60 protein-coding genes (2 of these 60 running past the window's edge) are annotated in these 53,916 nt (G+C 67.0%); 26 read left to right on the top strand and 34 right to left on the bottom strand.

Going from position 1 to position 53,916, the window contains the following annotated elements:
* Positions 1-478, top strand: partial view of a pyridoxamine 5'-phosphate oxidase gene (gene pdxH, locus T31B1_RS03135; RefSeq protein WP_353248001.1) — the 3' portion only. It extends 170 nt beyond the left edge of the window; only the last 478 of its 648 coding nucleotides appear in the window; the start codon falls outside the window, past its left edge; the stop codon is at positions 476-478.
* Between the two features lie 70 nt (positions 479-548).
* Positions 549-1,496, top strand: coding sequence for a L,D-transpeptidase family protein (locus T31B1_RS03130; RefSeq protein ID WP_353248000.1), 948 nt, complete (start codon positions 549-551; stop codon positions 1,494-1,496).
* Between the two features lie 123 nt (positions 1,497-1,619).
* On the opposite strand, the gene T31B1_RS03125 is transcribed toward T31B1_RS03130, so the two are convergent.
* Positions 1,620-3,011, bottom strand: a complete 1,392-nt coding sequence (locus T31B1_RS03125) for an amidase (RefSeq protein WP_353247999.1) — start codon at positions 3,009-3,011, stop codon at positions 1,620-1,622.
* A 139-nt stretch (positions 3,012-3,150) separates the two neighbouring features.
* Positions 3,151-3,405, bottom strand: a complete 255-nt coding sequence (locus T31B1_RS03120) for an Lpp/OprI family alanine-zipper lipoprotein (RefSeq protein WP_353247998.1) — start codon at positions 3,403-3,405, stop codon at positions 3,151-3,153.
* Positions 3,406-3,587: 182 nt separating this feature from the next.
* On the opposite strand from T31B1_RS03120, the gene T31B1_RS03115 reads away from it, so the two are divergent.
* Positions 3,588-4,709, top strand: a complete 1,122-nt coding sequence (locus T31B1_RS03115) for an enoyl-CoA hydratase/isomerase family protein (protein ID WP_353247997.1) — start codon at positions 3,588-3,590, stop codon at positions 4,707-4,709.
* Positions 4,710-4,942: 233 nt separating this feature from the next.
* On the opposite strand, the gene T31B1_RS03110 is transcribed toward T31B1_RS03115, so the two are convergent.
* Positions 4,943-6,463, bottom strand: coding sequence for a protein adenylyltransferase SelO (locus tag T31B1_RS03110; protein ID WP_353247996.1), 1,521 nt, complete (start codon positions 6,461-6,463; stop codon positions 4,943-4,945).
* A 51-nt stretch (positions 6,464-6,514) separates the two neighbouring features.
* Positions 6,515-6,892 (bottom strand): hypothetical protein, encoded by a 378-nt coding sequence (locus tag T31B1_RS03105; protein WP_353247995.1) that lies wholly within the window; start codon positions 6,890-6,892, stop codon positions 6,515-6,517.
* A gap of 250 nt (positions 6,893-7,142) precedes the next feature.
* Between T31B1_RS03105 and T31B1_RS03100 the strand changes: the two genes are divergently transcribed.
* Positions 7,143-7,619 (top strand): SRPBCC family protein, encoded by a 477-nt coding sequence (locus T31B1_RS03100; RefSeq protein WP_353247994.1) that lies wholly within the window; start codon positions 7,143-7,145, stop codon positions 7,617-7,619.
* A gap of 19 nt (positions 7,620-7,638) precedes the next feature.
* On the opposite strand, the gene mscL is transcribed toward T31B1_RS03100, so the two are convergent.
* From mscL to T31B1_RS03085, 3 genes are all read right to left on the bottom strand, one after another.
* Complete coding sequence (gene mscL / locus T31B1_RS03095) at positions 7,639-8,067, bottom strand: large-conductance mechanosensitive channel protein MscL (RefSeq protein ID WP_353247993.1); 429 nt, start codon at positions 8,065-8,067, stop codon at positions 7,639-7,641.
* Between the two features lie 99 nt (positions 8,068-8,166).
* Positions 8,167-8,583, bottom strand: a complete 417-nt coding sequence (locus T31B1_RS03090) for a glycine zipper family protein (protein ID WP_353247992.1) — start codon at positions 8,581-8,583, stop codon at positions 8,167-8,169.
* A 13-nt stretch (positions 8,584-8,596) separates the two neighbouring features.
* Positions 8,597-9,238: a glutathione S-transferase N-terminal domain-containing protein gene (locus tag T31B1_RS03085; protein ID WP_353247991.1), complete on the bottom strand. Its 642-nt coding sequence runs from the start codon at positions 9,236-9,238 to the stop codon at positions 8,597-8,599.
* Positions 9,239-9,467: 229 nt separating this feature from the next.
* Here T31B1_RS03085 and queA point away from each other — a divergent pair, with 229 nt between their 5' ends.
* Complete coding sequence (gene queA, locus T31B1_RS03080) at positions 9,468-10,496, top strand: tRNA preQ1(34) S-adenosylmethionine ribosyltransferase-isomerase QueA (protein WP_353247990.1); 1,029 nt, start codon at positions 9,468-9,470, stop codon at positions 10,494-10,496.
* Between the two features lie 9 nt (positions 10,497-10,505).
* On the opposite strand, the gene T31B1_RS03075 is transcribed toward queA, so the two are convergent.
* Positions 10,506-11,297: a DUF1206 domain-containing protein gene (locus T31B1_RS03075; RefSeq protein ID WP_353247989.1), complete on the bottom strand. Its 792-nt coding sequence runs from the start codon at positions 11,295-11,297 to the stop codon at positions 10,506-10,508.
* A gap of 60 nt (positions 11,298-11,357) precedes the next feature.
* On the opposite strand from T31B1_RS03075, the gene T31B1_RS03070 reads away from it, so the two are divergent.
* On the top strand, positions 11,358-12,236 hold the full coding sequence (locus tag T31B1_RS03070; RefSeq protein WP_353247988.1) for a phosphatase PAP2 family protein: 879 nt from the start codon (positions 11,358-11,360) through the stop codon (positions 12,234-12,236).
* A gap of 267 nt (positions 12,237-12,503) precedes the next feature.
* On the opposite strand, the gene T31B1_RS03065 is transcribed toward T31B1_RS03070, so the two are convergent.
* The gene (locus T31B1_RS03065) at positions 12,504-14,312 is read right to left on the bottom strand and encodes a monovalent cation:proton antiporter-2 (CPA2) family protein (protein ID WP_353247987.1); all 1,809 of its coding nucleotides are present in this window, start codon (positions 14,310-14,312) and stop codon (positions 12,504-12,506) included.
* 78 nt (positions 14,313-14,390) lie between these two features.
* Here T31B1_RS03065 and T31B1_RS03060 point away from each other — a divergent pair, with 78 nt between their 5' ends.
* The 4 genes from T31B1_RS03060 (at position 14,391) to T31B1_RS03045 (ending at position 17,426) form a co-directional block, all read left to right on the top strand.
* Complete coding sequence (locus T31B1_RS03060; protein ID WP_353247986.1) at positions 14,391-15,248, top strand: MBL fold metallo-hydrolase; 858 nt, start codon at positions 14,391-14,393, stop codon at positions 15,246-15,248.
* Positions 15,249-15,342: 94 nt separating this feature from the next.
* The gene (locus tag T31B1_RS03055) at positions 15,343-16,647 is read left to right on the top strand and encodes a lactate 2-monooxygenase (RefSeq protein WP_353248732.1); all 1,305 of its coding nucleotides are present in this window, start codon (positions 15,343-15,345) and stop codon (positions 16,645-16,647) included.
* A gap of 17 nt (positions 16,648-16,664) precedes the next feature.
* Positions 16,665-16,970, top strand: coding sequence for a DUF3301 domain-containing protein (locus tag T31B1_RS03050; protein WP_353247985.1), 306 nt, complete (start codon positions 16,665-16,667; stop codon positions 16,968-16,970).
* A gap of 72 nt (positions 16,971-17,042) precedes the next feature.
* A complete protein-coding gene (locus tag T31B1_RS03045) occupies positions 17,043-17,426 on the top strand; it encodes a hypothetical protein (protein ID WP_353247984.1) in 384 nt (127 codons plus the stop codon).
* 38 nt (positions 17,427-17,464) lie between these two features.
* On the opposite strand, the gene T31B1_RS03040 is transcribed toward T31B1_RS03045, so the two are convergent.
* Both T31B1_RS03040 and T31B1_RS03035 read right to left on the bottom strand, forming a co-directional pair.
* Positions 17,465-18,124 carry a pyridoxamine 5'-phosphate oxidase family protein gene (locus tag T31B1_RS03040; protein WP_353247983.1) on the bottom strand — a complete coding sequence of 220 codons (660 nt, stop codon included), beginning with the start codon at positions 18,122-18,124 and terminating at the stop codon, positions 17,465-17,467.
* Between the two features lie 40 nt (positions 18,125-18,164).
* A complete protein-coding gene (locus T31B1_RS03035; protein ID WP_353247982.1) occupies positions 18,165-18,740 on the bottom strand; it encodes a glutathione S-transferase family protein in 576 nt (191 codons plus the stop codon).
* A gap of 96 nt (positions 18,741-18,836) precedes the next feature.
* Between T31B1_RS03035 and T31B1_RS03030 the strand changes: the two genes are divergently transcribed.
* The 6 genes from T31B1_RS03030 (at position 18,837) to T31B1_RS03005 (ending at position 24,493) form a co-directional block, all read left to right on the top strand.
* Positions 18,837-19,328 (top strand): acyl-CoA thioesterase, encoded by a 492-nt coding sequence (locus T31B1_RS03030; RefSeq protein WP_353247981.1) that lies wholly within the window; start codon positions 18,837-18,839, stop codon positions 19,326-19,328.
* 211 nt (positions 19,329-19,539) lie between these two features.
* The gene (locus T31B1_RS03025) at positions 19,540-20,355 is read left to right on the top strand and encodes a formate/nitrite transporter family protein (RefSeq protein WP_353247980.1); all 816 of its coding nucleotides are present in this window, start codon (positions 19,540-19,542) and stop codon (positions 20,353-20,355) included.
* A 201-nt stretch (positions 20,356-20,556) separates the two neighbouring features.
* Positions 20,557-22,185: an OpgD/OpgG family glucan biosynthesis protein gene (locus T31B1_RS03020; RefSeq protein ID WP_353247979.1), complete on the top strand. Its 1,629-nt coding sequence runs from the start codon at positions 20,557-20,559 to the stop codon at positions 22,183-22,185.
* A 94-nt stretch (positions 22,186-22,279) separates the two neighbouring features.
* On the top strand, positions 22,280-23,368 hold the full coding sequence (locus T31B1_RS03015; RefSeq protein WP_353247978.1) for an Lnb N-terminal periplasmic domain-containing protein: 1,089 nt from the start codon (positions 22,280-22,282) through the stop codon (positions 23,366-23,368).
* A 66-nt stretch (positions 23,369-23,434) separates the two neighbouring features.
* Positions 23,435-23,914, top strand: a complete 480-nt coding sequence (locus tag T31B1_RS03010) for a DUF4864 domain-containing protein (RefSeq protein ID WP_353247977.1) — start codon at positions 23,435-23,437, stop codon at positions 23,912-23,914.
* A 15-nt stretch (positions 23,915-23,929) separates the two neighbouring features.
* Positions 23,930-24,493 carry a cupin gene (locus T31B1_RS03005; protein WP_353247976.1) on the top strand — a complete coding sequence of 188 codons (564 nt, stop codon included), beginning with the start codon at positions 23,930-23,932 and terminating at the stop codon, positions 24,491-24,493.
* Positions 24,494-24,505: 12 nt separating this feature from the next.
* Here T31B1_RS03005 and T31B1_RS03000 read toward each other — a convergent pair whose 3' ends face one another.
* From T31B1_RS03000 to T31B1_RS02990, 3 genes are all read right to left on the bottom strand, one after another.
* Complete coding sequence (locus T31B1_RS03000) at positions 24,506-24,775, bottom strand: DksA/TraR family C4-type zinc finger protein (RefSeq protein ID WP_353247975.1); 270 nt, start codon at positions 24,773-24,775, stop codon at positions 24,506-24,508.
* A gap of 135 nt (positions 24,776-24,910) precedes the next feature.
* The gene (locus tag T31B1_RS02995) at positions 24,911-25,354 is read right to left on the bottom strand and encodes an acyl-CoA thioesterase (protein ID WP_353247974.1); all 444 of its coding nucleotides are present in this window, start codon (positions 25,352-25,354) and stop codon (positions 24,911-24,913) included.
* An 88-nt stretch (positions 25,355-25,442) separates the two neighbouring features.
* Positions 25,443-26,672, bottom strand: coding sequence for a patatin-like phospholipase family protein (locus T31B1_RS02990; RefSeq protein ID WP_353247973.1), 1,230 nt, complete (start codon positions 26,670-26,672; stop codon positions 25,443-25,445).
* Positions 26,673-26,842: 170 nt separating this feature from the next.
* Between T31B1_RS02990 and T31B1_RS02985 the strand changes: the two genes are divergently transcribed.
* A complete protein-coding gene (locus tag T31B1_RS02985; protein WP_353247972.1) occupies positions 26,843-27,322 on the top strand; it encodes a nucleoside deaminase in 480 nt (159 codons plus the stop codon).
* Positions 27,323-27,512: 190 nt separating this feature from the next.
* Here the strand turns inward: T31B1_RS02985 and T31B1_RS02980 are convergent, their stop codons facing one another.
* The 3 genes from T31B1_RS02980 to T31B1_RS02970 form a co-directional block, all read right to left on the bottom strand.
* Positions 27,513-28,646: a TAXI family TRAP transporter solute-binding subunit gene (locus tag T31B1_RS02980; RefSeq protein WP_502950907.1), complete on the bottom strand. Its 1,134-nt coding sequence runs from the start codon at positions 28,644-28,646 to the stop codon at positions 27,513-27,515.
* 149 nt (positions 28,647-28,795) lie between these two features.
* Positions 28,796-29,461 (bottom strand): class I SAM-dependent methyltransferase, encoded by a 666-nt coding sequence (locus tag T31B1_RS02975; protein WP_353247971.1) that lies wholly within the window; start codon positions 29,459-29,461, stop codon positions 28,796-28,798.
* Positions 29,462-29,749: 288 nt separating this feature from the next.
* Positions 29,750-30,550 (bottom strand): SDR family NAD(P)-dependent oxidoreductase, encoded by an 801-nt coding sequence (locus T31B1_RS02970; protein ID WP_353247970.1) that lies wholly within the window; start codon positions 30,548-30,550, stop codon positions 29,750-29,752.
* 143 nt (positions 30,551-30,693) lie between these two features.
* Here T31B1_RS02970 and T31B1_RS02965 point away from each other — a divergent pair, with 143 nt between their 5' ends.
* The 7 genes from T31B1_RS02965 (at position 30,694) to T31B1_RS02935 (ending at position 37,637) form a co-directional block, all read left to right on the top strand.
* Positions 30,694-31,917 (top strand): Nramp family divalent metal transporter, encoded by a 1,224-nt coding sequence (locus T31B1_RS02965; protein ID WP_353247969.1) that lies wholly within the window; start codon positions 30,694-30,696, stop codon positions 31,915-31,917.
* A gap of 143 nt (positions 31,918-32,060) precedes the next feature.
* Positions 32,061-32,687, top strand: coding sequence for a LysE family translocator (locus T31B1_RS02960; protein WP_353247968.1), 627 nt, complete (start codon positions 32,061-32,063; stop codon positions 32,685-32,687).
* 372 nt (positions 32,688-33,059) lie between these two features.
* Positions 33,060-34,289 (top strand): MFS transporter, encoded by a 1,230-nt coding sequence (locus T31B1_RS02955; protein WP_353247967.1) that lies wholly within the window; start codon positions 33,060-33,062, stop codon positions 34,287-34,289.
* A gap of 9 nt (positions 34,290-34,298) precedes the next feature.
* Complete coding sequence (locus tag T31B1_RS02950) at positions 34,299-34,703, top strand: tautomerase (protein WP_353247966.1); 405 nt, start codon at positions 34,299-34,301, stop codon at positions 34,701-34,703.
* 143 nt (positions 34,704-34,846) lie between these two features.
* Entirely contained in the window at positions 34,847-36,226 is a 1,380-nt protein-coding gene (locus T31B1_RS02945; RefSeq protein ID WP_353247965.1) for a GntP family permease, read from the top strand.
* 15 nt (positions 36,227-36,241) lie between these two features.
* Entirely contained in the window at positions 36,242-37,012 is a 771-nt protein-coding gene (locus T31B1_RS02940) for an SDR family oxidoreductase (RefSeq protein ID WP_353247964.1), read from the top strand.
* A gap of 52 nt (positions 37,013-37,064) precedes the next feature.
* On the top strand, positions 37,065-37,637 hold the full coding sequence (locus T31B1_RS02935) for a gluconokinase (protein WP_353247963.1): 573 nt from the start codon (positions 37,065-37,067) through the stop codon (positions 37,635-37,637).
* Here T31B1_RS02935 and T31B1_RS02930 read toward each other — a convergent pair.
* Both T31B1_RS02930 and T31B1_RS02925 read right to left on the bottom strand, forming a co-directional pair.
* Complete coding sequence (locus T31B1_RS02930) at positions 37,634-38,812, bottom strand: serine hydrolase domain-containing protein (RefSeq protein ID WP_353247962.1); 1,179 nt, start codon at positions 38,810-38,812, stop codon at positions 37,634-37,636. The genes T31B1_RS02935 and T31B1_RS02930 overlap by 4 nt on opposite strands.
* A 92-nt stretch (positions 38,813-38,904) precedes the next feature.
* Positions 38,905-39,396 carry a GNAT family N-acetyltransferase gene (locus tag T31B1_RS02925; RefSeq protein ID WP_353247961.1) on the bottom strand — a complete coding sequence of 164 codons (492 nt, stop codon included), beginning with the start codon at positions 39,394-39,396 and terminating at the stop codon, positions 38,905-38,907.
* A gap of 115 nt (positions 39,397-39,511) precedes the next feature.
* Between T31B1_RS02925 and T31B1_RS02920 the strand changes: the two genes are divergently transcribed.
* Complete coding sequence (locus T31B1_RS02920; protein WP_353247960.1) at positions 39,512-39,988, top strand: YbhB/YbcL family Raf kinase inhibitor-like protein; 477 nt, start codon at positions 39,512-39,514, stop codon at positions 39,986-39,988.
* A 100-nt stretch (positions 39,989-40,088) separates the two neighbouring features.
* Here T31B1_RS02920 and T31B1_RS02915 read toward each other — a convergent pair whose 3' ends face one another.
* Positions 40,089-40,721: a hypothetical protein gene (locus T31B1_RS02915; RefSeq protein WP_353247959.1), complete on the bottom strand. Its 633-nt coding sequence runs from the start codon at positions 40,719-40,721 to the stop codon at positions 40,089-40,091.
* A 144-nt stretch (positions 40,722-40,865) separates the two neighbouring features.
* On the opposite strand from T31B1_RS02915, the gene T31B1_RS02910 reads away from it, so the two are divergent.
* Positions 40,866-41,291 carry a VOC family protein gene (locus T31B1_RS02910; RefSeq protein ID WP_353247958.1) on the top strand — a complete coding sequence of 142 codons (426 nt, stop codon included), beginning with the start codon at positions 40,866-40,868 and terminating at the stop codon, positions 41,289-41,291.
* Here T31B1_RS02910 and T31B1_RS02905 read toward each other — a convergent pair.
* The 14 genes from T31B1_RS02905 to btuB form a co-directional block, all read right to left on the bottom strand.
* Entirely contained in the window at positions 41,288-42,265 is a 978-nt protein-coding gene (locus T31B1_RS02905; protein WP_502950925.1) for a serine hydrolase domain-containing protein, read from the bottom strand. The two genes, T31B1_RS02910 and T31B1_RS02905, sit on opposite strands and share 4 nt — an antisense overlap.
* An 88-nt stretch (positions 42,266-42,353) precedes the next feature.
* Complete coding sequence (locus T31B1_RS02900) at positions 42,354-43,235, bottom strand: cobalamin-binding protein (protein WP_353247956.1); 882 nt, start codon at positions 43,233-43,235, stop codon at positions 42,354-42,356.
* A complete protein-coding gene (cobD, locus tag T31B1_RS02895) occupies positions 43,232-44,224 on the bottom strand; it encodes a threonine-phosphate decarboxylase CobD (protein WP_353247955.1) in 993 nt (330 codons plus the stop codon). The genes T31B1_RS02900 and cobD overlap by 4 nt, the downstream gene beginning before the upstream one ends.
* Positions 44,215-45,147: an adenosylcobinamide-phosphate synthase CbiB gene (cbiB, locus tag T31B1_RS02890; RefSeq protein ID WP_353247954.1), complete on the bottom strand. Its 933-nt coding sequence runs from the start codon at positions 45,145-45,147 to the stop codon at positions 44,215-44,217. Before cbiB ends, cobD begins: the two co-directional genes overlap by 10 nt.
* The gene (cobS, locus tag T31B1_RS02885; RefSeq protein WP_353247953.1) at positions 45,144-45,914 is read right to left on the bottom strand and encodes an adenosylcobinamide-GDP ribazoletransferase; all 771 of its coding nucleotides are present in this window, start codon (positions 45,912-45,914) and stop codon (positions 45,144-45,146) included. The genes cbiB and cobS overlap by 4 nt, the downstream gene beginning before the upstream one ends.
* Positions 45,911-46,534, bottom strand: a complete 624-nt coding sequence (locus T31B1_RS02880; RefSeq protein WP_353247952.1) for a histidine phosphatase family protein — start codon at positions 46,532-46,534, stop codon at positions 45,911-45,913. Before T31B1_RS02880 ends, cobS begins: the two co-directional genes overlap by 4 nt.
* Complete coding sequence (gene cobT, locus T31B1_RS02875) at positions 46,524-47,582, bottom strand: nicotinate-nucleotide--dimethylbenzimidazole phosphoribosyltransferase (protein WP_502950924.1); 1,059 nt, start codon at positions 47,580-47,582, stop codon at positions 46,524-46,526. Before cobT ends, T31B1_RS02880 begins: the two co-directional genes overlap by 11 nt.
* Entirely contained in the window at positions 47,582-48,118 is a 537-nt protein-coding gene (gene cobU, locus T31B1_RS02870) for a bifunctional adenosylcobinamide kinase/adenosylcobinamide-phosphate guanylyltransferase (RefSeq protein WP_353247950.1), read from the bottom strand. The genes cobT and cobU overlap by 1 nt, the downstream gene beginning before the upstream one ends.
* Positions 48,111-48,887: a heme ABC transporter ATP-binding protein gene (locus tag T31B1_RS02865; protein WP_353247949.1), complete on the bottom strand. Its 777-nt coding sequence runs from the start codon at positions 48,885-48,887 to the stop codon at positions 48,111-48,113. Before T31B1_RS02865 ends, cobU begins: the two co-directional genes overlap by 8 nt.
* A gap of 7 nt (positions 48,888-48,894) precedes the next feature.
* Positions 48,895-49,899 carry a FecCD family ABC transporter permease gene (locus T31B1_RS02860; RefSeq protein ID WP_353247948.1) on the bottom strand — a complete coding sequence of 335 codons (1,005 nt, stop codon included), beginning with the start codon at positions 49,897-49,899 and terminating at the stop codon, positions 48,895-48,897.
* Positions 49,896-51,332, bottom strand: a complete 1,437-nt coding sequence (locus T31B1_RS02855) for a cobyric acid synthase (protein WP_353247947.1) — start codon at positions 51,330-51,332, stop codon at positions 49,896-49,898. Before T31B1_RS02855 ends, T31B1_RS02860 begins: the two co-directional genes overlap by 4 nt.
* Positions 51,322-52,086: an adenosylcobinamide amidohydrolase gene (locus T31B1_RS02850; protein ID WP_353247946.1), complete on the bottom strand. Its 765-nt coding sequence runs from the start codon at positions 52,084-52,086 to the stop codon at positions 51,322-51,324. The genes T31B1_RS02855 and T31B1_RS02850 overlap by 11 nt, the downstream gene beginning before the upstream one ends.
* 11 nt (positions 52,087-52,097) lie before the next feature.
* Positions 52,098-52,706 carry a cob(I)yrinic acid a,c-diamide adenosyltransferase gene (cobO, locus tag T31B1_RS02845; protein ID WP_353247945.1) on the bottom strand — a complete coding sequence of 203 codons (609 nt, stop codon included), beginning with the start codon at positions 52,704-52,706 and terminating at the stop codon, positions 52,098-52,100.
* Between the two features lie 63 nt (positions 52,707-52,769).
* Positions 52,770-53,916, bottom strand: the 3' portion of a protein-coding gene (gene btuB, locus T31B1_RS02840) for a TonB-dependent vitamin B12 receptor (RefSeq protein WP_353247944.1). Its footprint extends 707 nt past the window's final position; only the last 1,147 of its 1,854 coding nucleotides appear in the window; its start codon lies off the right edge, out of view; it ends in the stop codon at positions 52,770-52,772.

The following is a 53,916-nucleotide window of genomic DNA, read 5'->3' as shown; positions in this document are numbered from 1 at the left end:
CAATCCGTCGGCGCGCATCGTGTTGCTCAAGGGCTTCGATATCGACGGCTTCAGGTTCTATACCAATTACGACAGCCGCAAGGGGCGGGCCCTGGCCGCACACCCGCGCGCAGCCCTGGTGTTCTGGTGGGAACGCTGCGAACGTCAGGTACGCGTTACCGGCCGGGTTCGCAAGCTCGACGCCGATACCTCGAACGCCTATTTCGAGAACCGTTCGCGCGGCAGCCGTCTCGGTGCCCATGCCTCGCCGCAGAGCCGCGTGCTGGCAGGCCGCGACGAACTCGAACAGCGGCTGGCCGAAACCGAGGCACGTTTCGCCGGTCGCGCGGTCGAACGCCCCGAACACTGGGGTGGCTACGCGCTCGTACCCGATGCGATCGAATTCTGGCAGGCCCGACGCAGCCGGCTTCACGATCGCCTGCAGTACGTGCGCGATGCGCACGACGACCACTGGCAAATCGAGCGCCTGGCCCCTTGATCGCCGCCACGTCGGACGGCAGGCTTGATATCGATTACGCGCGTCCGCGCCTACCGGATAACTTAACGCCATGAAGATGTGTCGATCGTTCGCGCTGGGCCTTATCGCCGCGCTACTCACGAGCCTGAGCGTTGTAGCGCCCTCGATCGCGGCGGTCTACGACATGCCACCGGACAACTCCGATCTGGTCGGCGAACTGCAGCACATCAAGACCAAGGAGTCCGACACCTTCGTCAAGCTGGCACGTCAGTACAACGTGGGCTATCGCGAGCTGCGCCTGGCCAACCCCGATGTCGACCCGTGGCTGCCCGGCGAGGGCACGCCCATGGTCATCCCCACGCGCTATGTGCTGCCGGATGCACCGCGTCGCGGGCTGGTCATCAATATTCCCGAAATGCGGGTGTACTACTTCCCGCCCAAGGGGCACAAGTACGCCGGCAAGGTCGTCACCTACCCGCTGGGCATCGGCCGCGAGGGCTGGTCGACCCCGCTGGGCAAGACCACCGTAGTGCGCAAGAAAGCCGACCCCACCTGGACACCGCCGAGTTCCATCCGCGCCGAGCACGCCAAGGCCGGCGATCCGCTGCCCGCGGTGGTGCCTGCCAGCCCGGACAACCCCCTGGGTCAGCACGCGCTGTATCTCGGCATGCCCTCCTACCTGCTGCATGGCACCAACAAGCCGGCCGGTATCGGGCTCAAGGTCTCGCACGGCTGTATTCGTCTCTACCCGGAGGACATCGCGGCGCTGTTCTCGATGGTCGATCCCGGTACGCCGGTGAATATCATCAGTCAGCCGTACAAGATCGGCTGGGAAGGCAGCACGCTGTATATCGAATCGCATCCGCCGGATGCCAACGGCGATGCGCCCGTGCGTTCGTACACGCCCTGGGTCGAGGAACTGATTGCCGCGACCAAGAGCCACGGCAACGCCCCGGTGGACTGGGACCGTGCCCAGAAGGTCGTCGAGACCGCCGACGGCATACCCGAACCGATCGGCGTGCGCGTCGGCGCGAACTAGGGCCGGCCGAGGCTTTTTCTCAGACCGTGTTCCGTCCGAGTCCGTGATCCGAGTGCGCCCCCGGCGTCGGCGCGGGCCGAGGCCGGTGTATTCGCACGATGGCCGGGCGTGTTCCGGCTCGCCTCAGCCCGCTGCGCCAACCAGGCGCGGCGGCGTGCCCAGACGCTCGCGGCAGCTGCCCAGACAGCGCTCGATCGCGCCGGCGGCAGCCAGCAACGCCGGCTCCTGCCAGGGCCGCGCCATCAGCATCAGCCCCACGGGCAGGCCGGCACGATCCCGGCCAACCGGCAGGGTGAGCGCACACAGGCCGAACAGGTTGGCGATACAGGTATTGCGCAACGCGCGCACGTTGCAGCGCGCATAGTCGTCGCCCGCGACCACGTCAGCCCGGCGTGGCGGCGTCACGGCCACGGTGGGCACGGCGAGCATATCGACCGAGGCCAGCCGGTCGGCGGCCTCGGCGCCCAGGCGGCCGAATCGCTGTTTGCGCGCGAGATATTCGGTGGCCGACAGGTCTGCGCCGGCATCCAGCCGCCGCCGGACGATCGGATCGAGGGTATCGATCCATTCCGGCAGTTCGCGCGACAGGAACGTGTGGAGTTCCGGCGGCACCAGTCCGCCTTCGCAAAAGCAGGCGAATGCCGCCTCGACGCCGCCGAGTTCGAGCGTCTGTCGACGGGCGCCGGCTTGCTCGAGTTCTTCGAGCGCGCAGGTGACGGTTTCGGCTACGCCGGCATCGCAGTCGTCCCAGAAGAAGCCGTCGGGCACGCCGATGCGTAGACCGGCGACCTCGGCGCGTTCCGGCACGGGCGTACCATCGAACGCGCCGAAGGCATAGGTCATGTCTGCCACCGTGCGCGTAAGCAGCCCCGCGGTATCCAGCGAAGGGCTCAGCGGCACGATGCCTTCCAGCGACCAGCGCCCGTGCGTGGTCTTGAGCCCGACCTGGCCGGTCATGCTCGCCGGTACGCGCACCGAGCCGGCGGTATCGGTGCCCAGTGCGACCAGCGCCGAGCCGGTGGCGAGGCTGACACCCGCACCGGCGCTGGAGCCGCCGGGTACGCGTTCGGCAGCGACATCCCAGGGGTTGATGGGCACCGGCCAGTGTGGGTTGGTGCCGAGCCCGCCATAGGCGAACTCCACCGTATGGGTCTTGCCGGTGACGATCGCCAGCTCGCGCGACAAGCGCCGGACCATCGGTCCCGGCCGCTGCCAGGGATCGGGCAACGCGCGCGGCGAGCCGGCAAAGATATCCATACCGGCGACGCCGTAGATATCCTTCACCGAGCAGGGCATGCCCTGCAATGGCCCGGTATCGTGTCCGCACTCGAACGCACGCGCAGCCAGATCCGCCTGAGCGGCCAGCCCCGGCCCGGCCCAGTAGCGATAGGCATCCAGCGAACGTGCATGCCGGGCGTAATTGGCCTGACACTGCTCGATCACCTGACGCGGGCTCAGCGCGCCGTTTCGATAATCGGCCGCAATACCGGCCAGGGTGAAGTCATCGAGATTCATGCCGCTATCCTGACGGGATCGACCCCGCATCGCCAGCCGGGCGTGCGAGCCGCCGCCAGGACGGCGGCCCAAAAAAAACCCCGCACCAGGCGGGGTTTTTTCGCTGACCCTAGCCGGGCCATGCAGGACTCGCGTGCGCTTACTTGCGCTGCGAGGACTCGAACATGCGCTCGATGCGCTGCGAGTTCGCCTGCGACATGGACTTGGCTTCCTGAGCGGTCTGCATGGCACGGTTGGCCGTACGCTGCGCTTCGTTGGCCGTCGTCTGGGCCGACTCCGCCTTGCGCATGGCCTGGTCGATCTGGGACTGGGTCGCGTCCCCATTGCTCGCGCAGCCAGCCGCCGCAGCGACAACGCCAATCACGAACGCGGATTTCAGCAGCGTTTTGGTCATAATCAAAACTCCTGTTTCTTTTCGAAGAATCGCCGGAAAACGCCCGGCAGCGTCAGATAAATTATCACAGCCGCATCAGTTTGTAGATTACGTGCAAAACACAGACTTGCCCGGCGGCGCACAATCAGGCGAGCATTCGCAGCCCACGACGCCGATCGACCATTCTGGCGAGCACGAGACCGATGAGCGACGACCTGATCCTGTTCGAAGAACGCGAAGCCGCCACCGGCAAGCGCCTGGCGCTGGTGACCCTCAACAATCCGGCGGCGTTGAACGCCTTGACGCTCGACATGCTCGAGCCGCTCTACCGCCAGCTGCTGGCCTGGGATGCCGATACCGATATCGCCTGTATCGTGATCCGCTCGGCCGATACTCGCGCCTTCTGTGCCGGCGGCCATATCGTGGCGCTCTATAAAAGCATGACCGGCCAGGGCGATCCGGATTATCCGAGCCGGTTTCTCACGCTGGAGTACCGCCTCTGTCATGCCATTCACATGCTTTCCACGCCCTGTCTGGCCTGGGGACACGGGCTGGTCATGGGCGGTGGCATGGGCGTGTTCTCGGGCGCATCACACCGCGTGGTGACCGAAACCTCGGCGCTGGCCATGCCCGAAATCAGGATCGGGCTGTTCCCCGACTGTGGCGCGACCTGGTTTTTCAATCGCATGCCACCGCGTCTCGGCCTGTTTGTGGCGCTGACCGGCGCAACCCTGGCCGGCGAAGATGCGCTGGTCGCCGGCCTGGCCGACCGTGCCATCGAACACGCCGCCCATGACGAAGTGCTGGCCGCCCTGGCACGAATCGACGACTGGAGCGCGCCGCATAGCGCTGTGTCGCGTGTGCTACGGCGCTTCTCCCAGGAACGCCCGCCGACACTGGCCGAGTCGCGGCTCCTGGCCCATGCCGCGACCATCCGCGAGGCCACCGATGCCGCCACGCTCGCGGGCATCGTAAGCAGCATCCGCAAGCTGGTGGCCAGCGACGACCCCTGGCTGGCTGAATCCGCGGCCAACCTTGACGGTGGCTGTCCGGTCAGTGCGCATCTCATCGCTCGCCAGCTGCGCGACGGACGCTATCTGTCGCTCAAGCAGGCCGTCATGCGCGAATTGCGGATGGCGCTGCAGTGCTGTCGCCATCCCGATTTCGCCGAGGGCGTACGCGCCCTGCTCGTGGACAAGGATCGCCAACCTCATTGGCATTTCGAATCGGTCTCCGAAGTCCCGGCCGACTATGTCGACGCCCATTTTCGAGCCCCCTGGGACGGCGATCATCCGCTCAAGGACTTACCGGACGTCAAACCCTGAGCGGCCGGGCCCGTCTTTGCCGGCGCACAACGCGCACCGGGCGACGTCAGCGGCCGTGACCCAGGCCGGCTCGACGGCTTGTGACGACAGCCGGCCGCAGGGCGGTCCACGGGTGCTCGCGGCAGGCTGAACGGCCGCCGGTGATCCATCGGCTACGGCGGCCGGAATGCGCAGCCACCGGCAGCGCCCGTCGATCCACGGGGTGAATGCCCGTAGCCGGCCAACGCCGGAGCCTATGACGAACAGCTGAGCACCAGTCCGCGTGCCCAGTCGGGCGGTAGTCTGGCGTAGGCCTCGTATTCGGGCTGTTCGTCGAACGGGTGGCGCAGCACCGCGTGCAATCGCTCGATCTCCGCGGTATCGCCCTCGGCGGCGCGATCGATCGCGTTCTGGGCCAGATAATTGCGCAGGATGAACTTGGGGTTGGTCAGCGCCATGCGCTCGGCCCGCGGCGCGTCGTCGGCGTCGGTCTGGCCAAGCCGTGCCCGCCAGTCGGCCAGCCATGCCGAGGCGGCCGCGCGATCGGCAAATTCATCCACGAACGGCGCATCGACGGCCTGCGGGGCGGCCGAGACATGACCGAGCGCCCGGAATGTACGGGTGAAATCGGCGCCGTCACGCGCCATCGTCCTGAGCAGCGATTCGATAAGCGCACGGTCGGCATCGCGTTCATCGAGCAGGCCGAGCTTGGCACGCATACGTGCCATGTAGGCACGGTCGTAGTGCTGGCGATAACGCGTTAGCAACTGTTGCCCCATGGCCACCGCGTCGTCGGGCACGCCCGACAGCAAGGGCAGCACCGACTGCACGAACCGGCCCAGATTCCAAAGCCCGACATGGGGCTGCTGATCATAGGCATAGCGGCCGGCCTGATCGGTGTGATTGCAGATCCAGCCCGGATCGAAGCTGTCCATGAAGCCGTACGGGCCATAGTCGAGCGTCAGCCCCAATACCGACATGTTGTCGGTATTGAGCACGCCGTGACAGAAACCCACCGCCTGCCAGTCGGCGATAAGCTCGGCGGTGAGTTCGATGACCCGCTCGATCCAGGCCTTGTGCCGGTCTCGCTCGTCGTCGATATCGGCCAGCTGCGGGAAATGGCCTTCGATGACGTGGTCGGCCAGGGGCGCTAGATCGTCGAAGCGACGGCCTTCGAACAGCAGCTCGAAGCTGCCGAAGCGCACGAGACTCGGTGCGACCCGGGTCATGACCGCGGCGGTCTCCACGGTTTCCCGATACACCGGATCGTCGCTGCCGACGATGGCCAGCGCACGCGTGGTGGGAATGTTCAGCGCAGCCAGCGCCTCGCTGGCCAGATACTCCCGCACCGCCGAGCGCAGCACCGCACGCCCGTCGGCAAAGCGGGAAAACGGCGTCTTACCGGCCCCCTTGAGCTGAATCTCGTATCGCTCGCCACGGCTGTTGCGAATGTCGCCGAGCGTAATCGCACGGCCATCGCCGAGCTGGCCTGCCCATACGCCGAACTGATGGCCGCCGTAGCGATGCGAGACCGGCGCCGCGCCTGGCGGCACCTGATTGCCCGACAGCACCTGGGCATAACCACTGGCGCGCGCGGCGTCGCCATCGATATCCAGCAGCGCGGCGACATCGTCGTTGAACACGATCGGATACGGCGAACCCAGCGGACTGGGCTGCTGGGCGAAAAACCACGGCTCGCCCAGCGCGGCCTGTCGATTGACCCATGCCAGGTCGAACACATCGGTCTTGGAACAGGAATCGGCAGTATCGCTCATGTCTTCAACATGGCGACGATCAGCCGCGGGTGCAAGCGTTCGGCCGCCAGGCTAACGATCCTCGTCGGCCGGCTGGCAATAGGTGGCGGCCGGATCGCCGGTGCCGTCCTGGATCTGTACCTGGCGCGAGTCCGGTCGCTGCCGGCATTCGGCCTGCTCGCGCTGTCGCTCGGCGCTCAGCCGACGCTGCTCGTTTTCATAGGTCTCGCGGGCATTCTGCAGGCGCTGGATATCGGTGGACAGCAGATCACGGTCGCTCTGCGGGGCGCCGCCGCTACGATCGGGCGCGCCGACGGCTTCGAATGCGTCAATCGGCTCGTCGAGCGGGCCGACGCTGCGCGGCTCCGGCTGGCTGATGACACAGCCGCCGGCCAGGAAACTCAGACACAGCGCGGCAGCCTGCGCGCCTCGGGTGCATCGACCCTTCATGGCATTTCCCCCAAGTTGTAGACCGCTTCAGTCTAGAACAAAACCCGCGTGGCGGCATGCTGTTGCACCGTCGCGAAACCTCTCCAGCAGGGTGCAACGAGCGCAGGCCGCACAGGCAAACCACCCGGGTGAAAACCGTCCTTCGACCGAAACAGAATACCGGCGCCTGTATTGCTCCGCGTCGGGGTCATCCACCGAGCCCGTACGGTGTAACCGCTGGCTCTGCGCAAGCGCGGCCAAACGCGATAGCATGCGCGCAAAATCGCACCTGCCCTGTCTCATGCAGAGTCTTCACGTCGACCGGATCTTCGAAACCGACGCCGCCACCGCCTTCGATGTGATTGCCGATCACGCCGGCTACGCCAGGCTGCCCGGCATACGTTCGGCAGAGCTGCGCGTCGAAGGCCACCCGGAGCGCAACGGCGTCGGCGCCGAACGCGTGCTGCGCCTGCCCGGTGCGACGTTCGTCGAGCGAATCACCGAATATCGTCCCGGCGTATCGATGGCCTATCGCATCATCGAATCGCCGCTGCCGATCGAGCATATCGGTGCGCGTCTGCTCATCGAGCCGCTCGGCCAACAGGGCGCACGCTGTCGGGTGCACTGGACATCGCGTCTGCGGGCCACCACCCGAGTTGCGACAACCCCGGTGGAGATCGCCATTGCTCGTCAGATGGCAATCGGCTATGCCCTCGCGCTGCGCGTATGGGCCCGGCGGTTGCGCTAGCGCCCGCCGTACGTACCGATCACGGCTGATCTGTCCGGCCCGCCGCATTCTGCTGGCGCAGCGCGTCGCGTATTTCGGTCAGCAGCAGTTCTTCCTTGGAGGGCGCCGGCGGCGCGCTCGGTGCTTCGGCTTCCTTGCGCTTGAGCGAATTGATGGCGCGTACCACCACGAAGATCGCGAAAGCGACGATGATGAAGCTGATGATCGTCTGAATGAACAGGCCGTAATTCAACGTCACCGCAGGCGTATCGCCGGCCGCCTGGCGCAACGTCAGGCTCAGGTTGGAGAAATCGACCCCGCCGATCAGGATGCCCAGCGGCGGCGAAATGATATCGGCGACCAGCGACGATACGATCTTGCCGAACGCCGAGCCGATGACCAGACCCACGGCCAGATCGATGACATTGCCGCGCACGGCAAATGCCTTGAATTCGCCTAGAAAGCTCATGACAAACCCCTGTTGCGGTCCACGCGACCACGCTCAAGATAGCGCTAGTCACCGACCGGCGCTATCTCGATCATCCGAGCGCGGATGCCGCCGGCGCTTTCAGTTCCAGCCGATCGGCTCGTAACCCTGCTCGGCCAAACAGCGATTGACATACGACCGGTAGACCGGCGCAGGATCGTTGCGCGCGAACAGGCTGCGGATCAGCCCTGCAGTCGCCCCGCCGGCTGCGCCTGCGGCCGCTCCGCGGCCAACGCTGCCGTAGATCGCCCCGGCCACGGCGCCACCGGCACCGCCGACCGCGCCGCTTTCGGCCGTGCGCCGCACGGTACCGCCCTTGGAATAATCCAGACCTGCCGCCTGGGCGCGATGCATGCAGCCCTGGATGGCCTGATCACCGGCCGCCTGGCCCCGCTGGTTGAGGGTGGCGTTGGGATAGAGCACCGGCTTCTGGCTGGCACAGCCCGCCAGGACCAGCACCAGCGCGCAGCCCATCACCCATTGAAAACGCTTGTCCATGAAAACTCCTGTGTCAGGGCCCGTAGGTGCGATGCAGATAACCGTCGATATCCGCTGATTCGTACAGGCATATGCCCGTGTTGGGGTCGATCAGACAGGCCCGCTGCTCAGCCCCGGTCTGTGCGACCGTGGCCGTACAATTGCGCTGCTCGGCCGGCGCATGCGCACACCTGCGTTGTCGCATTCCCGACGGCTTTTCGTCGGCATGGCGTGCCTCGCCCGCGTTGTGCCTTACATAGGCCAGCTCCAGCGTGCACAAGGTCTCGCGCACGCCGCGCGAACCCGGGCTCGTGTCGACGCCGTAAAGCTCCAGCGGCTGCGCTGGCATGGCCCGCCGCGGAGTCTCGGCGTGGCATAACGCCGTTGAGGCCAGCCGCGGCGGCCACCCCGGCGAGACAACGCCTTGCGGCCGACGCTGGCCATACCGCGAACGCAGATAAGCGATGATCTCGCCGGATTCGTAGAGCACGGTATCGGTATCGTCGTCGACCAGCAGCGGAAACTGCTCGCGGCCGCCGACCGCTCTGGCCAGCGGTCGGAATCGTGAGCCACCGCGCGGGCACGGAAGGATCAGCACGGCGATATCTAGCTCGGTGAGTGTCTCACGCACCAAGCGGCAGAACGGGCAGCCTTCGTATTCGTAGAGTTGCAGCATCGCCTCGGCATGGGTGGACGCCCGGGCGTCGCGTGCGGCGCGCCCGCCCCGGGCGGGGTGGCAAGCGTGGAACGGAGCACGTCGACAGCCGACAGGAGCCATTCCCGCTCACCCGTATTCATTCTACGGCTTTTGACGAACGGTACCTGAATGCCGCAGCGACTTGCCGCCATCGCCGCGACTGGCCAGAATCCGCGCCCTGATCCGATCTTTCGGCGAATGGCCGCCCATGGACAAGCGCGACTTCGACTACGATCTGCCCGAGGCTCGTATCGCCCAGCAGCCGCTGGCCCGTCGGAGCGATTCGCGTCTGCTGCACGTCGCACGCGACGGCTCCGCGCGAGCCGATCGGCAGATCGTCGATCTGCCGGCGCTGCTGGCCCCGGGCGATCTGCTGGTCTTCAACGACACGCGTGTACTGGCCGCCCGTCTGTTCGGATATAAGGACAGTGGCGGGCGCGTTGAGGTGATGCTCGAACGGGTGCTCGACAGCGGCCGTATTTCAGCCAAGATTCGCGCCAACAAGCCACCACGGGCCGGTGTGACGATCACCATCGGCGGTCACAGGCTGGGCGTCGATGCGCGCGAAGGCGAGCTCTATACGCTCAGCCTGATCGACGGCGACAGCATCGCCGGGCTGCTCGACGCCGAAGGTCATATCCCGCTGCCGCCTTATATTCGCCGCGCCGATACGACGGGCGACCGCAGCCGCTACCAGACCGTCTGGGCCCGCCATGACGGTGCCGTGGCCGCACCCACGGCCGGACTGCATTTCGACCGTGCCCTGCTCGACGCGCTCGACGAACGCGGCGTGGGCACGGATTACGTGACGCTGCATGTCGGCTCGGGCACTTATCAGCGCCTGCGCGAAGGCGACGTGCGCGACCAGCGCCTGCACGCCGAACGGATCCGGGTCACCGAATCGCTGTGCAAACGCATCGCGACCACGCGGGCCGCCGGCGGCCGGATCGTAGCCGTCGGCACGACCGTGGTACGCACGCTCGAAAGTGCGGCTCGGCAACCGGGCGCAGAGGGCGAACTCCGGCCGTACGAGGGCGAAACCGCGCTGTTTCTCACCCCAGGCGATCGTTTTCACGTGGTCAATGCGATGCTGACCAACTTCCACGAGCCGCAGTCGAGTCTGTTGATGCTGGTCAGCGCGTTTGCCGGCCGGGACACGATTCTGGCTGCCTACGAACACGCCAAACGCGCCGAATATCGATTTCTGAGCTATGGCGATGCAATGCTCATCGCCTGAGCGGCCGGTTCAATAGCCGCCCAGGCCCACACGGCGCACGAACGCTTCGATGATGCTGTAGGCGCCAAAGGCAATCACCCCGAGCGAAAGCACGCCCAGCAGGACACGCCCGTAGACCCGCTCCTGGATCCAGAGCATCACGCCTTCGATACCGCGCGCGTCGGAGGCATCGAGCGTGATCGCCGAATACACGACAAAGGCGCCCATGCCCAGAAACAGCAGGCCGCGGGCGCTCAACCCGAAGCGGCTGACCGGATCGATCCAGCGCATGGCCGTGGGCGACGCATCGAACCATTTCCGGAACCCGCCTCGGGCGGCCTTGCTCAGATGCGCGATACCCGCGCCGACCACGACCACACCGCCGACCACGACCAGCGGACGACCGTAGGGCCACTCCAGCGTGCGTGCGACCGCGTGCTGGACCGGCTTGCTGCCGCTGGTCGACCACTGCAGCGCAATCTGCAGACACCCCCAGGCCAGCGAGGCATGCAGCACGGCGCTGACCAGCAGCCCCCCGCGCACCGCCAGCGCCCGCGGGTTCCAGCCATGATCGTCGACATCGAGCAGCGTCTGCACCAGGCGCCAGATGCCGTAGGCCGCCAGGCCGACTGCCAGCCCCACAAGCACCATCGTGCCACCGGCGTGCTGATTGATCTCGCGCATGGCGCCGCGCACATCGCGCGCCTCCTCGAATTCCAGCGCGGCATGCAGCGCCAGCACACCCACGGCGAGATACACCAGGCCGCGCGCGCCGTAGCCCGCCCGCGCGATCCAGCGCACGGCCATTCGTGTGGCATCCATTCTAAAAACCCGGGTTAACGAGGCTATACTGAGTACAGCGTATCCTTTTTCGTGTATTACATGACGCCATTGCCGTTCTGGCAGTTGCTGGCCGGCCTGATCGGGCTGCTCGTGGCCGGCCATATCTTGGCCTGGTGGCTGTGGCGGGCAATCGCCTTCTCCGGGCCGCGGCTGGGCCGCGGCATCACCGGCCTGGCCCGCCGGCGCCGGTTGCTCCACGCCATTCAGCAACGTCTGCCCCGTACGAGCGCATTCGTCGCGCGACGCCTGGCCGTGGACCGGTTTTCCGGCCTGCCGCTCACGTTGATGACCGCGCTGGCGGTCTATCTCGTGTTTCTCGGCGGCGGCCTGCTGGAGGATCTGTTCGAAGGCGAGGAACTCACCCAGTTCGATCAGCAGGTCAATGTGGCGCTCAACGTACTGCGTGATCCGACGTTCCTGCATCTGGTCGGTGCGATTACCGCGCTGGCCAATCTGGAGACGCTGATCGCCATCACCATCGTGGCCACCGGTTTTCTCTGGGCCGACCGCCGCAGCCAGTATATTCCCGGCCTGCTGCTGACCGTCATCGGCTCGCAGACGCTCACTTATATCGGCAAGTACGCGATCGACCGCGACCGGCCGGATTTTCTGACCTTTGCCAGTGCGTCGACGCCGTCGTTCCCCAGCGGCCATGCCACTGGCGCGATCGCGGTCTACGGTTTCATCATCTATGCCATAGCCCGCGATCTGCCCGGGGTATGGCGACGCTTCGAGGTAGGTTACTGGGGCTGCGCACTGATCGCGCTGATCGCGGCCAGCCGGGCGATCCTGTCGGTGCATTTCGCCAGCGATATCGCTGCCGGGTTGCTGGTCGGCGGCTTCTGGCTGCTGTCGGGCTTTGCACTGACCGAGTATCTTAACGAGCGGCGACGCGAACGCGGTCTGCTGGCCGGCTAGCGTGTGATCGCAGGCAGGCCACGGCGGTGCTTGCCGAGCTGCATCGCGACTTGGCCCATGAGCCGGCCCGATCCGATTACCTCAGGACCGCTCCGTACCGTGCCGCCGGGGCAGAGCACACGGCCCAGGCCGTATCTCGATCGTCGATCGACCGCGCTCCGGCGGTAACTTATGGGCACCCGGCGATGGCCCGATACGCCTGCCTGGTAAAACAGGCCCCGACGCCCGCGCCCCGCGCCGGACGACGTGGCCGGGCCAGACCACCCGTCAGGCCCGCCTGGCCTGCGGCTCGTCTTCACCGGCATGTTCGCGCGCATCGCGTTCGAACTGTTCCTCCAGCTCGGCGGCGGCCTGCATCACCAGTTTGGCATAGCGCGTTTCGTCATCGGCGGCGTCGTGATGCTCGAACAGGCGCTTTTCGTCATGGCTGCGAAACAGGCGCTTGGCTCGGTCGATCTCGTCGGACTTGAGCCCCAGCGCCTTCATTGCATCGCCGGCCAGCTCCAGGCTGGACAGAAACGTCTCGCGCTGTAGCACGGTGATACCCAGATCCATCAGCTCGTAGGCATGATGCCGGTTGCGCGCCCGGGCCACGATCTTGAGCTCTGGGAAATGCGAACGCACGGTCTGCGCGGTTCGAATGGATGCTGCCTCGTCGTCGATGGCGAGCACGAACAGCTGGGCCTCCTCGGCCCGTGCTGCACGCAGCAGGTCCAGCCGCGAGGCGTCACCGTAGTAGACCTTATTGCCGTACTTGCGCACGAAATCGACCTGGTCGGGATTGATCTCCAGCGCAGTGAAACCGATATGCTTGGCCCTCAGCACGCGGGCCACAATCTGGCCGACGCGGCCGAAGCCGGCAATGATCACCGGGTGTTCGGAGGTCTCGATACGATCGAAGGCGGGCTCGGTCTTTTTCGTACGCAGCCGGTTGTAGAGCGAGACCAGCCCCACCAAAAGCGGCGTGCCGACCATCGACAACGTGACCGTTGCGACCAGCAGATCGGCTTCGGGCTGGACGAACAGGCCGCCCGCGACCGCCGTGGACAGAATCACGAACGCGAATTCGCCGCCCTGCGGCAGATAGGCCGCCAAGCTGCGCGACGCGGCCCAGCTCAGACCGTTGCGCCGCGCGAGCACGAACAGGATCGCTGCCTTGAGCCCGATCAGACCGAGCGTGAGCGCAAGCAGGTAGAGCGGCTGGGCAATGATCAGCCCGAGGTTGATCGACATGCCCACCGAGATGAAGAACAGACCGATGAGCAGATCCTTGAACGGTTCGACGTTGGCTTCCAGTTCGTGCCGGTATTCCGAGTCGGCCAGCAGCACACCGGCCACGAACGCACCAAGCGCGACCGATACACCGGTGGCTTCCATCACCACCGCGGTGCCGACCACGATCAGCAGGGTCATCGCCGTGAAAATCTCGGGCATGCGGGTGGCCGCGACCAAACGGAAGATCGGGCGCAGCAGATAATGACCGCCCACCACCATGGCACCGAGCACGGCCGCGATCTTGGCGGTCTCGAGCACCGCGCCGATGAAGCTGACCGATTCGCTGCCATAAGTCAGCAGCGGCAGCAGTGCGAGAATGGGGATCACGGCCAGATCCTGGAACAGCAGGATCGCGAACGCTGCGCGCCCGTGCTTGGCGGTCAACTCACCGCGCTCGGACAGCAGTTGCAGCGCGAAGGCCGTCGACGACAGCGCCAGGGCCAGCCCTGCGACCAGCGCCGGGGCGAAGGGCAACTGCATGACGCTGGCCGCGGCGAGCGCCAGCGCGGCGGCGGTGGCCGCGACCTGCAGCCCGCCCAGACCGATGATGGTCTTGCGCAGCGCCCACAGCCGTCGCGGCTGCATCTCCAGGCCAATGATGAACAGCAACAGCACCACGCCGAACTCGGCGATATGCATGACCTGCTCGACTTCGGCGATCAGGCCCAGCGCCCACGGCCCGATGACCACGCCCGCGATCAGATAACCAAGCACCGACCCCAGACCGAGCCGCTGGGCGATCGGCACCGCGATAACTGCGGCCGCCAGAAAGATGGCAATCTCTTCGAGTAACGCGCCCACGAACGCCCCTTGGTCAACACGCCGCCGTAGCAGCCGATATTCTAGATTCTAGCCGAGCTGTTCACCCGATGGAGCCTCATGGCCGACCCACGGATACATCATCTCAATTGCGCCAGCATGCACCCGGTCGCCGGGTTTTCACTCGAACATCGCGGCGGCGCGTTCACCGGCCTGGTATGCCACTGCCTGCTGATCGAGACTACCCATGGGCTGACGCTTGTCGACACCGGGTTGGGCACCACCGACGTTCGGGCCGGCGCGCAGCGTCTCGGACGCATGTTCTGGCATGTCGTGCGCCCGGCACTGGACCCACGCGAGACGGCAAAGTACCAGATCGAGGCACTGGGATTTTCGGTCGCCGACGTTCGCCATATCGTGCTGACCCATCTCGATGTCGATCATGCCGGTGGCATCGGCGATTTCCCCAATGCGCGTGTGCACGTGCTGGCCGCCGAGCACGCCGCGGCGCAGGCGCGTCGGCATCTCAAGGAACGCGATCGTTATCGCCCGGCCCAATGGCCGGCACGGACCGAGTGGGCCCTGTATGCCCCCGAAGGCGAGCGCTGGCACGGCTTCGAAGCGGTGCAGGCGCTGACCGGACTTGACCCGGACATCCTGCTGGTACCCACGGCCGGCCATACCCGCGGCCATGCGGCGATCGCCGTCCGTCAGGGCGCGGGCTGGCTGCTGCATGCGGGTGATGCCTATTTTCATCGCGACCAGATGGCGCGACATGCCGGTTGCCCGCTCGGTCTGCGTCTGTTCGAGGCCGCCATGGCGCTGGACAACGGTCAGCGCCGAACCAACCAGGCGCGTCTGCGCGAGCTCGCGCTCGACGACGACACCGTGCGGGTATTCTGCAGCCACGACCCGGTCGAGCTCGCCCAGGCCACCCCACCGAGTGAAATCGCGCCCGCCCCGGCCTCGAATTGCTAGTCTCACGGGATGAGTATTGCGATTGCGGAGCCGATAATGAGCCAGAGTTGTTCGCGCCGCTGGCGCCGGCACCGTGAGTAAGACCGGCGCACGCATGAACGAGCCAGGCGGACACAACGCCGGGGGCACCGTTGCGCGCCAGCAGGCGATCTATCGCCACGGCATGGCCGGGCGTCGGCCCTGCGTACCGGTCGACTACGATGCGCTCGAGCGCGCCGCCGGCGATCGACTGTCGGCCGAGGCCTTTGCCTATATCGCCGGTGGGGCGGGCCGCGAGTCGACGATGGCGGCCAACCGGGCGGCCTTCGAGCGGTGGCGCATCGTGCCGCGCATGCTTCGGGACGTCGCCACGCGCGACACATCCATCGAGTTGTTCGGCCAGCGTCTGCCGTCGCCTTTCCTGCTCTGCCCGATCGGCGTACTGGAAATGGCGCATAACGATGCCGATGTCGGAGTGGCTCGCGCGGCGGCCGAGCGCGGCGTACCGATGATCTTCTCCAACCAGGCCAGTCGGTCGATGGAACAGTGCGCCGATGCCATGGAGCGCTTGCGCCCCGGCGCGCCGCGCTGGTTCCAGCTGTACTGGTCGAAATCCGATGCGCTGGTCGAGTCGCTGGTGGCCCGCGCCGAGGGCTGCGGCTGCAGTGCGCTGGTGGTCACGCTCGACACCACCCTGCTGGGCTGGCGCCCGCGCGATCTGGACCTGGCTCATCTGCCGTTTCTGCTCGGCCAGGGTATTGCCCAATACACCTCCGATACGGTCTTTCGCTCGGCACTGCGCGAGGCCGCGGACGACGGCCCCCGGCCGCCGATCACCACCCGCACGCTGCGCAACGTCGTGGCCGCGGCACGTCATTACCCCGGATCGGGCCTGCGCGCGTTGACCAGCGGCGATGCACTGGCAGCGGTGCGGCATTTCATTGCCACCTATTCGCGCCCCAATATCAGCTGGGACGATCTGGCATGGCTGCGCGAACGTACACGCCTGCCGATCGTGCTCAAGGGCGTGCTCGATGGCGATGATGCCCGGCTCGCCGTAGCGCATGGCGTGGACGGGTTGATCGTGTCCAACCACGGCGGCCGCCAGGTCGATGGCGCGCGCGCCAGCCTGAACGCGCTGCCCGAGATCGTGGCCGCGGCGCCCGATCTGCCGGTCATTCTGGATTCCGGCGTACGCGGCGGCGCCGATCTGTTCAAGGCACTCGCGCTGGGCGCAAGCGCAGTCGGGCTCGGGCGCCCCTATGCCTACGGGCTGGCCCTGGCCGGCGAAGCCGGCGTGGGCGAGGTCATCGACAATCTGGCGGCCGACTTCGAACTCACCATGGCCCTGGCCGGTTGTCGAAACATTGCCGAAGTCGCCCGCGCGCGGCTTTTGCCGGCCGACGCCCGGGGCGATTGAGCGCGAGGCCGGACGACATGTTCGAGTTCTTTCCCTGGCTGCTCGGTCTGGCCGTGCTTGCACTGTTGTGGTGGCAATCCATGGGGGCCAAGGCCAGAGCCCGCCGCGCCGCGCTCGAGGCCTGTGAAGCCGCCGAAGTGAGCTTCATCGACGAGCTCGCGTTCAAGGGTATTCGTCTGGGTCGCGACGAACGCGGCCAGATCTGTCTCAAGCGCCGCTACGGCTTCGAGTTCTATCGGCGCGGCGATCGTCGTTATGCGGGTGAAATCGAGATGCATGCCGAGCGACTGGCTCATGTCCAGCTCGATCCATACCCGATATGAGCGACTCCGTTCAGCCAGCCGACGGGTGAACGCACCGATCCTCGGTCGACACTGACCGCGGAGGTTTTGTCCATGTCCAGACGCTCGAATGTGTACGCCCGGCCCTGCGGTCACCGCCACCGCACCGCTGGCCGACGGCGATGTTTCGCCCTGTTCGCGCTCATACTGGCCGAGCCTGTCGTCTCTACGGCCCATGCCTCGAGCGAGGCGGCCTGGGAGAGCTTTCGTGCCGATGTCGAAAACCGCTGTACGGCCGCCGCCCAGCCGCATCTGAGCGATATCCGGGTTCGGGTCGATCCGTTCGGCTCGGCCGACTACGGGCTGGCGCTCATCGACGGCGTGGCCGAGCGGGCCGAACGTCGCAGCCAGCTGATCTGTGTATACGACAAACATGACGCATCGGTACAGCTCGGCACGGCGCTAGGCCCGGTCGAAGCCGAGGATTCGGCCCCATGATCCATGTGGAACCGCTTTGAATCAGCGGCTTGCACGCATCAGGCTTCAGGATCGCCGCGCTTGATCTGGTCGATCCAGGTGTCTTCGCTAATCCGGCCGGCCGCCTCGGCCCGTGACCGATCCTCGGCGTCGAGCACGTCCTGCAGGCCCTCGATACGTTTCCACCCGGCCAGCGGCGTCGTCTGTCCCGGGGTCGGCACATAGCGCGAGTCGGCCACTCGCCGGTATCGATGAATATAACGCGGACAGTTCTGCCAGAGTTCGTGGATATGCACGCGGACCAGCAGATCCGCCTCGGGGAAGGTTTCCATCAGCGGATCGTCCCGGCTGACCTCGGCCCGACCCTGTACCCGCAGACGGTGCGGCGTTTCGAAGTCGATGAACAACAGCCCGACCTCGGCCCGAGCCCGGGCATTGCCCATCGACAGATACATGCCGTTGCCGTCGTAATTGGGAAATGCCAGCGTCTGCTCATCGACGACTCGCACCACACCGCGCGGCCCACCCTTGTAGGACACCGTGGGCCGGCCGGCTGCATCCAGACTGCTCAGAAAGAACAGATCGCGCGACTCGATGAACGCCTGCGCTTGATCGTCGACCGTCGTGCTCATCGCCACGTCTTCGATTCGATCGGCAAGCGCGCGGCTGCCGAAGACATCCTGTAGCGCCCGGTGGGCGTCGTCGTAGAGTCGGCTCATGGCAGCCTCAGGTGTTGCGCAGGGGTAAGATTCAGCGCCTTCAGCCGGCCCGACGCGGGTCGGTCTCGGCGACCATCGGCCGATCCGCGTGACGCTCGCGAACAGCCAGCAACGCAGGATGCTCGCTGAAATCGAACAGATTGCGCAGTTCCATCCAGTCGACCAAACAGTACACACAGATGGCCGGGTAATGCCATTCGTCGAACGCGCCGGCACCGGCCTGTTCGGCCAGCGCATCGATCGACATCCGGATGCGTTCGCGTTGCAGGTCGTAGAACATCGCGCCCTGGTCGATATCGATGCCCGAGCGCTTGGACAGCGCCAGCGTGACGCCGGAATCGTTGACCGCGTCCACCAGCGTGAGCTGGTTCTCCTGCGCCCAACTCAGCGGCGTCAGCCCCATCTTCGCGGTGAGATAGCGTGCGATCACGCGCGAATCGAAGATCGACTGATCGCCGTCGATCAGCATGGGAATCTTGAGCGCGGGGTTGCGCTTACGCAGTACGTCTCGATCCGCGCCGTAGATATCGAGACTGTCGAACTCGTAGTCGGTATCGCCCAGAAGCAGGCGGATACGACGCACGAATGGCGAGGTGCCGGAGCCGAGAAGTTTCATGACAGGACCAAGCGGGTGAACCGGATCGCCAGTCTAGCCTGACCTGACGAGCCGGCGCAGGCTAGACTGGGCGGCCATTCCCTGGTTCTGTCTGTCATGAGCGCAACGCCCGCCAGCCACATCACGCTGCGATTCCTCGCCGAGCCGTCCGATGTCAACTTCGGTGGCAAGGTACACGGCGGCAACGTGATGAAGTGGATCGACCACGCCGGCTACACCTGTGCTGCCAACTGGTCGTCGAGCTACTGCGTAACCGCTTATGTGGGTGGCATTCGTTTCCTGCGCCCGATCAACGTAGGCGATCTGGTGGAACTGCGCGCCGAGCTCATGCACACCGGGCGCACCAGCATGCATATTTCGGTGAGCGTGCATGCACGCAACCCCCGCGATGCGGAGCGTCGATACACCACCCATTGCATCCTGGTGTTCGTGGCCGTGGACGATGCCGGCAAACCCCTGCCGATCGAGCCTTTCGTACCCGACACCGAGCACGCCCGCCAGCTCAATGCCTATGCCCGGCGCATGATCGAACTGCGTACCGAACTGCAGAATGAAGCCGAGGCATTCCTGGGCGGCTTCGAAGCCTGAGCACGCCGAGCGCCGGCCTGCACCGCTAGCGTGCAGGCGCCGACTTCACGGCCCGGGCCGGCCGTCACCCCGATCGCAAGTCGCCGTGCCGCAAGGATTGGCACAGCCTGTGCTTCGCCATGTGCACGACCGTCGTCCCAGCCGGCAGTCGCTGCGCACGACATATGCCACGCGGCGACGCACCCGGCATTCAGCGAACCAGGAGGGCATCATGGACTATCTCTCACCTGCCGATTTCACCCGGAAGATGGTGGACGCCGGCGAAACCAAGATCTTCATGGGCACCCGGGATGTGCTCATTCGCGCCATCATGGCGGGTGCGGTGCTCGCGGTGGCCGTATGCTTCGCGGTGACCGCGGCGGTCCAGACCGGCATCCCGATGGTCGGCGCCCTGATCTTTCCGGTGGGGTTCGCGATTCTCAATCTGATGGGCTTCGATCTGGTCACCGGCGTGTTCGCGCTCGTCCCCCTGGCCCTGCTGGACAGACGTCGCGGCTGCCATTTCGGTGGTTTGCTGCGCAACTGGGCGCTGGTGTTCGTCGGCAACCTGATCGGTTCGGTGATGGTCGCGATCATGATCGGGGTGACTCTGACCCACGCGTTCTCGGCCGCGCCCAACGACGTCGGCCAGGCGTTCGCGCATGCCGCCGAAGCGCGTTCGGTCGGCTTCAAGGAAGCCGGGTTTGCCGGTCTGATCGAAGTGTTCGTGCGCGGCATGCTCTGCAACTGGTTCGTCTGCCTGGGCGTGGTCGGCGCGATGCTGTCCAGTTCGGTCGCCGGCAAGGTGATCGCGATGTGGATGCCGATCGCGATGTTCTTCGGGCTGGTGTTCGAGCATGCCGTGGTCAACATGTATCTGTTTCCACTCGGTCTGCTCATGGGCGGCAATTTCACGGTGGGCGACTGGTGGCTGTGGAACGAGATCCCGGTGGTGCTCGGCAACCTCGTGGGCGGTCTGTTGTTCACGGGCCTTGCGCTGTACATGACCCACGGCCGCACCTCGCCGACGCGCAACCCGGCCGGCTAGGCGCCGGATCCGAGACGTTGCCCGCTGCAGGGGGGCGACGCACCGATACCACAGGCCGGGGGTGCGCCACGATTGCGCTTCGCCCGGCCCGCGTGCACGGGCCAGCGTCGGGCACAGGACCAGCGCTGGCATTCGCCGCGCAGGCGTGGAACCCTTGTCGGCCGGACCTGTCTCAACGCTGAATTCCATCAAGGCCTGACCATGAATCGACGGACCCTGCTGAAGGCGTCGTGTGCGCTGGCGACCTTCGGGCTACCGACGCTGCCCGCCCTGGCCCGCATGATCGAGGGCGAAACCGACAACCCGCATTTCGATTTCGACTGGCTCAAGCAGCACGCGCGCGAGCTGGCAGGCAAGCCCTACGTTTCCCGCGCCGAACAGCTACCCGATTCACTGGCCAAGCTGGCACCGCTGGATTATCAGAAGATCCAGTACGACCGTGGCCATGCGCTCTGGAACGGCGATTCGGCGACCGATCTGCGTATCCATTTCTTTCATGTCGGCATGCAGTTCAACCAGCCGGTGGCCATGCATGCCGTGGATGAAAACGGCCGCTCGCGTCGTATCCATTTCCGTCCCGAGCTGTTCAACTACGACAGCAGCGGCGTCGATCCGGCCACGCTGGCCGGCCAGGACCTGGGCTTTGCCGGCTTTCGCCTGGCCGTCAACGGCGAGCAGAGCCCGATCCAGGAGGTGGCGGCCTTTCTCGGTGCCAGCTATTTCCGGGCGATCGATCGCAACAAGCAGTACGGCCTGTCTGCCCGGGGCGTGGCCGTGGATATCGGCCTCGACCGGCCGGAGGAGTTCCCGGATTTCACCGATTTCTGGTTCGTCCATCCCGGCGACGGCGATGACGCGGTGACGGTCTACGCGCTGCTGGATTCGCCCAGCCTCGCCGGCGCCTACCGGTTCGATATCGGCTGGGGCGATCAGGGCACGACCATGGACGTCACCATGGATCTGTATACGCGCACCGGTATCGAGCGCCTGGGCATCGCACCGATGACGAGCATGTTCCTCAAGGGCACGAGCCAGCCGCAGGCCGTGGATACCATTCATCCGCAGGTCCACGACTCCGACCGCTTGGAGATGTGGCGCGGCAACGGAGAATGGGTCTGCCGGCCGCTGTTCAACCCGCGCTCGCTTCAGTACAACGCCTTTACCGATACCAATCCGCGCGGTTTCGGTCTGGTCCAGCACGACCACGAGTTCGACAACTACCGCGACGATGTGGCTTGGTACAACCGCCGGCCGAGTCTGTGGGTCGAGCCGACCGGCGAGTGGGGAGCCGGACAGATCGCCCTGCTCGAGCTGCCGACCGTCGGCGAAACCGTCGACAACATCGGCGCGTTCTGGGTGCCGGACGATCCGGTCACTGCCGGCGCGCATCTGTCCTATGGCTACAAGCTCTACTGGTGGCCGCTGCCGCCGGTCTCGCCCACGCTCGCACAGGTCGAAAAGACCTGGTCGGGCATGGGCAACGTCCCCGAAGGCTGGATTCCCGGAGAGAAGGCGCCGGAGAGCTACGCGCGCCGCTTCGCAGTGGATTTCGTCGGCGAGCCGCTGGCCAGCCTGCCCGCGGACACGCCGATCTCGGCCCAAGTGGAAGTCTCGCGAGGCAAGCTCGGCATGGTCCAGATCCGTCGTTTCGAGCCGATCCAGGGCTACCGGGCGATCTTCGACTGGGAGCCGGAAAACCGCTCGGACGAATCGGTATCGATCCGTCTGTACCTGCGCAGCGGTGATCGCGCACTCACCGAGACCTGGCTTTACCAGTGGGTACCGCCCAAGGCCAACGAACGCCACTACCGGGATTCTCCCGAACCCTGAGCGCGACAGGGCCGTCTCGGTCGGCTAGCATGCCGGCCATGCTCGCTATCGTCGCCCACTGCATCGTGCCGGCGCATCGTCCTGCGCCGTGCCCATGCCCGATCTACTGCTGAGCCTGGCCTGGCGCGGCCCGCTGGCCCTGATCATCGCCGCCGCGGCGGCCTGGGGCGGGCTGGCACTGTGGTTTCGCGGCCCGGACACACTGGCAGCGACGCTGATCCTCGTGATCGGCTGGAGCCTGCTCGGGCTGGCGGTGCTCGCCAGCCTGTGCGTACCTGGCCATGCCGCCGCGCGTCTATGGGCCCTGGCAGTATTCGCGCTGACCTTCGCCGGGGTGTTCGTCTGGTGGAGTACGATCACGCCGCGCCAGGACAAGAACTGGGCGCCGGACGTGGCGCGTCTGCTGGACGCTCGTATCACCGGCGACATCGTCACGCTCGACAATGTCCGCAATTTCGCCTGGCACAGCAGCCGCGAGGATTTCACCGCGCGCTGGGAATCGCGTCAATACGATCTGTCGCAGCTGACATCGGTCGATCTGGTGGTCTCCTACTGGATGGGGCCGAAGATCGCCCATACGCTCGTCAGCTTCGGCTTTGCCGACGGCCGTTATCTGGTGTTCTCGGTCGAGGTACGCCGCACCCGCGGCCAGCAGTTCTCGCCGATCGCTGACTTCTTCAAGGAATCCGAACTGGTGCTGGTGGCCGCCGACGAGCGCGATATCGTGCGTACCCGCTCGAACGTACGTGGCGAGCAGGTCTATCTGTATCGAGTCGCCATGCCGGCCGCCGAACGTCGCAGCCTGTTCGCCGCCTATGTCGACGAGGCACAGCAGCTTCAGCGCCGTCCGCGGTTCTACAACACGCTCACCTCCAATTGCACCACCATTGTCTACGACATGGTCAAGCGAATCGTGCCAGGGCTGCCGTGGGATGTGCGGCTGATCCTGTCAGGCTATCTGCCCGACTATATCTACGACCTCGGCGCGCTCGACACGCGCCGGCCGTTCGCCGAACTGCACCGGCTCGGGTATATCAACGATCGTGCGCTTGCCTCGGACGTGAACGGCCATGCCAGTGAGGATTTCTCGCAGGCGATCCGGCGCGGCGTGCCCGACCCGCAGAACCCGCCGGGCGCGTCGCACGAGACCGGCGCCGATACGCCGCACCCCGATCGGCCCTGACCGCTGGCGCGCGTGCACCGATCGCGCAATGATGGATAAACCGTATTCCGCGATATCGAGACTGCCATGCCGAATCGTTACCCACGCGGACACCCTGTCCGGGCCACGGTTGTCTGGGCCGTGCTGATCGCCCTGGCCGGCGCGATGGCCCCGGTCGCCGGCGCTGCCGGCCCGGATGCCTCGCTGTCACCGTCGGCGGTGGTGCGCGCTCAGCTGGCCGCACTGCGCGACGGCGACACCGCCGCCGCCTATCGCTATGCCTCGCCGGCCAACCGCGCTGCGATCGGTGCGCCCACGGCTTTCGCCGATATGCTTGAACGCCGCTATGCCGACATGCTCACTCATGTCTCGGCCCGTATCACGCCTCAGATTGTGGACAACGACCGCGCCCGTATCCTGGCCGAACTGACCCAGCCCGACGGCCGGCAAAGTGCCTATGTCTTCTTGCTCTCGCGCCAGCCAGGCCCGCCCTGTCGAGGCTGCTGGATGACCGACGGCGTCATCCGGCTGGAGCCGGCACACGCCGGCCCGCTGTACAGCATCTAGGCACGCTGTCGCCCCATGACCGATGCGGCCCGACATATCGCGCGGATGTTCGGCGCGGGCGCGACGCATCGAACCTGGCGTTTCTACGACGATGGCCGGACGCCGAACAGCGCCCTGCCGGTGATCGTGCATCGGCCGGGTTCAATACCCGATATCGCCGCGCTGGGCGATATCTTCGATACCGTGTTCGCGGCGCACGGCTGGCCGGCTCAATGGCGGGGCGGCGTGTTCGATTTTCATCATTACCACGCGATCGCCCACGAGACGCTGGCCGTGGTCGCAGGCCGAGCCCTGCTTGAGTTGGGCGGCGAGGCCGGTCAGGTCATCGAGGTGAGCCGAGGCGACGTACTGATCTTGCCCGCCGGCACCGGCCACTGCCGGCACCAAGCGAGCCCGGATTTTCAGTTGACCGCTGCCTACCCGACCGACCAGCAGGACTGGGATCTGTGCCGTACCGACGATGCGCAAGCCTATCGCGGCGCACGCGCCCGTATCGCGGCCGTACGCACACCCGAACGTGATCCGGTGTTCGGCACGCGCGGCGGCGTAGCCGATCTTTGGAACGGGCCTGGCGTCTGAACGAACCCGTACTCAGCGCAGCTGGCTGTCCTTGCTGCCGCGCCGGTTGAAGCCGGCGCCATGGCCCGCGCGCTTGTCGGCTTCCGCCTGACAGTTCACACACAGCCGCACACCCTGGATCGCCTCGCGACGCGCCTCGGGGATGGGTTCGTCGCATTCGGCACAATGGGTCAGGCTCTCACCGACGCCTTCGAGCTGTCGGCGTGCCTGATCCACCGCATCCTGTACGGTCGAATCAATCTGTTCCTGTACTGCGCCCTCACGGGCCCAACCGGTTGCCATGACCATGCCTCCGTTGCGTAGCGCCCCTGCGGGCGGCCGTCCGGCGCCGTCGCTCGGCGTCTGCATCGCTCGCACTATGAATATCATGGTCGTGGGCCGGCATTGCAAGCCGCACCACGCGTGCGCCGCCAGGCTTCAGCCGCCGCTGTGGTCGATCATCGTGCCCGGCGCACCGGCCACGAGTGCCGCCCGCAGATCGTCTGGGACCGGTGTCTTTGCGAAGGGTTCAGTGGCCATCATCACGTAGACTGCCTGGGCGTCGCACAGTGGCCGGTCAGTCGCCGCATGCCGGATGGAATAGGCCATGTTGAACGACGTCCGGCCGACCTGCGTACACCGAACCTGGACGTCGACCACCTCGTCGAAACGGGCCGGTGCGACCCATTCGAGCGCGAGTTTGACCACCTGATTGTCCAGCCCACGGGCCAGCAGCGCCCGGTAGTCGCGGCCGATTGCGCGCATGAACTCGGTCATGGCCAGGTCGACATAATCGGCATAACGCGCATTGAAGACCACGTGCTGGGCGTCGCACTCGCCGTAGCGCACGCGCAGCCGGTATCGGAAATCGACCGTGCTCATCGCAGCAGCGGCCGGCGGCATGCCGGGTACGAATGGGTCGTCATGGGAGGCACCTATCGAAGACGGGCCCGACAGCATACCCGGGGGCTCAGCTGCGCAGAAACGTCTCGATCTCGTCGATACGCTCGCTCGCATCGCGATAGCCGATATCGATCAGCGCACGCGTGTATTCAGGGTCGAACAGCAGGTAGCTGGTCAGATCAGCGCTGCGGGGGTCCGGCCGCCCCAGCGCGTCGAGCATCCATCGAACGGTCCTCGGCAGCCGGTGCAACAGCCCGTGCGCGATTTCGGCGAAATCCTGCGACGGCGACATCACCAGCGGCTCGATCACGCGCATGGGTTCGCGCAGCTCGGCGAGTCGGGCCGCGCCCGGTTCGGTATAAGCCTCGACCAGCGCGTTCATACGCAACAGGTGGTCGATATCCGCATCGAGATGGTCCAGGAAAAGCGCATTGAGAAACACACCGCAGATCTGGGCCAACGGTGGCCGCCTGGGCAGCCCGAGCGAATCCAGGTCGGGCGCGGCGGTGGCCAGTTCGCGATCGGTCAAGTCGTCGGCGGTACGATGACAACGGATACCGATAGCCAGCAGGCGATCCGCGCCCAGCCGGATCGCTGGGCTGAGCGGGTTGGTCAGGCGCATCGCACCGTCGCCGAACCAGGCGACGGTGGATCCGGTCGACAGCGCCACCGGGGCGAAGACCAGCGGAATCGCACTGGAGGCGCAGACATGCGCCGCCTCCAGCGTCGCGGCCAGCGCGATACGCCGGCTCTTGCGCCACAGCGCGTGGCCTCGCACGCCTTGTATGAAGGTATAGGACTTGCCGGAATGATAGCCGGCCGCGGTGATCGCCAGCGCATGCAGACGGCCGGCGGCGATGGCCCGCGCAACGCCAGCCATCGGCAGTTCGCGCTCGAGCAGCGCGCGAAGCGGCGTGGCATCCAGCAGCGCCTGAGTATGCGTGCTGCCCGTCAGCCGGCCAATCGTGAAATCGGCAGCGAGCCGGCGCGCGTTCGCCCATACCGCGCCCGGTCCGGTGCGATAGACCTGTTGGACGGTCAGTCCGCTCCACAGATCGGCCAGGCGCCGGGTACCTGCCCCCAGAGACTCGGAATAGGCCGCGACAGCCGCACCGTTGATCGCGCCAGCCGACGCACCGGTGATGATCTCGAACGGTACCGGCCGATCGCGCAGCGCCGATATCTCGCCGACCCGTTGAAGCACACCGGCTTGATACGCGCCGCGAGCGCCGCCCGCGGTCAGCGCCAGCGCCCGCCGGCCTGTCCCGGTCGGGTTCGCGAGCTGCCTGTCTTCCATGGCCCATCCTTTCAGGGGCCGGCATCGAGCCATGCCGGCATCATTCCTGGCATGGACAAAGCAAGTTGAATGCCATGCCACGACCACCCGGGGGAAGGCGGCCATGAAATACTCGCCTTGGCCGCCGGCAGCGGCCGCGCCCGAACCTTCATGACCGCACGGAAGTACCCATGACCGACGATCAGACAAGAATCCATCTGAAACGCTGTGTGGAACTGGCCGCCGAGGCACTGGCGGCCGGCGATGAACCGTTTGGCTCGGTCCTGGTCGACGCCCATGGCCGGGTATGCGCCGAGGACCGGAACCGAATCGCCGCAGGCGATGCCACGCGCCATCCCGAACTCGCCCTGGCTCAATGGGCCGCCGCCCACATGAGTGCGCGCGAACGCGCGGCGGCCACGGTCTACACCTCCGGTGAACATTGCCCGATGTGCGCCGCGGCCCATGCCTGGGTCGGGCTCGGCCGGATCGTCTATGCCAGCTCGTCGGCGCAGCTGGTGGCCTGGCTGGACGCCATGGGTGCCGCGCGCCCGCCGGTCACGCCTTGGCCGATCGGCGATATCGCGCCGGGCGTACCCGTGGCCGGGCCGGTCGCGCCGTTCGATACCCAGGTCCGCGCTCTGCATCGGCGGCACCACGGCATCGAATGACGGGCGCCGACCAGGACGAGTGGCCTGGGCCTGCAGTTCCGTAGTGCGACCCACTGAAGCCGCGATAGCCGTCACGGCACGGCAGCTCGCCAAGGACGCTCGGCTGTATCGGCTCGCGGTGGCGCTGGCTGACCCGTACGGCCTGCGGCGCGGGACCGGATGAACGGCCCCGCGCGCTCATCGAAGCCGACTATTGAAGACCCGCAAGCGTCTGTTGACGACGCTTGGCCCACAGGTCGGCGAACTCGTCGTCGCTCATGTCCTGACCCTCGTCGACCGCCTTGTCCCAGGCCGTGCGCAGCGCCTCAAGACGCGCCAGGCGTGCTTCGTTCCACTGCGTATCGGCATCGGTCCAGATACCTTTTTCCTTGAGATAGCGCACCGCGCCCGGATGGAAAGGGGCATCGATCGGCGGTTTGCCGGATTTGGACAGCTCGTAGCGCGAGGCCGTGGCGGTGGCGTTCTTGTACAGGTCGTAGGTCTCGTCCAACGCCTTGGTAATCGCATAGGCCTCGTCGTCGCTGGTATCGCCACGGGTGACCAGCACCGGGTAGCGATAGGCCATCATATCGACCGGCTCACCCTCCTTGAGCCCGGCACCATGGCTTTCGCTGACCGGCGTGAACAACGGCGCGACCGCACTGAGACGATCCCAGCCTTCGCGGTCGTCGGGATCGAGCGTGAGCCAGTGGATACCACGCGGCGACTCGGCCAGTTCGTACATCTGACCGGTAGCAGTCACCGTGCAGGTGGCATCGGCCTTGTTCTCCGACAGCGAGCTCATGGCCGCTGCATAGGTCGGGAACATGATCGCGTTCACGTCATCGCGGGTCAGCCCGGCGAAGGCGAGAATTGCATCACACTTGAGATTCGCCGAGGGATTGCCGGCCGCGTAGGCGACGCGCTTGCCCTTGACGTCGGCCACCGTCTCGATGCCGGCGTCCGCGGCCGTGGCCATATCGAAGGAGTTGGGCTTGCCGACCAGCACGCGCAGATCCTGCGGGCCGAAGCGGCGATCGGCGAAGTCGAACAGCCCTTCGGTGGCAAAGAACGTCTCGGTCGCCAGGAAGCCGAGGTCAGCGCGGCCGGTCAGTACCGGTTGCAGCCGGCCGATACCCGATCCCGACGGCTGGATCCGTACCCGTGTACCGTATTGCCGGCCAAAGGCATCCGCGATGGCGGAGGCTTCGGCGTAGCCCGAGGCGCCCAGGTCGTAGGAGGTCCAGATCATCGTCTTGGGCAGTTCCTGTGCCCCTGCCCCGATCGCACTGCCGGCCAGCAATACGGCCACACACCAGTGACGCAGCGTTTTATTCCCCATCATTCGATCGCCCTTGTCGATAACGGCTGCCCTACGCAACCGCATAGTGAAACACCGTTTCGATTCTTGCATTAGCGTCAACCGTATACAATGCACCGAACGTCGCATGCCGGCCGCGCGTGTCGAACGCGAAGCACCGCGGCCGCCGCAGGCTATTCGTTACCGGCAGGGGCGAGTACCACCCAGGTCTGGGCATGTACGCCGGGGAACAGCTTCACCCGCTTGATCACACGCAGGCCGGCCGCGGCGACCTCGGACTCGAACAGCCGACGGGGAATCATCTTCACCCGTACCTTGCGCCCCTTGAGACGCATGACGGCCCGCTTGGTCCAGTAATGCAGACAGGCGTCGTCGTAATAGGTCATCACGATCTGGCGCCGGTTGTTCGCCAGCGTCTTGAGTGCCCGTATCCGCAGCTCGCCATGATGCAGATGCTGGAACAGCCGAACACAGAGCACGCGTCGTGCCGATGCCGCACCGACCGGTAGCGGCTCGAGCACATCGGCCCGCTCGGCATGATCGCGTCCGTCGCGAAAGGCCTCGTCCTGACGGTACAGATCGACCATCGCCTGGGATTGATCCATGCCGGTCACGCGGAAGTCGCGACGACGCAGCAGCGGAAGGAACCGGCCGTATCCGCAGGGCAGATCCACGATATGCCCGTTGCAGCCGGCATGAGGCACGGACAGCAGGACGCTGGCCAGGCGTTGTTCGCGCCAAGCGACCAGACGCTGGAACACACCCCGATAGCGGCGCTGTCGATAAACTCGGCCGCTGCGGGCGCCCTGGAACGGCTTGGTCGCATCGGTCTGCTGCATGCTGGGATCTCGTACGGTAAAGCCCACAGGCTACACGCCGACAGGTGGTTTCACGTTAAATTTAAGTCAACTATGAGGCGCCCACCCGAATCCAACCCGCGAATTTCATTTGATTACCTGCCAAGCCCCTATTGGTCGGCCGGGCGGCTCGCTCGTCGATACAAAGAACATCCGGTGAGTCAGCGCCCGCCCCAAGCGTTGGCGCCCCAAATCCTGCGTAAGAGGCACACGCGTCGCCAGCGCGCCTGAATTATCGATGTTGTATGCACACATGGCGCCGACGGCGGCTCATTGGCGCTCGTTGAACAGGGCAATCCGGCCGCCGTCGACGACCAGATCGTGACAATTGATGAATGTTGCCTCGTCGCTGGCCAGAAAGACGGCCGCCTGGGCGATATCATCGGCATGGCCGGCTCGTGGCGTCGGCGTGGCCCGGGCAAGGTTGTCGGTGAGCTTGTCGAGCTTGGCCTGATTCTCGGCGTCGCTGAGCGTGGCCGCCCGTGCCGAGCCACCCCAGAAGATCGGCGTGGCGATCGCACCGGGAGAGATCGCGTTGACTCGAATCCCGGCCGGGCCCAGTTCGACGCCGGCGATCCGGGTGAAATGACTCACCGCCGCCTTGGCACCGGAATACAGGTAGCCACCCTGACCCAGCCGATGGCCGGCGATGCTGGCGTTGTTGATGATGCTGCCCCCGCCCTGGGGCTTCATGACTCGAGCGGCATGCTTGATGCCGAACGCCACGCTGCCGGCCAGCAGCCGCATCACCGCATCGAAATCGGCTTCGGTGATAGTCTCGGCCGTGCTCCGCTCACCGGCCCCGGCATTGTTGAACAGACAATCGACACGGCCGAACCGGCTCATCGCCGCGTCGACCAGCGCGGACATGTCCGCCTCGTGCGATACGTCCGTGGCCACGAAGATCGCGTTGTCGCCGATTTCGTTGGCCAGCGCCTGGCCGGCCTCGACGCCTCGGGCGGCCAGCACCACCTGGGCGCCCTGCGCGGCGAACAGACGTGCGCTGGCCTTGCCGATACCGCTCGTCGCACCCGTGATGATGGCGACCTTGTCCCGGAGTCGTTCGGTCATGTGCAGCTTCCTTCCATTGATTGGATTGGCTTCCAGCCTAAGCGGGCCACGCGCCGCCGCGACAGACGACTTTAGATTAGACCCGATCGGCCAGCTCCGGTCTGTGCGATGCTGGCCGCGAATCCTGTAATTGGTTCGCCGCCATGACAGATCGCCTGCGTCGGTTCGGCCCCGGTTTGCTGGTCGCTGCGGCCTTTATCGGGCCGGGCACCGTCACCACCGCCAGCGTGGTCGGAGCGACCACCGGCTATGCGCTCTTATGGGCGCTGCTGTTCTCTATCGCCGCGACACTGGTGCTACAGGAAATGTGCGCTCGGCTGGGTATCGTCGCTCGGCTGGGGCTGGGCCAGGCACTGGCCACCAGTTTCGGGCACGGCCTGTGGCGATGGGCGGCGATCGCTCTGGTGGTGGTGGCCATCGGCTTCGGGACCGCTGCGTTCGAAACCGGCAACCTCACCGGCGGCGCGCTCGGTCTGGCCACGATCACGGGCGGGTCACCGCGCGGATGGGCGCTGGCCGTCGGCGCGGCCGCCTTCGCGCTGCTGGCCAGCGGCCGTTACCGGCTTATCGAGCGGGTGCTGATTGCACTCGTGCTGTTGATGAGCGTGGTATTCATTGCGACCGCGGTGATGATCGGCCCGTCGCCGAGCGATCTCGCGTCCGGCCTGTTCGCCCCCGCCGTGCCCGACGGCGCCTGGCTGAGCGTCATCGCGCTGATCGGCACGACCGTGGTGACCTACAACTTCTTCCTCCATGCAGCCGCCGTTCAGGACAAATGGCCCGATTCCCTGCCCACCGCATCGGCTCTGAAGGCGTCGCGCCTGGACAGCGCGGCCTCGATCATACTCGGCGGGCTGATCACCCTGGCTATCGTGATTACCGCGGCGGCGGCTTTTCATGGCCAGGGCGCCACCGTCGACAGCGCCGCCCAGATGGCCGAACAGCTTGAGCCGCTGCTGGGTGTCTATGCGAAATGGTTTTTTGCCGCGGGGCTGTTCGCCGCTGGCATGACCAGTTCGATCACCGCGCCGCTGGCCGGAGCCCATGCCGTGGCCGGTGCACTGGGGTGGCCGGCGGAGCTGGCCAATCGCCGGTTCCAGGCAATCTGGGCGGTCATCATCGGCATTGGCGTGGTGTTCGCCTGGTTCGGTCAGAGTCCGGTCCAGGCGATCGTGATCGCCCAGGCCGCCAACGGCCTGCTTCTGCCCTTGATCGCCGTGTTCCTTCTGCGGGTGATGAATCGAACCGAACTGCTCGGCGACTATCGCAACGGAACGATCGGCAATCTGCTCGGCGGCCTGGTAGTGATCGTGGCCACCGCGCTGGGCGGCTATACGCTGCTGAACGTGTTCGGCCTGGTGGGCTAGCGTCCCGAGGCGACGCCCTGGCCGGCCGGACCAGCGACCCCGGAGTGCAACGGGGCTATTGCAAAAACGCCAATCCGCACCCAGCGTAGCGGGCCGTTGATCGCCCGATGCCGTGTCCACGGCGTCTAGAAGCCTCTGTCGTCATGATCGATCTATCTGTGTTGTCGGTGTTCGTACCGACGTTCTTTCTGGTGTCGCTGACGCCCGGTCTGTGCATGACGCTGTCGATGGGCCTGGGCATGACGCTGGGCGTGCGCCGCACCCTGTGGATGATGATCGGCGAGCTCGCGGGTGTCGGTCTGACCGCGGTGTCCGCGGTGGTGGGCGTTGCCACGGTCATGTTGCGGTATCCGGCGCTGTTCGAGGTCTTCAAATGGGCCGGCGGCGCATACCTGATCTATCTCGGCGTGATGATGTGGGCTTCCAGGGGCAGTCTGGCCATGCCCGAAACGCACGACGACAGCGGCACGCGCGCCGGCCGCGGCCAGCTGCTCGTCCAGGGCTTTGTCACGGCCGTGGCCAACCCCAAGGGCTGGGCCTTCGATATCGCCCTGCTGCCCCCGTTCATCAATGCCGACCGCGCGCTGGCGCCCCAGCTGATCGCGCTGGTCGGCATCATACTGGTGATCGAGTTCATCGCGCTGCTCATCTATGCCGGAGGCGGCAGCACGGCACGCTTTTTCCTGCGCGAGGCGCGCAACGTCCGCCTGCTCAACCGGATCGCCGGCACGTTGATGATGGCCGTGGGCCTCTGGCTGGCGCTGGGCTGACGCGACCCGGGCCTGTGCACGAACCTGCAATCGGTGTATATGCACGGGGATGGACGACACGATCTGTACCTGCCGCCGGCGGCGACCCAGCGCTTCGGTGATCTGCTTGGCGTGCGACGCTCCGCCGGCATCGGCCGGAGTGAAGCTCGCGCAGTGCTGGCTGCTGCGGCCTATCACGCGTCTGCAATCCGGCGCCGTTGTGGCGCGGGCGATCGGAGACCCGCACAGCACGCTGCAGCGGCTCGAACGTTGCAGCCCGATGGCGAGGCCCCTGCCCGGCTGGCGTGATGCAGGCCCGCGTATGGACGCCTGTCTGACAGCCGACCGCGATTTGCCGATCGCGCTGCCCGAATGCCTGGAGACGGGCCCGGCATGACCGCCCCGACGGCGCGTCGTGTCTCGCCCTGGGTGATGGTCGCCTGCGGCGCGGCGATCGTGACCCTGTCGATGGGCGCCCGTCAGGCCTTCGGGTTGTTCATGCTGCCCATGGCCCACGATATCGCGGTCAACCGCGAAACCTTCGGCCTGGCCATCGCCATTCAGAATCTGCTGTTCGGGCTGGTCCAACCGTCGGTGGGCGCGCTCGCCGATCGCCTGGGCGCCGGTCGCACGATCGTCGCCGGCGCCGTGCTCTATGCACTGGGCCTGGCGTTGACCGCGACCGTGGGCAACGCCCTGGGCGTAAACCTCACGCTGGGGGTACTGGTCGGCCTGGCGCTGGCCGGCACCACGTTCGTGGTGATCCTGGGCGCTGTGGGTCGTGTCGTGCCGGTCCATCAGCGCGGACGGGCGTTCGGCATCGTCACCGCCGGGGGATCGATCGGCCAGTTCCTGGTGGTGCCCTTGACCCAAGAACTGATCGGCATCAGCGACTGGCGTACTGCCCTGTGGGTGCTCGCCGGCCTGATGATACTCATGATCGCGCTCGCCCGCGGGGTAACCGGCCGGGCCGAACCGGACACCGTGGCCGCCGACGGTACGCTCGGCGAGGGATCCTGGGCGGCCCTCCGGGGCGCGGTGAGCCATTCCGGTTTCATTCTGCTCAACGCCGGCTTTTTCGTCTGCGGCTTTCATATCGCGTTTCTGTCCACGCATCTGCCGGCTTATCTGTCGGATGCCGGGCTGGGCGGCTCGGTCGGCGCGGGCTCGCTGGCGCTCATCGGGCTGTTCAACATCTTCGGCTCGTATTTCTTCGGCTACTGCTCGGACCGCTATAGCAAAAAACACGTGCTGTCGTATCTGTATCTGGCCCGGGCCGCAGTGATCGCCGTGTTCGTGCTGGTGCCGCTGTCGTCGGCCAGTGCGCTGACATTCGCCGGGACCATCGGTTTCCTGTGGCTGGGAACGGTGCCGCTGACCAGCGGGCTGGTCGGCCAGATATTCGGCGTCCGGCATCTGTCGTTGCTGTTCGGCGTGGTGTTCATGAGCCATCAGTTCGGCAGCTTCTTCGGCGCCTGGGCCGCGGGCTGGTCGTATCGGGTGACCGGCAGTTACGATCAGGCCTGGATCGCCTCGATCGCCCTCGCGCTGCTGGCCGCGGCCCTGCACTGGCCGATCCGGGATACGCCGGTGGCCGTCGCGCGCCATCCTGCCCCTGTCTGAGACCTGCCCATGCCATATCTCCAGCTCGACGTCTGCGGCCATTACCCGGCGGATACCAAGCGCACGCTGGCCGGCCGTCTGGCAGAAACCTATGCCGAGACCATGGCCATGGACATCCGGCGTATCAGCATCGCCATCCGCGAACTCGGCGAAGCCGGCCTTTGGCGCATCGTCGATGGCGAGCCGGTGCCCGCCCACGTGCTGATGTGCGATATCCGGCGAGGCCGCGACGCCGAGCTCCGGCTGCGCCTGGCGCAGCAGCTGGTCGCGATCTGTGCCGCGACGCTGGGTATCGATGAACACCGGCTCAACGTCGAGTTCACCCAGCACGCCGGCGACGAGATGTACCATCCGATGCTCGGCGGGTTCAGCCCCGAGTGGGCCGATTCATCCGAGCAAGACGCGCCCGGGTAGCCGGGCGGTAACCGGCCATTGCGGTCGGCCCCCATACGATCGTCGCATGGGCAGGCGCGCCGCCCTCTGTGACCCTGTGCAGGGTACAGCGACCGCCGCTGCAGAGGCGGCCCTTCTTATCCACTGACGCCGGGTTGGCTCGCATGGAAAACTGGTCCCAGACGTTGACCGCCGGGCCCTTGCTGGCCATCGCCGCGTTCGCCGTCGCCCTGCTGCTGGTTCTGATCATCCGCTTTAAGGTCCACGCCTTTCTCGCGCTGGCCATCGTCAGCCTGGCCACGGCGTTCGCCACCGGTATCCCTTCGGACGCGATCGTCGACGTGATGGTGTCGAACTTCGGCGAGACCCTCGGCTCGGTCGCGCTGCTGGTGGGCTTCGGGGCGATGCTCGGCAAGCTGGTCGAGCACTCCGGTGGCGCACGGGCGCTGGCCGATCGCATGGTCGCGGTCTTCGGCGAGGCACGTGCACCCTTCGCCCTGGGCCTGGCCTCACTGTTCATGGGCTTTCCGATTTTCTTCGATGCCGGTCTGGTGGTGATGCTGCCGATCATCTTCGCCGTGGCCCGCCGGCTCGACGGGCCGGTGCTGCTGTACGGGCTACCGGCCGCGGCCGCCTTTTCGGTGATGCATGTGTTCGTGCCCCCGCATCCGGGCCCGGTGACCGCGATCGAGGCGTACGGCGCCAATCCCGGCCTGGTGCTGCTGGTCGGTATCGTGATGGCGTTTCCGCTCTGGTATGTCTCCGGCTATCTGTGGGGCCTGTTCGCCGCGCGGCGTTTTCCGTTCGGGGTGACCGCGGGACTGTTCGGCGAACTGGAGACCGACAATATCGCCCAGCCGCCGGCCGTGGCCACGGTGATCGCGATCCTGCTGCTGCCGCTGGTGCTGATCTTTGCCAACACCAGCCTGCTGTTCGCCGCCTCTATCGGCTGGGCGGATGCGACGGCCGAATGGTTCAAGCTGGCCGTGATGATCGGCCAGACGCCGATCGCGCTGTTGATCTCGGTGCTCGTGGCCTCGTACGTGCTGGGCTGGCGTCGCGGCGAACGCGGCAGCGCGCTGGAGAAGATTCTCGATCGCTCGCTCGGCCCGATCTGTTCGGTCGTGCTGATCACCGGCGCCGGCGGCATGTTCGGCGGCGTGTTGCAGGCCTCGGGTATCGGCGATGCGCTGGCCGGGTCACTGGGCGATATCGGCCTGCCGGTGATCGTGGCCGCCTATCTGGTCGCCGTACTGGTGCGCCTGGCCCAGGGCTCGGCCACCGTGGCCCTGGTGACCGCGGCCGGGCTGATGGCGCCGTCTGTTGCCGCGGGCGACTTCTCGGCCATGCAGGTGGTCGCGATCACCCTGGCCACGGCGGCCGGCTCGGTGTTCGCCGGGCACGTCAACGATTCCGGCTTCTGGTTGGTCGGCCGGCTCATGGGCATGGACGTGGCCACCACCCTCAAGACCTGGACCGTGCAGCAGGCGCTGGAATCGGTGGTCGCCTTCGCACTGACCTATATGCTGTTCATCCTGTTCTAGCTTCAACGAGACACCATGTCCGATTCGCTGTTCGATCTGTCCGGCCGGCTCGCATTCGTGACCGGCTCATCCCGCGGACTGGGCCATGCCATGGCCGCCGGCCTGGCCGGACGCGGCGCACGCGTGGTCCTGCACGGTCGTAATCGCAAGACGCTGGCCGAGACCGCGACCGCCCTGGCCGACGACACCGGCGCCGAGGTCAGCCATGCCAGCTTCGATATCACCGATGCGGCCGCCGTACGCGCCGGCATCGATGCCCTGGTGGCCATCCACGGCGTGCCCGATATCCTGGTCAACAACGCCGGTCGCCAGCAACGCGCACCCTTTGCCGAGTTCGATCCCGCGGACTGGGATGCCCTGATCGCCACCAATCTGTCCGGCGTGTTCTATGTCGCCAACGCCCTGGCCGCACGCATGAGCGAACGCGGCTCGGGCAAGATCGTCAATCTCGGCTCGGTCCAGTCGGTGCTGGCCCGCGAGACCATCGCACCCTATGCCGCCAGCAAGGGCGGCGTGGCCATGCTCACCCGCGGCATGGCCGCCGATCTGGCGCGCTACAACATCCAGGTGAACTGCATCTCGCCGGGCTATTTTCAAACCGACATGAATACCGCGCTCTGGCAGGACGCCGATTTCGATCGCTGGGTGCGACAGCGCACACCGGCCCAGCGCTGGGGCCGGGTGGAGGAACTGGTCGGTACGCTGGTCTATCTGTGCAGCAGCGCTTCGGACTTCGTCTCGGGCCAGAACATATTCGTCGACGGCGGCATGACCTCGGTCGTGTGAGCGACATGACCGATTCGCACTCACTTCATCCCGGCCATGTACGAGCCTGCCCATGAGCAGACACGGAGCGCATTCGCTGCAGCGGCCCCGGCGGGTGGTGGTGATGGGCGTATCCGGCTGCGGCAAGTCCAGCCTGGGCAAAGCGATCGGCCACCGTCTGCAGATCGACTATATCGACGGTGACGACTATCACCCCCAGGCGAATATCGACAAGATGGCCGGCGGCGAGCCGCTGACCGACGCCGACCGTCACGGCTGGCTGGCCGCCCTGGCCGAGTTGATCGGGGCCCGACGCGCGGCCGACGCCTCGCTTCTGATCGGTTGCTCGGCGCTCAAGCGTATCTACCGCGAGCAGCTGCGACGCGCTGACCCGGATCTGGTGTTCCTGTTTCTGGACGGCGACTACCGGCTGATCCTCGAGCGCATGCGCGCTCGGGCGCATTTCTTCTCACCGGCCATGCTGGACAGCCAGTTCGCCACGCTGGAACGGCCGCGCCCCGATGAAGCGATCCGGGTGGATATCGACGCCGCGTTCGACACCGTCGTCGAGCGCTGCGCACAAGCGCTATGCGGCCAGGCGCCAGACGGCCGCCGCGATTCGGCGTATTCGGAACACACACGCTAATCGCGGTGCGTTGGCCCCGGCCGACTGCGATCGAGCCCGTCATTCAGACGCGTCTCGAACTCGCGCAGCAGCGCCAGCGTCGAAGGATCGGCAAACGGCAACAGCTGGGTCATGAACACGGCCGCGGTCCCGCGTTCGCGGTCGATCCAGTAATAGGTATTGGCCAGACCCGCCCAACCGGGGCTGCCGGGGGAACGGCCTTCGGCCGTGGCGGCTTCGTTGAGCGCAAAGCCCAGGCCCCAGCCAGCGCGCGCCCCCGGCGTGATATCGAAATCGCCGGTCACCCGGGGCTGAGCCGAAGCGATCCAGCCTGCCCGATGGCCAGGTACCTGATCGCGACACAGTGCGGCCACGCTTTCGGGCGCAAGCAGTCGCCGGCCGCCGTCACGGCCGTCCGCGGCCAGCGCACCGAGAAAACGCAAGTATTCTCGCGGCGTCCCGTACAGACCGCCGCCCGCAGAAAAGAACTCGGCGCGCTCGGGCCGGCGCCGTTTCATCGGCGCCAGACCGCCGTCGGCGTCGCGGCGATACAGCGGCGTGGTGCGCACAAACTGATCGGCGTCGAGCGTGAACCCGGTATCGACCATGGACAATGGGGCGAAGATCCGCTCGGCGAGCAGCGTGTCCAGCGGCTGGCCGGTAGCCGCCTCGAGCAGCGCGCCTGCCCAGTCCACGCCGACGCCGTAGAGCCAGTCGCTGCCCGGTTCGAACAACAACGGAAGATCGTAGGCCGCGCGCGTGCCGCTGCTGCGCGCGGGCCGATCGGCCACCTCGGTGTACCGGTAAAGATCGGCATGGCCAAAGGCATAGCCGTGGCCGGAGGTATGCGCGAGCAGATCGCGCAATGTGATGGTGCGCCGGGCCGGTCGCAGCATCGGGCGATCGTCGTCGAAGCCGATGAGGATCTCGGGGGCGGCCAACTCGGGGACCCAGTCGCCGGCCGGCGTGTCCAACGCCAGCGTGCCGGCTTCGACCAGCTGCATGGCCGCGGTGGCGGTGACCGCCTTGCTCATCGACGCCAGCCAGAAGATCGAGTCGGCATCGACCGTCAGGCCGTCGGCGGCGACGGCGTGCTCGAAGATCACGCCCTGTGCATCGGCGACCATCGCCACCACGAACGGCAGCCGGCCGTCGTCGACGGCCGCGTCCAGCATCCCGCTCAGTGGTTGTCTCATCCTCGCCTCCGGTTTGTCTGCGCGGCCTATGGTAAGCCCCGGCCCCGACGCGTGCCGGGCGACACCACCCGATGCCCGCGTGCTGTCAGACGCTAGCCGGCCAGCGTCTTGTAGAGCACATGCGCATCGACCGGGCCCAGGCGCGGATGCCGAAAGGCGCCGGGCAGCGTGCCGACCACGGCAAAACCCAGCCGCTGCCAGAGCGCGAGCGCACTGGTGTTGGTGGCCACCACGCAGTTGTATTGCATGGCCGTGAAGCCCAGCGACCGGGCCTGTTGCTGGCTGTGTTCGCACATCGCTCCGGCGATGCCCTGGCCACGGGCGATCTCGGCGACGATATACCCGCAGTTGGCCACATGATCGCCCGGCCCGGCCTGATTGGCCTTGATGAAGTAGCTGCCTGCCAGCTGCCCACGGTCGTCGACGGCGACAAGGCAGGCCGCCGGCTGATCCACCCAGTAGCGGCGCGCGCGCCGGGCATCGATATCGCGGTCCACGGCATACGTCTCGCCGGCGGCGAACACCGGCGCCAGGATCGCCCAGAGCGCGGGCCAGTCGTCGTCGTGAAAGGCTCGGATATGCATCTGGGCTCCTGACCGAACGGGCGAACAGGCGCGAGGATACCGACACACTCCGGGCTTGCCTATCCGGGCACGGATCGGGTTAGGCTTGACGGGTCATTCGTTCTAAGGACTTTCCATGCCATTCGCCCCCGCCGACATGAAACTCTCCAGCAGCGCCTTCAAGCAGCATGGCGCCATCCCGAAGAAATACAGCGCCGAAGGCGACAACATCTCGCCGGAGCTGTCGTGGTCGAACGTGCCCGAAGGCACCCGCAGCCTGGCGATCATCTGTCACGATCCGGACGCGCCCCTGGTACAGAACGGCATGTACGGCTTCGTGCACTGGCTGTGCTACAACCTGCCTGCCGACATGACCCAGATCGCCGAAGGCGCCGATGTGGCCACCGTGGGCAACAACGACTTCGGCGAAGTCGGCTACGGTGGCCCGATGCCGCCCGAGGGCCACGGCCCGCACTATTATTATTTCTGGGTACTGGCACTGGATGCCGAACCGGAACTGCCGACCGGGCTGGCCCTGGGTGAACTGCTCGAAAAGATCGAGCCGCACCTGCTCGGCATGGATCGCCTGATCGGCAGCTACGAACGCAACTGAGGCCTCGGCGGCTGCACGACGCCACGGCGTTGGTCATGCGCGCCGTACTGATCTGACCCGCGGCTGATCGTCAGCCGCGGGTTTTTCATGATTGGTGCGATCAGCGCGCGCGCCGGTCGCCCGAGGCGTTCAGATCCTCGATCAACTGCGCCAGAATGGCGTCGATGGCCCGTTTGGTCGACTGCTGAACAGCGTTCTTCTGGCCAAAGGCCCCGGCCAGCATCATCTTCATCGCCTGTGAACGCCCGGTCGCGGTGTAGGTTTTCGACAGTACCGTCTGGCCAGCGTTGTAGTACGTCACTTTCAGCGCGATATTGGCGGAGAAATCGTCGAAGTCGTATCCCTGCAACTCGAAGGTGAGCAGACCGGTGCGCACGCCGTTGGGGATATCGACCTTGTCCAGGCCATTGAAGGCAGCCTGCACATCGGCCGACTGCAGCTGGTCGTCCAGCATCTGGCCGATATCCACGATCCAGCGATTGGCGATGCCCGACGACAACGCCCGGAACTCGTAGCTGAACCCGCGGCTGGGCGCAGGCTGGACATACTCGGACGCGGCCCGGGTCTGGCCGAGCGCGGAGTCGCCGGCCGTGCGCTCGAGATAGGCCGGATAGTCGTCGGCCACCCGATGGGCACAGCCACTGGCCAGCAGGACGATCAACGCCAGCAGTAGTATCGGCGCACAGCGTGGCCCGCAACGCCTGCCGGAGTCTCGTATGAAGCAGTCAACCACGGGATCGGCCCGCCCGGGCACAGCGCCGCCGTCACGGTGATACCGGCCGGGAGCGCGTTGGCGCCAAGACACACGCCAACGGGCTGGCCCGCGCCCGGCCTGCCGGTTTAGGCTAGCCCTCCCGACGTTGCCACGGAGTCCCGTATGGCGCTTTCCCCGTTTCACCTGGCCATTCCGGTCCATGACCTGCCGGCGGCCCGCCGGTTCTATGGCGAGGTCTTCGGCCTGGCCGAAGGCCGGTCGGACACCCAGTGGGTCGATTTCGATTTCTATGGCCATCAGCTGGTCATCCATGAACATCCCAAGACCGATGCGCAGGATCATGCCCATACCAACCCGGTCGACGGGCACGACGTGCCGATCCCGCACTTCGGCATCGTACTCGAATGGGACGAATGGGAGACCCTGGCCCAGCGGCTGCGTGAGCGTGACACCGAGTTCGTGATCGAACCCTATGTCCGTTTCGTCGGCCAGCCGGGCGAGCAGGCGACGATGTTTCTGCTCGACCCCTGTGGCAACGCGCTGGAATTCAAGGCGTTCAAGGATCGCGGCCAGCTTTTCGCCACCTAGGACGCGTCGGTCGCGGCAATCAGTTCGCCCACCACGGCCTTGAGACGGTCGAGATAGGCGCCCCGCGAAGGTGGCCTCGGATCGGACGTGATCACGACCGTCATTGCACGCGCGGGCACGACGAACAGGACCTGGCCACCGTAGCCCCAGCCATAATGCGCGCGCACGCCGGCCAGCTCGGCGGTGAACCAGCCGTAGCCGTACCCGTCGCCGTTGTAGATCGAGCGTGTACGGACTTGCCAGCTGGTCTCGATCCATTCGGCGGGCAGTACGCGGCGTTCGCCCACGCGTCCGCCGCGTCGGATCATCTCGCCGAAGGCCAGCAGTGCGCGCGGAGTCAACCCCATTTCGTTGCCGCCGAAATAAATGCCCTGGGGATCGCGTGTCCAGGGCGGAATCGCCACCCCCAGCGGCTCGCCGAGCCAGTCCCGCATGAGCGCGAGCGTGCTGCGACCGCTGGCTTGGGTCAGCGCGGCCGACAGCAGATGGGTATTGCCCGTCGAATAGCGCATGCGCCCGCCCGGCTCGCCGGTGAACGGTCGGGTCAGCGCATCGGTGACCCAGTTGCGGCTGGCCACCCAGGCGCCGTATTGGGCACCGGACGTACGTTCCAGGCCCGCCTGCATGGATAGCAGCTGCCCGACGGTGATGGTGGCCACTCGCGGGTCGATATCGGCGGGCACGCGATCACCCAGCAGCTCGACGACGGGCTGATCGACGCCGCGGATCACCCCGCGATCGATGGCCGCGCCGACAAGGGCGCCCATCCAGGTCTTGGACAACGACTTGATATTGGCCGTTTCTGTGGTGGCATGGCCGCGGAAACCGCGGTCGACCACCGTCCGCCCGGCAATCGCCACCATCAGCGTATGCGTCCGCTCGAGCGCACCGGCGTCGGCCGCGATACCGTCGAGCGTATCGGCCCAGGGCGAAGGGCCGGTGGTGCGCGTATCGGCGAACACCGTACCGGACATAGCGCAGGCCAGCCCGATCACCACAGCCAGCGACCGCAACCGATGCGCGGCGCGTAGCCTCCCTCCAGGCGCCCGGTGCATGTGCCGTTCAGTCGCCACGCACGGCCGCCAGCTTTTCGCACAGCATCCGGGCGCCGTCGAGCATGCGCACCGTGGGCCGGTTCATCAGATCCGGCGGCAGGAAATACAGATGATCGTGGCGTACCGCCTGCAGGCCGGGCCAGTTCCGCCAGTCGTCGAGCCAGGGCGGCGCGGTGTCGCTGCGCCCGGTGGCGATGATCGCCTGAGGGTCGCGTACGAGCACCGATTCGATACTCACGCGAGGCGCCAGCGTCCGCGCATCGGCAAAAATGTTGCGCCCGCCACACAGGCGGATCACGTGGGTGACGAACTGATCGCCGCCCAGCGTCTGCAGCGGCTCGTTCCAGATCTCGTAGAAAAGGCTCACCGGTGTCTGATCGGCATACTGCGCGCGCAGACTTGCCAGGCGCCGGCGGAAGGCCGTCGCGGCGGCGGTCGCGGCCTGCCCACGGCCGCCGAGCCGGCCCAGATCCTCGATCGCGCGTGCGATGTCCGCGGGCTTGCGCGGGCGATCGACATACACCGGCACCCCCAGCGATTCCAACCGCGACAGCGACGCCCCGCCGCCGCCGTCGCCCGAGGCCCAGGCCACCACCAGATCGGGATCGAGCGCGACGATGGCCTCGAGGCTGACGCTCATATAGCCCCCCACCCGCGGTATGTCGCGGGCCGCCGGCGGGTAGTCGCTGTGCGAGACCGCCCCGACCAGTCGATCGCCCAGCCCGGCCGAGTACAGGTTTTCCACAAGATGCGGAGACAAAGCCACGATACGGCGGGCGGGCTGTTCCAGCACCACCCGGCGACCGAGAAAATCGGTGGCCACCACCTCGGCGAGCGCCGGCGCGGCGATCAGCAGCCAGATCAGCCCGATGAGCGCCGCGCGCTTCATGCCGACGCCAGCGCCGCGAACACGCCGGCCAGACGCTGGAACCCGGGGCCGGGCAGGCCCAATCGCAACCAGTGCCCGTCGTCGCCCAATCGCGTGAGCACCCCGTGGCGCGCCAGCCGATCGAACCACGCCGGCGCAGCCTGTGGGTCGTCGAAGCGGGCCGTGGCGAACAGGCCCGCCTGGGCCACGCGGGCAGCGCCGAGATGGCGTTCGAGCAGATCGGCCAACGCCTGACCGGCGGCGAGCACGCGCTGGCGCTGGCGAGTCTGCCAGACCATGTCGGCCAGCGCCCGGCTGCCGATCCAGACCGCCGGGTGGCTCACCCCCCAAGGCTCAAGCCGTGCCGCCAAGGCCCGGCGGACAGCCACGTCGCCGGCAACGAAACCCAGACGCAGACCCGCCAGACCGAAGAACTTGCCCAGCGAACGCAGGACCACCGCGCCGCGTTCGGGCAGCATCGGCAACAGGCTGTGCGCGCCGGTATCCATGAACGCCTCGTCGACGACCAGCAGACCCGGTAGCGTACGCAAAAAAGCGTGCAGTGCACTCGACGACACGGTTTCGGCGGTCGGATTGTTGGGATTGATCACCACCGCGTGCTCGACGCGCCCGACCAATGCCTGTAGCGCGTGGCGATCGCGATAGCCATACACGCGATGACCGGCCTCGGCCCAGCCGCGGCCGTGCTCGGCATAGCCCGGCACCGGGATCGCCACCCGGGCCGGCGCCAGCGTGGCCGGAATATGACGGATCGCGAACTGGCTGCCGGGCACGGCCAGCAGGCGCTCGCCCGCACAGCCATAGCAGGCGCCGGCCGCATCACACAGCGCTCGCGTGGATTCGGGCAGTCGCGCCCACACCTGTGCGGGCACGTCAGGCACCGGCCAGGACCACGGCGCGATACCGGTGGACACGTCCAGCCATCGGTCGACGGGGATACCGTAGCGATACGCAGCGGCCGCGCGCTGGCCGCCGTGGTTCAGGCCCATGCCAGCCCCACCCCAACGATAAGGACGCACCAGACCGCGCTGGCCCGAGCGACCAGCGCCAGCGCGCGTGCCAGATCGGCATCGCGCGGTGGGCGGCCGCAGCCGAGCACCGGACGCTCGGTCCACTGCCCGTGATACCAGGCGCCGCCGCCCAGACGCAGGCCAAGCGCACCGGCGCCGGCGCTCATCACCGGGCCCGCGTTGGGGCTGGCACAGGCGCTTGCCTGGGTACGCCAACAGGCCAGTGCCGTCCGCGGGCGTCCGCACAGGACGAACACGAACGCGGTCACCCGTGCCGGCAACCAGTTGAGCCCGTCGTCCAAGCGTGCTGCCGCCCAGCCGAAACGCGCCAGCGCCGGCGTGCGGTAGCCCCACATCGCATCCAGCGTGTTGCCCAGGCGATGACACACCACGGCCGCGCTCGCGCCGCCGGGCCCCGCGATCAAGCCGCCGAGCGCGAACCAGAACATCGAAGCGAACACCGCGTCGCTGGCGTTCTCCAGCAGCGATTCCAGCGCCGCACGCCGGATCGCCGGGGCCGTCATCGTTCCGGTATCGCGGCTGACCAGACAGGCCACGGCACGTCGTGCGCCCTCGATATCACCCGCCGCGAGCGGACGAGCGACCGCGCGTACATGATCGGAAAGACTGCGATAGCCGATACACAGCGCGGCAACGCCGCCGGCCAGTGTCCAGCCGATGCCGGCCGACCAGGCACTGGCGAGATGGACCAGACCGGCAGTGATGGCAACCGGCGGTCCAATGGCCAGGGCCACGGCGAGCAGACCGGCCAGCCGCCTATCGTGATTCAAGCGTGTCTCGAGCGCATCTGCCCAGCGGCCGAATACGACCAGCGGATGCCCGCGCGAGGGCTCGCCGAGCAGACGATCGACAAGCAGTGCGCCGAGCAGCGCCGCGATCATGACCCGCCCATCGCCAGCGCGCCGACAACCAGCACAAGCGTTTCCACGGTCTCGATCAGGCCGCCGACGATATCGCCAGTATAACCGCCGATCCGCCGCCGCCAGGCGCGGCGCCATACGAGCGTCCAGGCGATCACCGCCGGCAGAACCCAAAGCGCGACGCCCAGCGGCAGCACGCACAGCGCCAGTGCGCCGGCCAGAACCAGCCCGATCCATAGCCCGGCGCCCGGCAGCCACGCACTCTGCATCGATGCGATCCCCTGGCGGCGAACATACCGGCCGGTGACCATGAGCGCGGTGGCAGCGGCCCGCGCGAGCACGATCGAGGCCAGCAGAAATCCGCCCCATGTCGCCACCGGTCCCGTCGACAGCGCCGCCAGCGCGGCGACCTTGAGCAAGACAACGCAGACCACCGCCGCCACTCCCATGGGGCCGGCGGCCGGATCCTTCATCACGGCCAGGCATCGGCTGGCATCGGCATGGCCGGCCGACCAGGCATCGGCACAGTCGGCCAGTCCGTCCAGATGCAGCGCGCCGGTCAATGCGATCCAGACGACGACGAGCAGCGCGGCGGCCAGCATCGGCGAGGTCGTCGGCAGCACCCAGGCAACCAGTTCCAGCAGGATGCCCAGCAACCAGCCCACCCACGGATAGCAGGCCACCGAGCGTCCCACATCGGCGGCCGTGGGACGCGCTTGAACCAGCCGGCCGACCGGCAGCGTGGTCAGCAACGCACAGGCCAGCCACAGCGGCTGGGCGAACCTCATGCCGTACCCATGTTGTGGCCCAGCAGACGCAGGGACTCGCCCTGCTCGGCATGGGTGATCGCCAGCCGGCTCAGACAGGCATAGGGCGTATCCAGCCGGTGCACGGCCGCACCGGGCATGCTCAGCAGATCGGCCAGCAGCGTTCGGATCAGCCCGCCGTGAGTGACCAGCAGCAGGTGCCTGCCGCGGCCCGTGGCCACATGGGCGTCGAACGCCATGCGGGCACGCTTGCGCAACGATGCCAGCCGCTCACCGCCGGTCGGCGGATGCGCCTCCGGATCGCGATACCAGGCCGCAGCCGCCTCGGCATCGTCGCGCCAGACCTCAGCGACCGGCCGACCCTCCCAGTCGCCGAAACCGATCTCCTGCAGACGGGGATCGACCTGCACCGGCAATGCACGCGCGGCGGCCAGCCATTCGGCAAACGCCCGGCAACGCACCAGCGGCGACGTGACGATGCGCTGCCAGCCGGCCTGGCACGCGGCCACGTCCTGCAGTCGCTGCCAGCCGGCTGGCGCCAGAGCCACATCCCGCGAGCCGCGGAAAATCGGCCCGCCTTCGCATTCGCCGTGGCGCAGCAGATCCACCGTGGTCGTGGTCGGCATCCGTTCAACGGCCATCGTCGACTCCGGCATCCTCGAAACTGGCCATGCCCGCGTGCAACGCCAGGGCCGACCGCACGATCGAGACCGCCAGCACCGCAGCGCTGCCCTCACCCAGGCACATGCCCAGATCCAGAATCGGCTCGGCCTCCAGCGCAGCCAGCACGCGCCCGTGGCCGGTCTCGGCGGAGCGATGGGCGAACAGCAGCCAGTCACGCACGCCCGGATTGAGCCGGCAGGCCGCCAGGGCGGCCACGGTGGTGATGAACCCGTCGACAAGCACCGGCACGCCGGCCTGTGCGGCCGCGATCATGCTGCCGGTCAGTGCGGCGATCTCCAGTCCGCCGACATCGGCCAGAATCCGGACACACCGCTCGGGTTCAGCCAGCCCTCGCCAACCGGGCGCGTGGCGTGCCAGACCGTCGGCGACCACGTTGGCCTTACGGGCCAGCGTCGGGTCGTCGATGCCGGTTCCGCGGCCGACCACTTCGGCCGGCTCGACGACGAGCAGCGCGGCCAGCACAGCCGACGCGGCCGTGGTGTTGCCGATTCCCATTTCGCCGCCGATGAACAGTGAAGACCCGGCATCGACGCGGTCGCGCCCGATCTGCAGAGCTGCCGCGAGAAGCGCCTGGCTCATGGCCGGCCCGCGCGTGAAGTCGTCGGTCCCGGGGGCCAATCGCTGCTCGATGACGCCAAACGGCTGCGCCTGGATACCCAGCGTGCCGACATCCACCACGGCCAGATGCGCGCCGTGTTCCCGTGCGAGCACGTTGACCGCCGCGCCACCGGCAGCGAAATTGCTCAGCATCTGGCCGGTCACCGCCTGGGGAAAGGCCGACACGCCCTGTGCCGCCACACCATGATCGGCAGCGAATACACAGACATCGATACGCCCGAGCACGGGCAATGCCCGCCCCTGCCAGCCGGCAAAGGATTCGGCCAGCGCCTCGAGCCGTCCGAGCGAGCCGGGCGGCTTGGTCAGGCTCGCCTGGCGCGCACGGGCGGCATCGGTCGCCTGGCGATCGATCGCGGCCACCGCCGCCTGGTACCAGCTGTCCATGATCAGGCCTCCTTGAGCATCAGCGGCAGACCGGCGACCACCAGCGTCACCCGCGTCGACAGGCGCGCCAGATCCTGGTGCAGCCGCCCGGCCTCGTCGGCGAACCGGCGCGACAGTTCGCCCAGTGGGACGATACCCGATCCGACCTCGTTGCTGACCAGCAGCACCCGCGACCGGCACGCGCCCAGCCCCGCCAGCAGGGCACGACGTTCATCGACCCAGCAATCGGTCGCCAGACAGTGGCTCAGCCACAGGGTCAGACAGTCCACCAGCACGCAGCAGCGCGGATCGTCGTATTCAGCCAGCACGCCGGCCAGGCCGCGGCTTTCCTCGACGGTCTGCCAGCGTACGTCGCGATGGGCACGATGGTGGGCGATCCGTGCGGCCATCTCGTCATCACCGGCCCGCCCGGTCGCGACATACACCCAGCGATCGATACCGACCAGTCCCAGCGCGCGTCGCTCGGCGTACCCGCTCTTGCCCGAACGCACCCCGCCGAGCACCAGCTCGACACCGCCAGCCGCCCGCGAATCAGCCATGCAGCACCACCGGCGTGCCGCTGACCGGATGCGCGATCACCCGGGCGTCGATATCGAACAGCCGCGCCATGTTCGCCGGCGTGACCACTTTCGCCGGCTCGCCATGGGCGACCACGCGGCCGTCGCGCAGCGCGAGCATGTCGTCGGCATGCCGGGCGGCCAGGGTGATGTCGTGCAACACCATCACGACCGCTACGCCGGCGGCGGCGAACGCACGCACCCGCTGCATGATCTGCTGCTGGTGGCCCAGATCCAGCGCGGCCACGGGTTCGTCGAGGAGCAGCAACCGCGGCACGGCATCCTCGGCGCGCCAGATCTGGGCCAACACGCGGGCCAGCTGCACGCGCTGTCTTTCGCCGCCGGACAGCCGGGTATAGCTGCGTCGCGCCAGATGCGCCACGTCGACGGCCCGGCACGCCTCCGCCACGATCGCCGTATCCATACGTGTACCTGAAGCATGCGGGCCACGCCCGAGGCCGACCACGTCACGGACCGAGAAAGGAAATGCCAGCGCACTGGCCTGGGGCAAAAGCGCGACCCGACAGGCCCGTTCACGGTCGGCCATGTCCGCAATGGGCCGGCCGGCCAGTTCGACCGCGCCCTCATGGCCAGGGTGGTCGCCGATCACGGCATGGATGAGCGTCGACTTGCCGGCCCCGTTGGGTCCGATCACGGCCAGCATCCGCCCCGGGGCGACCGACAGGCTGATATCGTGCAGCCGCTGCACTCCGCCGAGGGCCAGCGACAGATGGGCCACCTGAAGACTCATCGCCGCCTCACAGCGCGTACTCGCGCCGATGGCGCAGCAGCGAAATGAAAAACGGCGCTCCGAGCAATGCGGTCAGCAGCCCGACCGGCAGTTCGGTCGGGGCCACCACCACCCGGGCGAGCGTATCTGCCCAGAGCAGCAGGATCGCACCCGCCAGTGCCGAGGCCGGGAGCAGCCAGCGATGATCGGGCCCGATCAACAGCCGCACGATATGGGGCACCACCAGCCCCACGAAGGCGATCGCACCCGCCACGGCCACCGACACGCCTACGCCGGCCGCGGCCACCAGGATCAGGCGGCGCTTGACCGTGTTGACCGCTACCCCCAGGTGACGAGCCTCGGACTCGCCCAGCAGCAGCGCGTTCAAGGCCCGTGCCTGGGTCGGCAGGATGCCCAGTACGACCAGCCCAACGAGCGATACCACGGCCACACGCGCCCAGTTGGCGCCGTCGAGCCCGCCCATGCGCCACAGACTGATCCGGCGCAGCATGTCGTTGCTGGCATAGAACTCCAGCAACGAGCTCAAGCTGGATGCGATTGCGCCGATGGCGATGCCGGCCAGCAGCATGGTCGCCACCGACGTTCCGCCGGCGCCGGTGGCCAGGCGATAGACCAACACCACCGCAAGGGTGCCGCCGGCAAACGCGCCCAGCGAAACCAACGACAGTCCGACCAGCCCCGACAGGGCACCGCCGAACACGATCGCGAGGCTGGCTCCGGCCGAGGCCCCCGCGGTCACCCCGATCAGCGATGGATCGGCCAGCGGGTTGCGGAACAAGCCCTGCATCGCTGCCCCGCACACCGCCAGCAACGCGCCGACCAGCGCGGTGAGCAGGGCCCGTGGCAGCCGGATGTATTCGACGATCAGCTCGACGCGCGCCTCGACCGGACCGCCGGTCAACACCGACCAGACATCGGCGGCCGGCAGCGATACCGCGCCGAACATGACCGCTGCGAGCAGACTGGCCGGCAGAACGACGGCAAGCACACCTACCAGCACCCATCGGTTCACGGCAGCGTATCCAGATCGATGGCCGCTTCCACCGCGTCGGCCAGACGATCGAGCTCCCCTTCGCGCAACGCCTGCTGATCGACGGCACCGCCGGACTCGAGACCGGCCCAGGCCAGCAGGGCATCGCAGGCCGGAGCCGTGTCGAACAGCCCGTGCAGATAGCAACCAGCAATCTGGCCGTCGACCGAGATCGCGCCGTCCGGCCCCGTATCGAGCCGGACCAGCGGTCGTGCCAGCCCGGCGCCGCGGGTTGAACCGCAGTGGATGCGGTAGCCGCTGACCGGGGTTTCGTCGAACAGCCGCCCGGCGACGTTGGCGAGATGCTTGTGACCGGTCAGTTCGGTATCGATATCCAGCCAGCCCAGACCGGGGCTGGTACCGGGCGTGTCCTCCACGCCCTGGGGATCGGCGATGGTCTTGCCCAGCATCTGGTAGCCGCCGCAGATGCCCAGCACCCGGCCGCCGTAGCGCAGATGGCGCCGGATATGGGCCGGCCAGCCGCGCTGCTCCAGCCAGGCCAGGTCGGCCCGTACGTTCTTCGAACCGGGCAGCACGATCAGATCGGCCGGGCCCGGGGTATCGCCCGGGCCGACCCAGCGCAGATCCACGCCCGGATGGGCACGCAGCGCATCGACATCGGTATGGTTGCTGATCCGCGGCACGGCCGGGACCTGGACGACGAACGGTCGATCACCAGCCAGCCGCTGATCGCATGCGATGGCGTCCTCGGCATCCAGATGCAGCCCCTGCAGATAGGGCAGGACCCCGAAGACCGGCTTGCCGGTGCGCCGCGTCAGCCAGTCCAAGCCGGGTTGCAACAGACCGATATCACCCCGGAAGCGGTTGATTACGAAGCCGCAGACCCGGGCCCGCTCGCTGGCCGACAGCAGTTCGAGGGTGCCCACGATCTGGGCGAAGACCCCGCCCTTGTCGATATCGGCCACCAGCAGCACAGGGCAGTCCACGGCCTCGGCAAACCCCATGTTGGCGATATCGTTTTCCCGCAGATTGATCTCGGCAGGACTGCCGGCGCCTTCGACCAGCACCCGCTCGTAGGCGGCGCTCAGGCGTGCGTGCGAAGCCAGCACCGCGGCCATCGCCACGTGTTTGTAGTCGTGATACGCGCTGGCGGCCATATCGCCGATCGGGCGCCCGTGCACGATCACCTGGGCGCCGGTATCGCTGGAGGGCTTGATCAGTACCGGGCTCATGTCGATGGTCGGGGCCAGCCCGCAGGCCGCGGCCTGCAGCGCCTGCGCACGGGCGATCTCGCCGCCGTCGACCGACACCGCACTGTTGAGCGACATGTTCTGTGGCTTGAAAGGGGCCACGGCCACCCCGCGCCGGCGCCATGCGCGGCCGAGCCCGGCGACCAGCGTTGACTTGCCCGCATCGCTGGCCGTGCCCTGGATCATGAGCGTGCTAGCGGGCATGGGCTGTCCGCTCGTGCAGGGCCCTGGCATCGTCGACCGCCGCGCCCACGGCCGCCATGGTCAGACGGGCCGCGGCTTCGCCGAAGCGGGTGTGCTTGCCTGCATAGCGGCGCGGCCGGGCTGCAACGGGGTCGGCGATCACCGCGGTGGCGTCCGTGCCGGTGCCCGTGGCGATCTCTCCCGAAACGGGGCTGCGCACGTTGCGCTCCTGAAGGATGGCGGTCTTTGCCTCGGTGAGCAGGGTCAGCGTCTCGACCATGGCGGCCGGGCTGAGGCCCTGGGCGCATAGCAGCATCAGATTGATGGTACCGGCCGGCGGCCGCGCCTCCTCGACGCCCGCATCGGCCGGGTCACCGGCCCGCCGGGCGTTGCCCAGACCCACGGTGACCAGCACAGACAGACGCGCGCCGTCGCACTCGCCGCTGGCCACATGCAGACCGCGCATGGAGGCGGCGGTCATCATGCCTACATCAATAACGGATACACCAAGCCCGGTGGCGGCCGCGTCGATCGTGTCGGCCGGCTCAGCCTGGCAGGCCAGATCCGCATCCAGATGCAGATTGACCAGGCAACGCACGGGTCGCCAGCCGCCGCCGGCGACCGCCGAGCTCAGACAGCGCCAGTGACGCTCTGCCTCCAAGACCAGCGCGCGATGGCCCACCCGGGCCTGCCAGCCGACGGGCAGCAGCCGTCCGGGCAAGGCGACGGGCCGGTCTTCAGACCAGCCGGCGCGTGCGGACCAGAGCCGGATCATGGCCTGAGCCGTCAGTAGTCGACGCCGCGCCGCGCCTTGATACCAGCCTTGAACGCATGCTTGATGTCCTTTATCTCGGCGACCGTGTCGGCCAGCTCGCGCAGACCGTGGCCACCGCCGCGGCCGGTGACGATCACCGACTGATTGGCCGGGCGACCGGCCAGCGCGTCGAGCACCATCGTCTCGTCGAGATACTTGTAGCCGATCATGTAGGTCAGCTCGTCGATAACCACCAGATCGTAGCCCGGATCGGCCAGCATCGGCGCCACCACGGCCCAGGTGCGTTCGGCGGCGGCAATATCGCCTGACCGATCCTGGGTGTTCCATGTGAAACCCGTACCCATCTGATAGAAATCGACCTGCGGACAATGCTCGCGCAGATAGATTTCCTCGCCGGACAGCTGCTCGCCCTTGATGAACTGGACCACGCCCACGGTATGGCCGTAGCCCAGCGCCCGCATCACCATGCCGAACGCCGACGACGACTTGCCCTTGCCGTTGCCGGTAAGCAGGATCATCACGCCGCGCTCGATATCGGCGGCTTCGACAGCCGCATCGACACGGGCCTTCTGCTTCTTCATCGCTGCGCTGTGCTTGGCTTCGCGCTTGTCGTCGCTCATGAACACTCCGGTATGAAAACGGCGCCGCGGGCCGCACCGTCGGGGTTGATTCGTCGCGTGTCGCTACTGCGGCCGGTAACGCAGGGTCACGAACACGTTGCGCCCCGGCTGATTGTAGAACCGCACGGTTTCGTAATCCTCGTCGAATACGTTGTTCAATTCGGCCTGGAGCTGCCAGTCCCGGCTCACATTCATCGAGCCGCGCAGATCGAGCAGCTGGTAGCTGTCCAGCTCGTTGGCATTGGCCGCATCGTCGTAGGCCGAATCGGACAAAAACAGCCCGGCGCCCACCGAAAAACGTTCGGCGATCGTACGGTCCACGTCGAACTGTGCCGAGTATTGCGGCCGGCGCGCCAGATCGTTGCCGCGGTTGGCGCCCTCGGAACGGTTCTCGGCCGACAGCCAGGTCAGCTGAGTGCTGATCTGCCATTGTGCGATGGCGGTGCCCAGCCCGGCCTCGAGCCCGCGGATGCGGGCCTCGTTGACGTTGACCGCGGTGAACGTGGCGGGATCGGAGGCGATCAGGTCGTCGATATGGGTTTCGAACGCATGCAACGACCAGGTGCCCCAGCGCTGGGTGGCGTCCAGACCCAGCTCGACGCTGCGCGATTCTTCCGGATCGAGATCCGGGTTGCCATAGTCCGGAAAATACAGCTCGTTGAAGGTCGGCGCCTTGAACGCCGTGCCGTAGGAAATGCTGGCGGTATAGGCCTCGGTGAGATCGAAGCCATAGCTGGCCGAGCCGGTGGCATGATCGCCGAACTGCTGGTTGTCGTCGCCACGCCCGGCGAGCTGGACGTGATGGCGGCCCCAGTCGCCCAGGTACTGGATGAACGCGCCGGTGTTGTCGCGCGACGTTTCGGCGAACACGGTATCGCTGCTGACGTTGTCGTCGTGATAGTCCACGCCGGCGGTAATAAGGCTGTTGTCCCCGATCGAGATATCGTTCTTGATCGAGGCCTGATTTCGGCGTGTCTCGAAGCGCCCTGCCGGCGCGCCGTCGTAGTAGTTGTCGGAATCGTCCCAGCTCGTCCCCCCGGAAAGCGTCAGCTGCCAGGCCTCCAACGGCCGGAACGCCACGGAGGTGCCCAGCACTTGCTGGACGACATCCGCCCGATTGGAGGAGAACGGGCTGCCGTCGTATTCGTTGTTGCCCTGGGTCCGCAGGAAATTGAGCTTGAAATCGACCCCGTTGTCGAACCGGTGGCCG

This window comes from Salinisphaera sp. T31B1, from assembly GCF_040361275.1.
Lineage (GTDB): Bacteria > Pseudomonadota > Gammaproteobacteria > Nevskiales > Salinisphaeraceae > Salinisphaera.
The sequence above is the reverse complement of the archived record's forward strand: the minus strand, read 5'-3'. Positions and strand labels throughout refer to the sequence as shown.

Excerpts from the sequence above, each read along its gene's own strand:
- T31B1_RS02975 (WP_353247971.1), bottom strand. The coding sequence starts at position 29,461 with ATGCAGCAGACCGATGCGACCAAGCCGTTCCAGGGCGCCCGCAGCGGC.
- T31B1_RS03040 (WP_353247983.1), bottom strand. The coding sequence starts at position 18,124 with ATGAGCCGACTCTACGACGACGCCCACCGGGCGCTACAGGATGTCTTC.
- T31B1_RS02990 (WP_353247973.1), bottom strand. The coding sequence starts at position 26,672 with ATGGAAGACAGGCAGCTCGCGAACCCGACCGGGACAGGCCGGCGGGCG.
- T31B1_RS02940 (WP_353247964.1), top strand. The coding sequence starts at position 36,242 with ATGTCCGATTCGCTGTTCGATCTGTCCGGCCGGCTCGCATTCGTGACC.
- T31B1_RS02925 (WP_353247961.1), bottom strand. The coding sequence starts at position 39,396 with ATGCATATCCGAGCCTTTCACGACGACGACTGGCCCGCGCTCTGGGCG.
- T31B1_RS03105 (WP_353247995.1), bottom strand. The coding sequence starts at position 6,892 with ATGAAGGGTCGATGCACCCGAGGCGCGCAGGCTGCCGCGCTGTGTCTG.
- T31B1_RS02880 (WP_353247952.1), bottom strand. The coding sequence starts at position 46,534 with ATGGCCGTTGAACGGATGCCGACCACGACCACGGTGGATCTGCTGCGC.
- T31B1_RS02900 (WP_353247956.1), bottom strand. The coding sequence starts at position 43,235 with ATGAAGCGCGCGGCGCTCATCGGGCTGATCTGGCTGCTGATCGCCGCG.
- T31B1_RS02950 (WP_353247966.1), top strand. The coding sequence starts at position 34,299 with ATGCCATATCTCCAGCTCGACGTCTGCGGCCATTACCCGGCGGATACC.
- T31B1_RS03100 (WP_353247994.1), top strand. The coding sequence starts at position 7,143 with ATGCGCGCAAAATCGCACCTGCCCTGTCTCATGCAGAGTCTTCACGTC.
- T31B1_RS02920 (WP_353247960.1), top strand. The coding sequence starts at position 39,512 with ATGCCATTCGCCCCCGCCGACATGAAACTCTCCAGCAGCGCCTTCAAG.
- T31B1_RS03115 (WP_353247997.1), top strand. The coding sequence starts at position 3,588 with ATGAGCGACGACCTGATCCTGTTCGAAGAACGCGAAGCCGCCACCGGC.
- T31B1_RS02980 (WP_502950907.1), bottom strand. The coding sequence starts at position 28,646 with ATGATGGGGAATAAAACGCTGCGTCACTGGTGTGTGGCCGTATTGCTG.
- T31B1_RS02910 (WP_353247958.1), top strand. The coding sequence starts at position 40,866 with ATGGCGCTTTCCCCGTTTCACCTGGCCATTCCGGTCCATGACCTGCCG.
- T31B1_RS02970 (WP_353247970.1), bottom strand. The coding sequence starts at position 30,550 with ATGACCGAACGACTCCGGGACAAGGTCGCCATCATCACGGGTGCGACG.
- T31B1_RS03050 (WP_353247985.1), top strand. The coding sequence starts at position 16,665 with ATGTTCGAGTTCTTTCCCTGGCTGCTCGGTCTGGCCGTGCTTGCACTG.
- T31B1_RS02945 (WP_353247965.1), top strand. The coding sequence starts at position 34,847 with ATGGAAAACTGGTCCCAGACGTTGACCGCCGGGCCCTTGCTGGCCATC.
- queA (WP_353247990.1), top strand. The coding sequence starts at position 9,468 with ATGGACAAGCGCGACTTCGACTACGATCTGCCCGAGGCTCGTATCGCC.
- T31B1_RS02930 (WP_353247962.1), bottom strand. The coding sequence starts at position 38,812 with ATGAGACAACCACTGAGCGGGATGCTGGACGCGGCCGTCGACGACGGC.
- cbiB (WP_353247954.1), bottom strand. The coding sequence starts at position 45,147 with ATGATCGCGGCGCTGCTCGGCGCACTGCTTGTCGATCGTCTGCTCGGC.
- T31B1_RS03085 (WP_353247991.1), bottom strand. The coding sequence starts at position 9,238 with ATGCTGCAACTCTACGAATACGAAGGCTGCCCGTTCTGCCGCTTGGTG.
- T31B1_RS03055 (WP_353248732.1), top strand. The coding sequence starts at position 15,343 with ATGAACGAGCCAGGCGGACACAACGCCGGGGGCACCGTTGCGCGCCAG.
- T31B1_RS03000 (WP_353247975.1), bottom strand. The coding sequence starts at position 24,775 with ATGGCAACCGGTTGGGCCCGTGAGGGCGCAGTACAGGAACAGATTGAT.
- T31B1_RS03090 (WP_353247992.1), bottom strand. The coding sequence starts at position 8,583 with ATGGACAAGCGTTTTCAATGGGTGATGGGCTGCGCGCTGGTGCTGGTC.
- T31B1_RS03005 (WP_353247976.1), top strand. The coding sequence starts at position 23,930 with ATGACCGATGCGGCCCGACATATCGCGCGGATGTTCGGCGCGGGCGCG.
- cobO (WP_353247945.1), bottom strand. The coding sequence starts at position 52,706 with ATGAGCGACGACAAGCGCGAAGCCAAGCACAGCGCAGCGATGAAGAAG.
- T31B1_RS03075 (WP_353247989.1), bottom strand. The coding sequence starts at position 11,297 with ATGGATGCCACACGAATGGCCGTGCGCTGGATCGCGCGGGCGGGCTAC.
- T31B1_RS03060 (WP_353247986.1), top strand. The coding sequence starts at position 14,391 with ATGGCCGACCCACGGATACATCATCTCAATTGCGCCAGCATGCACCCG.
- T31B1_RS02985 (WP_353247972.1), top strand. The coding sequence starts at position 26,843 with ATGACCGACGATCAGACAAGAATCCATCTGAAACGCTGTGTGGAACTG.
- cobS (WP_353247953.1), bottom strand. The coding sequence starts at position 45,914 with ATGAGGTTCGCCCAGCCGCTGTGGCTGGCCTGTGCGTTGCTGACCACG.
- T31B1_RS02935 (WP_353247963.1), top strand. The coding sequence starts at position 37,065 with ATGAGCAGACACGGAGCGCATTCGCTGCAGCGGCCCCGGCGGGTGGTG.
- T31B1_RS03130 (WP_353248000.1), top strand. The coding sequence starts at position 549 with ATGAAGATGTGTCGATCGTTCGCGCTGGGCCTTATCGCCGCGCTACTC.
- T31B1_RS02850 (WP_353247946.1), bottom strand. The coding sequence starts at position 52,086 with ATGATCCGGCTCTGGTCCGCACGCGCCGGCTGGTCTGAAGACCGGCCC.
- T31B1_RS03025 (WP_353247980.1), top strand. The coding sequence starts at position 19,540 with ATGGACTATCTCTCACCTGCCGATTTCACCCGGAAGATGGTGGACGCC.
- T31B1_RS03045 (WP_353247984.1), top strand. The coding sequence starts at position 17,043 with ATGTCCAGACGCTCGAATGTGTACGCCCGGCCCTGCGGTCACCGCCAC.
- T31B1_RS02905 (WP_502950925.1), bottom strand. The coding sequence starts at position 42,265 with ATGTCCGGTACGGTGTTCGCCGATACGCGCACCACCGGCCCTTCGCCC.
- T31B1_RS03035 (WP_353247982.1), bottom strand. The coding sequence starts at position 18,740 with ATGAAACTTCTCGGCTCCGGCACCTCGCCATTCGTGCGTCGTATCCGC.
- T31B1_RS03070 (WP_353247988.1), top strand. The coding sequence starts at position 11,358 with ATGACGCCATTGCCGTTCTGGCAGTTGCTGGCCGGCCTGATCGGGCTG.
- T31B1_RS03020 (WP_353247979.1), top strand. The coding sequence starts at position 20,557 with ATGAATCGACGGACCCTGCTGAAGGCGTCGTGTGCGCTGGCGACCTTC.
- T31B1_RS03125 (WP_353247999.1), bottom strand. The coding sequence starts at position 3,011 with ATGAATCTCGATGACTTCACCCTGGCCGGTATTGCGGCCGATTATCGA.
- T31B1_RS03110 (WP_353247996.1), bottom strand. The coding sequence starts at position 6,463 with ATGAGCGATACTGCCGATTCCTGTTCCAAGACCGATGTGTTCGACCTG.
- T31B1_RS02855 (WP_353247947.1), bottom strand. The coding sequence starts at position 51,332 with ATGCCCGCTAGCACGCTCATGATCCAGGGCACGGCCAGCGATGCGGGC.
- T31B1_RS03015 (WP_353247978.1), top strand. The coding sequence starts at position 22,280 with ATGCCCGATCTACTGCTGAGCCTGGCCTGGCGCGGCCCGCTGGCCCTG.
- T31B1_RS02995 (WP_353247974.1), bottom strand. The coding sequence starts at position 25,354 with ATGAGCACGGTCGATTTCCGATACCGGCTGCGCGTGCGCTACGGCGAG.
- T31B1_RS02865 (WP_353247949.1), bottom strand. The coding sequence starts at position 48,887 with ATGAGTCTTCAGGTGGCCCATCTGTCGCTGGCCCTCGGCGGAGTGCAG.
- T31B1_RS02965 (WP_353247969.1), top strand. The coding sequence starts at position 30,694 with ATGACAGATCGCCTGCGTCGGTTCGGCCCCGGTTTGCTGGTCGCTGCG.
- cobU (WP_353247950.1), bottom strand. The coding sequence starts at position 48,118 with ATGGCTGATTCGCGGGCGGCTGGCGGTGTCGAGCTGGTGCTCGGCGGG.
- T31B1_RS02955 (WP_353247967.1), top strand. The coding sequence starts at position 33,060 with ATGACCGCCCCGACGGCGCGTCGTGTCTCGCCCTGGGTGATGGTCGCC.
- mscL (WP_353247993.1), bottom strand. The coding sequence starts at position 8,067 with ATGAGCTTTCTAGGCGAATTCAAGGCATTTGCCGTGCGCGGCAATGTC.
- T31B1_RS03030 (WP_353247981.1), top strand. The coding sequence starts at position 18,837 with ATGAGCGCAACGCCCGCCAGCCACATCACGCTGCGATTCCTCGCCGAG.
- T31B1_RS03120 (WP_353247998.1), bottom strand. The coding sequence starts at position 3,405 with ATGACCAAAACGCTGCTGAAATCCGCGTTCGTGATTGGCGTTGTCGCT.
- cobD (WP_353247955.1), bottom strand. The coding sequence starts at position 44,224 with ATGGGCCTGAACCACGGCGGCCAGCGCGCGGCCGCTGCGTATCGCTAC.
- T31B1_RS02960 (WP_353247968.1), top strand. The coding sequence starts at position 32,061 with ATGATCGATCTATCTGTGTTGTCGGTGTTCGTACCGACGTTCTTTCTG.
- T31B1_RS03010 (WP_353247977.1), top strand. The coding sequence starts at position 23,435 with ATGCCGAATCGTTACCCACGCGGACACCCTGTCCGGGCCACGGTTGTC.